This window comes from Leisingera sp. McT4-56 (assembly GCF_020514995.1).
Classification (GTDB): Bacteria; Pseudomonadota; Alphaproteobacteria; order Rhodobacterales; family Rhodobacteraceae; genus Leisingera; species Leisingera aquaemixtae_A.
The window spans coordinates 1-56,694 of the sequence record NZ_JAJALF010000012.1 but is presented as its reverse complement, the minus strand read 5'-3'; the positions used below and the strand labels follow the sequence as shown (position 1 = coordinate 56,694).

Below are 56,694 nucleotides of genomic sequence, written 5' to 3'. Positions count from 1 at the left end.
GGCAGGGGGGAGGGCCCGGCACGGCAGCGCCCGGCGCCTTGCGGCCCGGATCTACGGTGCAAGTCCCGCGCTGCGTCAGCCTGCGGCGCGGAGCGGGGCGGTTCAGTCCTATTTCGCGGCCTTGCGGATCAGCCCGCGCGCCGGGTCGTAGCCCCAGACCGCCAGTCCCAGCCAGACCAGCCCGGACAGCAGCACCCAGGCCAGCGCGGCGGTGTTCAGCTGCTGATAAAGCGCAAAGCGGATCAGCTCGACCGCCTGGCTGAAGGGGTTCACGGCGCAGATATCGCGCAGCAGCGCCGAGCTTTCGGCCATTTTCCACAACGGGTAGAGCGCGGTGGACAGGAAGAACATCGGGAAGATCACGAAATTCATCACCCCGGCGAAATTCTCCAGCTGGCGGATCACCGAGGACAGCGCCAGCCCCAGCGCCCCCAGCATCAGCCCGGCCGGGACAAGGGCGGGCAGCAGCGCGGCATAGCCGCCCCAGCCGAAGCGGATGCCGAAAATCGCCGCCAGCGCCAGGAACACATAGACCTGCAGGATAGAGATCGCGGTGCTGGCGAGCAGGCGGCAGACCAGCAGCCACCAGCGCGGCAGCGGACTGGTCAGCAGCAGCCGCATCGAACCCATTTCCCGGTCATAGACCATCGACAGCGAGCTTTGCATGCCGTTGAAAAGCAGGATCATGCCGCACAGGCCGGGAACGATATAGACTTCGTAGGTGGTGTAGGTGGCGTAGGGCGGGGTGATCGACAGGCCAAGCGCGGCGCGAAAGCCCGCGGCAAAGACCACCAGCCACAGCATCGGCCGCACCAGCGCCGCGACGAAGCGGCCGCGCTGGCCAATGAACCGCAGCGCCTCGCGCTGCGTGATTGCCGCCAGGGCTGCGAGCCAGGCGGTCATGCCGCCTCTCCTGTCAGCCTGAGAAAGTGATCGGCCAGCCCGAGCCCGCCGCGCAGCTGGCGGGCCGTGCCGTCTTGCGCCAGCTTGCCGCGGTGCAAGATCAGCAACTGGTCGGCGTCTTCGACCTCGTCGGTGAGATGGGTGGCCCAGAGCACCGTCAGCCTCTTGCGCCGCGACAAGTCGTGCACATGGGCGGTGATCGTGTGCCGGGTTGCCGCGTCCAGCCCCACTGTCGGCTCGTCCAGCAGCAGCACCTTGGGATGGTGGATCAGGCTGCGGGCAATCTCCAGCCGGCGGCGGTGGCCGCCATTAAGGTCGCGCACCCGCTCACCCAGCCGGCCGGGCATCTCCAGCCGCTCCAGAGCGGCCTCGATCCGGGCCTGCGCCCTGGCGCCGCGCAGACCGTGCAGGGCGGCGAAATAGCTGAGATTGCGCTGCACCGTCAGGTCCAGGTCCAGCGTCGGCTGCTGGAACACCACTCCCATCCGGCGCAGCGCCTTGCGCGGGGCGCGGGCCATGTCGTGGCCGGCGATCTCGATCCTGCCCTGCGGCGCGGTGAACAGCCGGGTGAGCAGCGCAAACAGCGTCGACTTGCCTGCGCCGTTGGGGCCGAGCAGGGCGCAGAAGGTGCCGGGTTCAACCCGGAAGCTGACTCCGTCCAGCGCCTGCCGGGCGCCGTAGGCATAGCTCAGGTTTTCCACCCGCAGCCCGGTCATCGGATGGTGATCTCCAACCGCTGGGTGTCGCCGGTGGAGCCGGGCACCTTGAGGTGGTAATTCCCAGGCTTCAGCGCAATAAACCCGATCTCCATCTCGCCGGCCTCGTCGAACTCGATGCTGTCGAGCCCCAGCGGGCGGATCTCGAGGCCCTCCACTACGATCTCGTCGATCCAGATGGCGCGGAAGAACTCCGCCCCCGTCAGCGCCAGTTCCTGGCTGCCGTCGCCCTGGATCTCGAACTCGTAATAGGTGCCGGAGTTCAGCACCCAGGGTGCATCGGCCAGCGGCATTCCCGCCGACAGGGTGATGGGCGGCAGGTCCTCCTTGTTGGCGGCGGACAGCAGCCCGGCAAGGCCAAAGCCGGCCTTGCCCGGATCATCACCGTCAGCGGCCAGGGCGGCGGCCGGCAGCGCAAGGCACAGCGCCGCGGCGAAAAGGCAGGTTTTCAGCATCGGGGATCCTCCTGTCAGGATGCGCCGCGCCGCCGGGGCGCGGCAGGTCTCAGGGGCGCAGCGCCGCGCCCCAGGGAAAACGGCCGACCTTGATCGACTTCAGCGCCTGGCGCTTGGCGGTGTCGATCACGGTGACATCGCCGGACACGCCGTTGGTAGTGAACAGCAGCGACTTGTCGGGCGAAAACGCCATGTGCCAGACCCGGCGGCCGACCAGGATGTAATCCTCCACCTCGAGCGACTGGGTATTGACCACCGCCACATGGTTGGACGGCCCCAGCGCCACAAAGGCGGTCTGTTCATCATTGGTGAAGGCAAACCCCACCGGCTGCACCCGGTCGGGATGCACGCCCTTGACATCAAAGGTTATTTTGCCGGTCTCGGCCTGAGTGGCGGTGTCGAAGACGGTGATGGTGCCGCCGATCTCGGAGGAGACCCACAGCGCGCTGCCGCCGGCGGTGAATTCAGCGTGACGGGGGCGGGCGTCGACCAGGGTGTTGGCAAACAGCTGTTGCGTCTGCGTGTCGATCCAATGTGCCATGTTGGTGGTCTCGGAGGTGGTGATGGCGATCTGGCCATCGGGCGAGACCGCCATGCCCTCGGGCTCGATCCCGACATTGATCTGAGCAACCACCTTGCGGGTTTCCGTGTCCACCACCGTGGTCACGGCGTCGTCCTCGTTGGCGATGTAGAGATGCCGGTCGTTGGGATGCAGCACGAATTGCTCGGGATCCTCGCCGGAAGGCAGGTCGTGCAGGATCTTGCCGGTGGCGGCATCCAGAACCTGAACCGTGTCACTGTCGGAGGCGCAGACATAGACCCGCGAGAAATCCTTGGAGAAGGTGATGCCGCGCGGCCGCTCCCCCGTTGCGATGGTGCGGACCACCTCAAGCGTGGCGATGTCGATCACGCTGATGGTGTCGTCCTTTTCATTGGTCACCCAGATTTCCGCGGCGCCTAGGGGCGCCGCCGGGGCCAGCAGCGCCGAGAGGGCGAGGGCGGCAAGGGATTTTGCAGCAAATGTCATTGGAAGGCTCCGCAGCGGCTTTCGGGCGCATCAAGGCCCAGAGTGTCGAGTTCGCTGTGCTGGTGCAGGAAGCCGGGCAGGGGCGCCTGCGCCGCCAGCGCGCGGGGAGTGGCAAGCGGGATCGGTTGGCGCAGCTGGCCGTTCCAACTGCGGTAGCTGAGCGGGCGGCCCTTGAAGCCGGCCAGCTCGAATGCGTCCGACAGCAGGTAGCGGCGCAGGACGCCCGCGTCGTCCGAGCCAGTGCGGGTCACCGCCTCGCCGATGCTGCGTACCGCGGCCCAGGCGGCGTAATCCCGCGCCAGCATCTTGCGTCCGGCAAGCTCCTGGAACCGCGACTGCAGCTGCGCGGCGCCCCATTGCTCGACCACCGGCGCCCAGGCGGCGGGGACCAGGCCCTCGGATCCGGCGACCGGCCGCGGCAGCCAGGTGTTGTAGGGCAGGTAGCGGGCGAAATCCTGCAGCTCATCGGCGACCAGCAGCAGATCGTGGCGGCCCAGGCCCTGTGACATGAGCGGCACCTCCTGGGCGGCGTTGCGGCGCATGTCGGCGCCATAGTCCCAGGTCCGTTCGGCGGCGATTTCCAGCCCGAACTTGGCGGCGCTCTGGCGCATGGCACCGGCAAAGGCCTGGTCCTGCGGGTTCTTGCCGGCGATCAGCGCCAGCCCGGTCCAGCGCTTGGACAGCGCAAACTGCATCAGCGCATCGCTGCGCATTAGGTCCGAGGGCAGGGTGTGCAACAGGTTGCGGCGGCAGTCGCCGCTGCGCAGGCTGGTGTCCGGGCTGGCGGTGTTGAACAGCAGCGCCTCCTGCGCCTCCGGCAGGGCGGCGGCGGCCAGCAGCGCCGGTTTGGGCGCATCCAGGATCAGCAGCGCGCTGCGTGCCAGCGCCGCCCGCGCCGCAGCGGCAAAATCGCCGCCAGGCGGCACTGCCACTGTCTCCAGGCTGTAGCTGTGGCCAAGGAAGCTGCCGGTGGTCCGGTTGTCCGCCAGCCCCAGCCGGGCGCCGGTCTCGCCCAGGTCCGCAGGCGGCGGGTCGAGATTGGAGAGGGTGGGGGGCTGCTGCTCCTGCTGTTTCAGGTAGATGACCGGCACCTCGAGCCCGGCGGCCGCGGCAAAGGCGGCGGGGCAGAGGGCCATCAGGAGTGTGATCAGAAAGCGCATCGGGGTACCCGGTTCTGGCTGCATGGGCCGAGCGTACTGCCGCCCGCAGCCCCGCGGCCATTGGACCAAGGTCGTAGGCCGCCGGGGCCGGAGGCCGACTTAAGTCGCGTATCGGGGCAAGGCCTGGGCTGGCTATGGTTGCGGCAAGCTCAAACTTACGGGAGGAACTCATGTTCAAATTGCCTCTTGCGGCCCTCGGGCTCGCGGCTCTTGCCACAACGGCGCAGGCCCACGGAGACGTCGCGCCGCAGCCTGTGAATACCGATGCCCTGCCCGAAGTGGGCGAGGAATGGCTGACCGAAAACCCCTATCGCGGCCAGGAGGCGGAAGTCTGGCAGGCGGCGATCGACATCGGCGGCAGCGGCTACAACCAGAACTGCGCCCGCTGCCACGGGCTCGGCGGCGTCTCCGGCGGGCTGGCCCCCGATCTGCGCTACCTGGAGGCAGAGGAAATGGGCGACGAATGGTTCGTGGAACGGTTCCGCACCGGCTACACCCAGAACGGCATAACCAAGATGCCCGCTTTCGGGGAACTGCTGGGCCAGAAGGCCGCCTGGGCCATCCGCACCTATTTGGAAACCCGGCCCGATGACGGCGCGCTGGACGAGGCCACCGGCCGGCTGCTGGAAATCCGCGATGAGCTGGCCGCCCTGGCCGGCGGCAGCGGCGGAGATGCGGCGGCGCTGCAGGCGGAGCTGTCGCAGATTGCGCAAGCGGTTGAAACCGGGTCCGGCGCGCCGGTAGCCGACAGCGCGGCCTACCGGGCGGCCAGCCTGATCGGCGGCGCGCAGCCGGACTTCGCCGGTGCCGCGGAGGCCCTGACCGTCGGCCTTTCGGCGGCGCACTGACACGGAGGGGCGCGGCATATGAGACAGCAGCTGGCCGGGCTTCTTGCGATTGCCGCGCTGGCCTGCGGCTGGGCGCAGGCGGGGCAGGCCCGCTGTGCGGATCATGTGCCGCAGCCCAAGCCGCAGAACGCCTCGCGCGATATCGTCGGTCAGGATCTTGAGACTATCCTCGAACGCGGTTTCATCACCTTTGCGGCCTATGAGGATTTTCCCCCCTGGTCCTATCAGGAGGCGGGCCGCATCAAAGGCGCCGACATCGACCTGGCCCGGCTGATTGCGGCGGAGCTGGGGGCCGAGGCCCGGTTCACGCTGGTTGCGGCGGGCGAGACGCTGGATGCGGACCTGCGCAACTGGATCTGGAAGGGGCCGGTCGTGGGCGGCAGCGTGGCCAACGTCATGCTGCATGTGCCCTATGACAGCGAATTTGCCTGCCGGGTCGAACAGGTGGTGTTCACCGGCCAGTACCATGTCGAGGAGGTGGCCATCGCCTACCGCCGGGACGCCTATCCCGAAGACCCGCCGGTGCCGGCCTATTTCCGCTTCGACAGCGTCGCGGTGGAGAACGACTCGATTGCCGATTTTTACCTTTCGTCCTTTCCCGGCGGCCAGCTGAGCGCCAATATCCGCCGCTATCCGACAGCGGCAGCGGCCATGGCGGGCCTGGACCGGGCCGAGACCAAGGCGGCGATGGGGCCGCTGGCGCAGCTGGAGGCCGGGCTGACCGCGCAGACAGCCGTCCACACGCCGCCGTTGCCAGGGTTTTCCGCAGGCACCTGGACCGCCGGTGTGGCGGTTCATTTTTCCTATCGACCGCTTGCTTATGCGGTGGAGGACGCCATTGCCGCCGCGCTGCAGGACAGCCGTATTGCCGCCATCTTTGCGGCCCACGGCCTGAGCCACCGGCCGCCGGAGCTGCGCTGATCCTGTCTACCCCAGTGTTTTCACGCTGCCATCCCGCGCCAGCAGCGTGGCACTGGCGCCGCCCGGAAGGCGCGCCAGCGCGGCGGTGATTTCCTCTTCATTCATCAGGCAGAAGGCGGTGGAGGCCGCATCCGCCAGTGCGGCGCTGGCGGCCTCGGTGCTGACGGTGGCCCACTGCGGCCAGCGGTCGAGAGCAGGGTGCAGGATATGCGCCGCGCCGTGCAGCTGAAGGGCGCCGGGGCTGGAGGTGGCGATGGCGCCGCCGGTCAGGCTGCGGGCGGCAAAGACGCCGCGTTCCGGGTCGGCCAGGCCGATACGGAACGGGCCGCCAAGGGCCGCAAACTCCCCGGCATTGACCAGAACCCGCTCCAGCCCCAGGCGGTTAAGTGCTGCGCGGACCATGTCGGTGGCAAAGCCCTGGGCAATGCCATTGAAGGTCAGCGCCTGGCCCGGTGCCAGCCGGATCGCCTGTTCTGTCACGGACAGCTTGTGCCAGCCGGTGAGGCGGGCAGCCCTGCTGATGCCGTCTCCGCGCGCAAGGGCCTGCCACAGCGGCTGCACTGTGGGGTCGAATACGCCTGCCGTTGCAGAGTGCACCTGGGTGCAGAGCCGGGCCAGATACAAAAACGGCGGCGGCGGGTTTTTCAGAACTCCGGTCCGGTTCAGCCGGGACAGGGCAGACGCCGGATCATAAAGGCTGAACAGCTGTTCGGCCTGCCGCAGCTGCGACAGCGCGGCAGCAATTGCCCGGTCTGCCAGGCGCGGCGGCGCGTAGATGGTCAGGCGCGCCTCCGCGCCGAGGGCAAACCCGTACCAGGTAACGGGTGCGGCCCGCGCCGCCGGCGCCGCGGCGCCAAGCGCGGCGGCAGAGATTGCCAGGAACCGGCGGCGGGTCAGTTGTGCGCTCATTCCGCGGCCTCCAGATGCAGTTTCCGGCGCGCCGCCAGGATCAGCGGCACGCAGCGGGCCGGATCGTCGTGGATCGACACGCAGTCGAGGCAGCCGAAGCATTCGTCATACCGGACCGCGCCGGATGGCCCGATCGCGCCATAGGCGCATTTCACCCGGCACAGCTGGCAGGGGCTGCCGCAGGCGGCGCGCCGGGCAATCCAGTTGCGCTGCCGCAGCAGCCCGCCAGCCGCCATGGCCGCGCCCAGCGGGCACAGATAGCGGCAAAAGGGCTTGAACAGCACCAGACCCGCCGCCAGCCAGAAGACCGCATAGGCAGTGAAATACCACTCGCGCAGGAAGTAGGTGGTGATCGCGGTCTTGAAGGGTTCGACCTCGGCCGCGGTGTCCACATGTTCCGGCGCCAGGAAAACCAGCGATACCAGCCCGGCCAGCACCCCGTACTTGAGGTATCTGAGCCGCCCGTCCCAGGCAGGCGGAAGGGCGGTCCGCGGCAGACCCAGCCTGCGGCCAAGATGGTGCGCGAATTCCTGCAGCGCGCCGAACGGGCACAGCCAACCGCAGAACAGGGCCCGCCCCCACAGGAAAAGCCCGAGGATGGCAAAGCCCCAGAGCAGCAGCGAAAACGGGTCATAGGCAAGAAAGGCAAAGCTGCCACCCTCGGCCGCGGCGCGCAAAACGCCCAGCACTGTGACGATGGACAGCTGGCCCTGCCCCCACCAGCCGGCAAACAGGGTGACAGCTGCCAGCACTGCGAGCCGCAGCGGTGTCAGTGTCTTGCGGGCGGCGATCCGGCCTTGGCCCAGCAGCAGCGCGGCGGTCAGCGTGGTCAGCAGCAGCGCCAGCAGGATCAGGTCGGTGCTGCGGCTGCGCAGCGCCTCCAGCCAGGGCGGCACCGGCGCCGGGGCCTCATCACGCAGGAAAAACCGTTCGGGGGTCCGGTGCGTGACAGGAAATTCCACGGTGCCTGTCTCGGGCTGGAACATGCCGTGCGCGCGCACCGCCTGGGCGTGCAGGGTCCACTCCCGCGCCGGGTCAAAGCCGAGGCGGCGGTCGGCCCGCAGGATCATCGCCGTGCCTTCGTGCAAGGGGTTGGGCAGATCCGGCGACAGATCCACCAGCAGGTCGCTGTCCCGCAGCGCCACCGGCAGGCCGTTCTGGGTGGCAAACACCCGGTCCGGCGCGGTGTTGCGGATGAAATCCGGGCTGACCAGCCCGTGGCGGCCGGTCTCGACCAGCAACAGCGGCTCATCATCGGGGGAGATCGACAGGAAATCCTGCAGCTCGTTGTAACCGTCGCGAGAGAGGACCGCCTGCGCAATTGACGGCGGGCCGAGGTCGACAATCCAGAGATCCAGATAGGGCGCCTCAGGGTGCTGCTGCGCCTCCGGATCGTCATCCGCCCACAGGGTGCCGGCAAAGGCCGCATCAACCTCCGCGTTGGAGACGGTGGCGCGGGCGGCCAGTCCCTGATCCGCCAAGGCCGCCCAGTCCAGCGGCTCGCTGTGGTCCGGGTCAGGCCGGGCCGGGGGCGTGGTGATGACGCCGTGCATCTTCTCGCGCGCGACCGCCAGCGCTGCCGCCATCACCGAGTCATGCGCGATCCGTACTGACGCGGTCGCCTTGCTGACCCCGTCGAGATAGACCAGGGATGAGCCGGAACCGGTCTCTCCGTAGGGGGTGCCGACGGTGATCGCCGAAAAGACCGACAGGCCAGGGTACTGCTCGAAGAACCTGTGGAACGGGGCGGGGCCAAGCCCGGAGACAAAAACCGGCTCGTTATGGCTGATCAGCCGGACATCCAGAAATTTGCCGTCCAGATCCATGAGCACCAGCAGGTTGACCGGCGCCCCGGAAAACCCGGGCAGGGGGGCCAGGGGTTCGGTTTCAAAGGCATAGCCTGCCTCCGCGCCGCCGGAGTTCAGCAGCGTGTAGACGCCCTTGCCGTTCACCGGCTCCCCCAGGGAGAACGGCGGCATGATCAGGGCGCTGATCTCCTCACGCGGCAAGGGCGACGCTGACAGCGCGCCAGCCGCGAGCAGCCAGGCCTGAATCAGAAGTATGGATAGGAGCGCGCGCATGTTCGGAAGTTTGCCGGGGGCCGCGCCAGCGTGCCATTGGACCAAAGTCTGAGGCCGCGCAATGACCCTGTCCCTACGACCAAAGGCCAATACCGGGGCCGGGGACGGGGGGCTAGGCTGACGGGATTAGAGCCAGCAAAGGAGGATGAAATGGCCTGGTCTGCCCCGAAACTGAAAGAAATCAACTGCGGCATGGAAATCAACATGTACTCCCCGTCCGAGGACGAGGGCCGCGAATACGAACCCGATCTGTTCTGATCGCGAAACAGGAAAACGGCCATGCGGTTTCTGGTTCTTGGTGCGGCAGCGGGCGGCGGCCTGCCGCAATGGAATTGCGGCTGCCGGAACTGCCGGGACGCGCGTCTCGGCAGGATCGCTTCCGCCACCCAGTCCTCGCTAGCCGTGACACTGGACGGGCAGAACTGGGCGGTTCTGAACACCTCTCCTGACATCCGTGTTCAGCTGCAGAACTGCCCGTCCATGCACCCGCAATCGCTGCGCCACAGCCCACTGCGCGCGGTTCTGCTGACCAATGGCGACATTGACCACATCGCGGGTCTGCTGTCCTTGCGGGAACAGTCGCCCTTCAGCCTGTTCGCCACGGCCGGGCTGCTGGAGTTGCTGGCGGCGAACCCGGTGTTCAACGCGCTTCCGGCGGCTGTCGGCCGCCGTCCGGTGCGGCTGAGTGAGGGTTTCGAGCTGCTTCCGGGGCTGCAGGCAACGGTTTTCCCGGTGCCGGGCAAGGTGCCGCTGTTCATGGAAGACGGGCAGGTGCAGACGGATGTGATGGGGGAACAGACGGTCGGCGTCCGGCTGAGCGACGGTGCGAAAACCGCCTATTACATCCCCGGCTGCTCCGGTGTGTCGGGCGGCCTGCTGGAGATGCTGTCGGATGCCGATCAGATCTTCTTTGACGGAACGCTCTGGCACGACGAGGAGATGATCCAGAGCGGGACGGGCAGCAAGACCGGCCAGCGGATGGGGCATATCTCCATCAGCGGCCCCGAGGGCTCGATCGCCGGTTTGCAGGCCGTGGATGCCGCCAAGACGTTCATTCACATCAACAACACCAACCCCGTCTGGCAGCCCGGCAGCGCCGAGCGCGCGCAGGTGCTGGCCGCCGGGTGGACAATTGCAGAAGATGGAATGGAGATCGCGCTATGAATGCACACACCCGGGACATGTCTGCGAGCGAGCCCCTGGAGGCCCGTCTGCGCGCCATCGGCGCCGCCCGTTACCACGACAAACATCCGTTCCATCACAAGCTGCACGGCGGCGAATGCTCCCCTGACCAGGTCCGCGCCTGGGTAATCAACCGCTGGGCCTACCAGGCGGCGATCCCGATGAAGGATGCGGCCTTTCTGTCCCGTTGCGCCGATCCCGCCATGCGCAGGGCCTGGCGCAGCCGGATCGAGGACCATGACGGCGGCATCAGCGAGGGCGGCGGCATCCGCCGCTGGCTGCGGCTGGCCGAAGCGGTCGGGCTTGACCCGGATTACGTGGCCTCCGGCCGCGGGGTCCTGCCGGCCACCCGGTTCGCTGTCGATGCCTATATCCGCTATGTGCGCGACATGCCGCTGCTGCAAGCGGTGGCCTCGTCGCTGACGGAACTGTTTGCGCCTGCCATCCACGAACAGCGGATCGAAGGCCTGCTGCAGCACTACGACTTTGCCAACACCGCCAGCCTGTCCTATTTCCGCAAACGGCTGACCGAAGCGCCGAAGGATGTGAAATTCGGCCTGGCCTGGGTGCTGGAAAACGCAGACACCCCTGAAAAAGAAGACGCCGCCTGCGCAGCGCTGATCTTCAAGACCGACGTTCTGTGGGCGCAGCTGGATGCGCTTTGGGGCGCCTATGTGGAGCCGGGGCGGATCCCGCCGGGCGCATGGCAGCCGGGGGAGGGATTGGCATGACGCTGGCGCTGGCCCCCTCCGACCGCCCCTTTCTGCCGCGCGGCGTGCGCCTGGCAGCGGACAAGGTGCGGGGCGGCGCGGTGCTGCTGTGCCCGGAAAAGGCCATTGCGCTGGACGCCATAGGCGAGGCGATCCTGTCGCTGGTAGATGGCAGCAGATCGTTCGAGGACATTGTTGCCGGTCTGGCGGCAGCCTACGATGCGCCGGCAGAGCAGATCGCCGGGGATGTGCAGCGCTTTCTGGCTGGCCTGCGGGCGCGGATGTATCTGGCGGTGCGGCCATGACCGTGCCTCCGCCCATCGCGATGCTGGCCGAGCTGACGCACCGCTGCCCGCTGGCCTGCCCCTATTGCTCCAACCCGCAGGACCTGCTGGGCCGCGAGGCGGAGATGGCAACCGGCGAATGGGCGGATACCTTCCGCCAGGCTGCGGAGCTGGGAGTGCTGCAATTGCACCTGTCCGGCGGCGAGCCCGCCGCGCGCCCGGACCTGGCAGAGCTCACCGCGGCAGCGCAGGGCTGCGGCCTGTATACCAATCTGATCACCAGCGGTATCGGCCTGACGCCCAGGCGGCTGGATGCGCTGGAGGCAGCGGGGCTGGACCATATCCAGCTGTCCCTGCAGGGCACCAGCGCGGGGCTTGCCGATTGGATCGGCGGCTACAAGGGCGGGTTTGACCGCAAGATGAAGATCGCGGCGGAGATCAAGGCGCGGGGAATTCCCCTGACGCTGAACGCCGTTATGCACCGGCACAATCTGGACGATCTGGAACGCACCATCGAAATGGCTGTCGAAATGGGCGCCCGGCGGCTCGAAGTGGCCTGCGTGCAGTTCCACGGCTGGGCGTCCCGCAACCGGGCCCAGCTGCTGCCGACGCGCGCGCAGGCAGAGGCCGCTAAACGCATCGTCACAGAGGCAGAGCAGCGGCTGCGCGGTGCGCTGGCCTTCGACTTCGTGCCGCCGGACTATTATGCGGATTATCCCAAGGCCTGCATGGGCGGCTGGGGCACGGCCGGGCTGAACATCGCGCCGGGCGGCACCGTGCTGCCCTGCCACGCGGCCCAGACCATCCCGCACCTGGACTTTGACAACGTCCGCAGCAAACCGCTGGCGGCGATCTGGTACGAGGGCGCGGCATTCAATGCCTATAGGGGCACAGATTGGCTGCCGCAGCCTTGCCGCAGCTGCGACCGCAAGGAAAGTGATTTCGGCGGCTGCCGCTGCCAGGCGCTGGCTCTGGCCGGGGACGCAAGCGCAGCCGACCCCGTGTGCCGCAAGTCGCCCCGGCACCAGGCCGTGCTTGACCTGCTTGAGGCGGGCGGCACCGGCGACGGCGGCGGCTTTGTCTACCGGCGTGCCGTTGGCTGAGGAAACCGGCACCGGCTGCCCGCAAGCGGGAAGCGGCCGACCGGCCGCTGCTGCCGCAAGCTTTTTCGGCTCCCTTTAACCAGTTTATTGCGGCACTGTGGCGGCCGCGCGCAGGATTGGGCATGGACCCGCCCGGTGCGCGCCGGGCTGCGATGTTAACCAGTGAGTCAGGGAGATACACGCGATGGACCGCTATCGTGAGGACCGCGGCAGGGAGAGATTCAGCAGGGAACAGCCGCAGACAGCGCCGCCGCCAAAGCCACCGCGGCAAGGGCCCGCGCAACTACCAGCGCTCCGACGAGCGGGTACAGGAGGACGTCAATGACCGGCTGTCCGACGCTCACTGGCTGGATGCCTCCGACATCGAGGTTTCGGTTGCCGAACGGGAAGTCACCCTCGACGGCTTCGTCGGCTCGCTCGAGGCCAAACGCCGCGCGGAAGATTGCGCAGAAGCGGTTTCTGCGGTCGCGCATGTGCAGAACAATTTGAGAGTGCAACGCCACGGCACACAGGAAGCCGCGGCTGGTTCAGACTGACACTGCGTCTTTGTTCAGCCCCTGTACCCGCCGGTCGCGCACGGCTGCCGGCGGGCTTTTTAGAGGTGTCGCTGACAAGGCACTAGTAATACAGATTATGTTAATAAATCTGGCTAAGCCGGGCTTCAGTCCTGCCAGCTGAGGGCGGCGCAGCCTTTCAAGGCAGCGGCATCATCCAGAATGACGTGCACTGGCGCAGCAATCCGGGCATCCAGCGCAAACGGCTGCTGGAACAGCTCCGCAAACACCTGCCGCGCCGGGGAGGCCAGCAGGCTGCGGGCCACTGCGCCGGCGAAGTACACGCCTCGCGCAGGAAGGAAGGCCAGCACAAGATTGCGTGCCAGAAGCGCCAGCAGTTCCGCGTAAAACGTTTGAAAGGCCCGCGTGCCTGCCGCATCCTCCGTAAACTGCGCCCGCACCGCCGCATGGCCGCGGCCGGAAAACAGATGCTCCACCGTCGGGAATTCTGCCGCGGCATCGCCGGTCCGGCGGCGCAGATGCTCCGCCACGTCCAGCGGCAGGCTGACATGGCCGTATTCCACGTTGAGGCAGTGAATCTGCCCGCCTGCGTGCAGCACAGGCGACAGGTTGAAACCGGTGCCGATGCCCACCACCAGCCGCTGGCCGTGTCCACCCGCACTGTCTGCGGGGGCGATCACCGTATCGAGGCAGTCTGCCCCAAGATGCGGGCAGGCCTGCCCAAGGGCTGCGAGGTCGTTGAGCAGATGCACGCGTGCGCCGCGCAGATGCTGTGACAACTCAGCTGCGTCAAAGTGCCAGTCCCGGTTGGTCAGCCGCGCGGTGCTGCCGGTAACAGGCCCGGCGATGGCAATGGTGACCTCCGCCACGCCGCCAGGGGCGGCGCCCTGCAGATACTGGTCCATAACCTCTGCAAAGCCCCGAAAGGTATCGTTGCGGAAGCTTTGCACCGTGTCCGCCAACAGCACGCCGCCCTGCGCCAGCCCCAGCCGCGTATTGGTGCCGCCAACATCGGCGGCCAGCCGCAACCGGGTCAATTCAGACGCTCGCCGGTTGCGGGCGAGAAATAGGAGACCTTGGACAGGTCAAAGGCCAGGTCCAGCATCTGCCCCGGCTGCGCCCGGGTTTCGGCGTGCAGACGTGCGGTGACCTGCTTGCCGCCAAGGTTGGAGACCACATAGGTATCCGCGCCTGCAGGCTCCACCATGTCGATGAGGCAGGCGGCCTCCTGCACGCCCTCGCCCGCGCGAAAGCCCGCCTCGGCGATGTCTTCTGGGCGCACGCCCAGGATTACGTCCTGCGGCAGGCCGGTGGCGCGGCTATCCTTCAGCACGATCGGGGCGCTGCCGCCGCAGTCCATCTCGATCCTTGTGCCCTCGCCGTTCGGCTGCGCCCGGGCGGGGATCAGGTTCATCGCCGGGCTGCCCATGAAGTCGGCGACAAACAGGTTGGCGGGCTTGTTGTAGATCTCAGCGGGCGTGCCGATCTGCTGCACCACGCCGCCTTTCATCACCACGATCTTGGTTGCGAGCGTCATCGCTTCAATCTGGTCGTGGGTGACATAGACCATGGTGGCGCCGAGGTTGTGGTGCAGTTTCTTGATCTCGGTCCGCATCTCGACCCGTAGCTTGGCATCCAGGTTCGACAGCGGCTCGTCGAACAGGAACAGCTTGGGGTCGCGCACCAGCGCCCGGCCCATTGCCACCCGCTGCCGCTGGCCGCCGGACAGCTGGCCGGGGCGGCGGTCCAGCAGCGCCTCGATCTGCAGCAGCGCCGCGACCTCCTTCAGCTTGCGCTCTTGCGTCGCGGCATCGGCGCCGCGCACCTTCATGCCGAAGGTGATGTTCTTGGCCACCGTCATCGTCGGGTAAAGCGCATAGGACTGGAACACCATGGCGATGTCGCGGTCCTTGGGGCTGACACGGGTCATGTCGCGCCCGCCAATCTCGATCTGCCCGCTGGAGATCGGCTCCAGTCCAGCGATGCAATTGAGCAGCGTGGACTTGCCGCAGCCGGAGGGGCCGACCAGCACCAGGAAGTCGCCTGGCTCGATGCTGACGTTGATGTCCTTCAGGATCTCGGTTGCGCCGTAGTTCTTGCGCAGGTTGGTGATGTCCAGAATAGGTGCCATGGATTTACCCCTTTACGGATCCGGCGGTCAGGCCGCGGATGAAGTATTTGCCGGCAACGGCATAGACCACCAGCGTCGGCAGCGCGGCGATGATCGCGGCGGCCATGTCGACGTTGTATTCCTTCACGCCGGTGGTCGAGTTGACGATATTGTTCAAAGCCACGGTCACCGGCTGGGTGCCCGCCTGGCTGAAGGAGACGCCGAACAGGAAGTCGTTCCAGATCTGGGTGAATTGCCAGATGACGGTGACGACGATGATCGGCAGGCTGAGCGGCAGGAAGATCGACCAGAAGATCCGGAAGAACCCCGCGCCGTCCACCTTGGCCGCCTTCACCAGATCCTGCGGGATGGTGACATAGAAGTTGCGGAAGAACAGCGTGGTGAAGCCGATGCCATAGATCACATGGACAAAGATCAGCCCCGGAATGCTGCCCGCCAGCCCCATCAGTCCCAGCATCCGTGCCATCGGCAGCAGAACCACCTGGAACGGGATGAAGCAGCCGAACAGCATCAGCGAGAAGATCAGGTTGGCGCCGCGGAACCGCCACTGCGCAATCACATAGCCATTGGCCGCGCCCAGCATGGTGGAGATTGCCACCGCCGGCACCGCGATCACCACGGAGTTCCAGAAAAACGGCCGCAGGCCCTCGCATTGGATGCCGGTGCAGGCCTCCGACCAGGCGGTGCGCCAGGCGTCGAATGTCACCTCGCGCGGGAAGGCGATCAGGCTGCCGGTGTGGATTTCCTCCAGGCTTTTCAGCGAGGTGGTGATCATCACGAACAGCGGCATCAGGTAGAACAGGGCAAACAGGCCCAACAGGGTGAACAGCGTCCAGCGCAGGGCAAAGTGGCTCCAGTTGCGGCTGCTGGCTTCGGTGGCGGGGGCAAGCGTCACATCAGTCATGTTTGGCCCTCAGTTCAGAGTAGAGATACGGAACGATGATCGCGAAAACCACGGCCATCATCACCATGGCAGAGCTTGCTGCCTGGCCGATGTCGCCGCGCGAAAACGCCATCGTGTACATGTAGGTGGCGGGCAGATCGGTGGCATAGCCGGGACCGCCGCCGGTCAGTGCAATCACCAGGTCGAAGCTTTTGATCGCCAGATGCGCCAGCACGATGAAGGCAGACAGGAAGATCGGCGCCATCGAGGGGATGATGATCGCGGTATAGATCCGCCACGTCGGGATGCCGTCGACCTGCGCGGCCTTGATGATTTCGCCATCGACCCCGCGCAAGCCCGCAAGAAACAGCGCCATCACAAAGCCGGACGCCTGCCAGACACCGGCAATGACAACTGCATAGATCGCCTTGTCCGGGTTGATCACCCAGTCGAAGGTGAAGCTTTCGAACCCCCAGCCGCGCACCATGGCCTCCAGCCCCAGGCCGGGGTTCATGATCCACTTCCAGGCGGTGCCGGTCACGATCAGCGACAGCGCCATCGGGTAGAGGTAAATGGTGCGCAGGACGCCCTCGGTGCGGATCTTCTGGTCCAGCAGGATTGCCAGCATCAGGCCGAGGAACATCGAAATCAGGATGAACAGGGTGCCGAATACAAACAGGTTCGACATCGCGGTGTCCCAGCGCGGCGCGTTGAACAGGCGTTCGTACTGGATCAGCCCATCGATTTCGTATTTCGGCAGCAGGCGGGAGCGGGTCAGCGATACCCAGGCGGTCCAGGCAATGAAGCCGTAGACAAACACCAGCACCGCGGCGAAGGACGGTGCCAGCACCATCTTCGGAATATGACGTTCAAGCCATTCAGTCATGGTAACGGCCCTTGAATAGGTGGCCCCGCATCCCGGAGGACGCGAGGCCCGGAGGAGGATCAGAGAGAGTTGGCGACAGCGTCGGCCAGCATCTGCACGGCCTCAGCCGAGGACATGTCGGAGTTGAAATGCGCGGTCACCACGTCGGTGATGGCGCCGGCCTGCGCGCCGCGCAGAGCCATGCCATGGGCATAGCTGGGCAGCAGTGAGCCATTGTCCGCGCTGTCGCCCATGTCCTTGGCCGACAGATGCGCGCAGGTGTCAAACGCATCCAGTTTCACGTCCACCCGTGCCGGGATCGAGCCCTTGTTGAGGTTGAACACTTCCTGGAATTTCGGTCCGACGATCAGCTTGGCCAGCAGGTCCTGCCCGGCCTGCTTGTCTTCGCCGTCGACCTCGAACATGGCGAAGCTGTCGACGTTATAAAGGAACCCGTCGCCCGGCACCGAGGCACAGAGAAAATCCTTGCCCGGCTCCTTGCCTGCGGCCAGGAACTCGCCCTTGGCCCAGTCGCCCATGATCTGGAACGCCGCCTCGCCGTTCATCACCATCGAGGTGGCCAGGTTCCAGTCGCGGCCCGGGAAGTTGGCATCCACATAGCCGCGCATCTTGCGCATCTGGTCAAAAACGGCGGCCATCTTGTCCGACTTCAGGGTGTCCATGTCCAGTTCGACAAAAGCCTTGCGGAAGTCTTCCGGCCCAAGGATGCCGAGCGCCACGGCCTCAAACACGGTGGCGTCCTGCCAGGCCTGTCCGCCGTGCGCCAGCGGGGTGATGCCCGCGGCCATCAGCTTGTCGGCGGCGGCGTTGAACTCCTCCCAGGTCTGGGGCATCCCGATGCCGTTGGCCTCCAAGAGCGCGGCATTGGCCCAGATCCAGTCGACCCGGTGCACGTTCACTGGGGCCGCGCACCATTTGCCCTCGCATTTCATATGCTCCGCGATCGAGCCGGGCAGCACGTCCGCCCAGCCCTCTGCCTCCGCGACGGAGGAGATATCGGCCAGCACGCCTTCCTCGTACCATTCCTGGATGGCGGGGCCTTTCAGCTGCACCGCGGTCGGCGCGTTGCCGGAGAGCACCCGGGCGCGCAACGCGGTCATCGCCGCATCGCCGCCGCCGCCGGCCACCGGCATGTCGGTCCAGATGCCGCCGTTGTCGGCAAATTCCTGTTGCAGGACTGCAGCCGACTTGGCCTCGCCGCCGGATGTCCACCAGTGCAGAACTTCGGCCTGCGGTCCGGCCGCTGCCGGTGCCGCACAGGCCAGTGCCACGGCCGATACGGCCGCAAAAGCGGTATATTTCATCGCTCATTCCTCCCTTATGTTCCGGCTGCTCCCCGCAGCCTTCCCCGATCAGCTTGCAAAACCGCGGCACCGCTTTTCAATTGTCCAGCGCCGCCCTGCGCACGCCGGAATGCAGTTTTTCCGCCAAGCTGTTACCTGTTGTTACGCAGCAATTGATTTTGTTGCATGATGTTACAAACAAGCAGCCGGAACAGCCATATCGGCGGTTTCCGGGGAGGAGAGCAACAGATGGCGATTCCGCGGCTTCTGGTGGTGGATGACGATGCCGAGACGCGCATGATGCTGACGCAGTACCTGCGCCAGAACGGCTTTATCGCCCTGCCCTGCGGCAGCGAGGCGGAGATCCGCGACCAGATCGGCGCGGGCCGGATCGACCTGATCCTGCTCGACGTGATGCTGGGCGACGAAAACGGGGTGGAGATCTGCACCCGCCTGCGCGCCGAACAGGATGTGCCGATCATTCTGGTCTCCGCGCTGTCCGCCGACCACCAGCGGATGGCGGGCTATGAATCCGGCGCCGATGACTACATCGCAAAGCCGTTCAACCCCGACCTGTTGCTGGCCCGCGTCCGTGCGGTGCTGCAGCGGGCGCGGCGGTCGTCCTCGCTGATCTACCGGCGCAGCGTTGCCATCTTCCGCTTTGCCGGCTGGACCTATGATGCCAAGCGGGATGAGGTGATTTCACCCGCCGGGGTGCAGGTGGCGCTGTCGCGGCGCGAGACCGGCTTGCTCAAGGTGTTTCTGGCCAACCCGCATATTCCGCTGACGCGCGAGGAGATCGCCGCGGCCCTGGATGTGACAGGCGAGGGCGGCAGCGACGAAGGTTCCGGACGCGCCATTGACGTGCTGGTCGGGCGGCTGCGCTCCAAGATCGAACAAAGCCCCAAGGAGCCGAAGCTGCTGCGCACCGAGCGCGGCACCGGCTATGTCCTGGCGGTGGATGTCGAGACCGGCGGGGACTGAGGCGGGTGGCGCTGCGGCTCAGAACCCGGGGGCTGATCCTGCTGCCGCTGGCCTTTGCCGCCGGGCTGGGCGGCGCTTGGGGCTGGTTCCACTCCACCGCCAGCTGGCAGGCGCATCTGACCCGCGCCGCCATCGCGGGGATCACCCTGGACGGTACACTGCGCCGCGCCGCGCCGCCGCCTGCGGGAGTGTCGGTAACGGCTCTGGGGCCGGATCAGGCCGCGTTTCTGGCGGCAGGCGATTACCTGCGGCTGGAGGGAATCGCCAAACCCGCCTTCTTCACCAATGTCTCGATCCTGGACAGCGGCCCCGATCCCCTGTCGGGGGAGGTTCTGGCGCTGGTCATCGCCTCCCCTGCCCTGCGCTACCCGGTGGCAGAGCTGCCGCCAGCGGGTGCAGCCTCCGCGGCAGAGAAACTGGGGGCTGTCACCCGGCTGCTGGCCACCTATTGCAGCGAGCCGGTGGTATTTGCCCGCGCGGGCTACGGCCCGTGGCAGCGGGTGGACGGCACCGCCGTCTGGGGTTGTTCCGCGGCGCCGCGCGACCTGCGCCTGCCCGCTGTGCTGCTGTCGCTGCTGGCCTTGGCGGTGCTGGCGACACTGGTCATGGACACCTCGGCCCATTTCGACCGTTTCGCCCGGGCCTTGCGCCACCGCCGCCGCCTGGGCGGGCCGGACGCCTATGCAATGCAGGGGCCGGGCGAGCTTCAGGAGATCGTCTCGGCAGTGAACAGCTATCTGGAGACCGAGCGCGAGCAGCTTGCCAGCCGCGCTGCGGTGCTGTCCGGCGTCAGCCACGATCTGGGCACCCCCGCCACCCGGCTGCGGCTGCGGGCAGCGCTGATTCAGGACGCGGAGCTGCGGCAGAAGTTCGAGACCGACCTCGACGCCATGACCGGCATGATCGAAAGCGTGCTGACCTACACCCGCGCCGAGATGAGCGCAGAAACGCCGCGCCGCCTGTCGCTCAGCTCGCTGGTGGAGGCGCTGGCCGCTGATTACCAGGACACCGGAAAGCCGGTGGAACTGCTGCCGCCGGAGCCGCAGGTGGCGGCGGGCGGGCGCTCGGTTTTCACCTCCGCCCCCGGCCGCAGCGCGATGCCCGAGGATCAGCCGATGCTGGTGGTGGCCCGCCCGGTGTCGCTGCAGCGGGCAGTCACCAACCTGATCGACAACGCGCTGAAATACGGCCGCCGCGCTGCCATCACCCTCAGCGCCACCGCCGATCACGCCATCATCACGGTCGAGGACGAAGGCTCCGGCATGACGGCGGCGGAGATCACCGAAGTGATTGCCCCGTTCCGCCGCGGCGACAATACAAAGGCCATCGACGGCTTCGGCCTGGGGCTGACAATTGTCGCCACGGTGGCGGAGCAGCACGGCGGGCGGCTCTACTTCGAGGACGGCCGACGCGGCCTGCGCGCCGTCCTCGAAATTTGCCGTAACTGAACGGGCTGAGGCTCAGCCTAGCAGCGCCTTGACCGCGCGTAGGGTGGCCTCCACCACCTGATCGGCTTCCGCCCGGCTAAGGCAGAAGGGCGGCGCAAAGCCCAGGATATCGCCCTGCGGCATGGCCCGCGCGATCACCTTGTCCTGCTCCAGGAGCTTGGCGGCGATCTGCGGGCCGATTTTCTCCGCGGCATCAAAGAAGGTGCGGCTGTCCTTGTCTTTCACAAATTCGACCGCACAGAGCATCCCCTCGCCGCGCACCTCGCCCACGTTGGAATGGCCCGACAGCGCCTCAGCCATGGTCGCGTTCAGATAGGCACCGGTCTCACCTGCATTGCTGACAAGGTTCAGTTCATCAATCAGCTTGAGGTTCGCCACCCCTGCTGCCGCCCCGATCGGGTGCGCCGAATAGGTCCAGCCGTGGCCGATCGGGCCGTTTTCGTCAGTGCCCTGCTCCAGCACCTTCCAGACCTTCTCCGAGACGATTGACCCGGAAAGCGGCGCATAGGCCGAGGTGAGGCCCTTGGCGATGGTGATGATATCGGCCTCGATCCCGTAGTGATCGGAGCCGAACATGGAGCCGAGCCGCCCGAAGCCGGTGACGACCTCATCCGCGACCAGCAGGATATCGTGTTTCTTCAGCACCGCCTGAATGGCCTGCCAGTAGCCCGCAGGCGGCGGCACGATGCCGCCGGTGCCCAAGACCGGCTCGCCGATGAAGGCGGCGATGGTGTCCGCGCCCTCGCGTTCGATCAGCGCTTCCAGCGCCGCCGCGCAATGGGCGGTAAACTGCTCTTCGGTCTGATCCAGGTCGTCACGGCGGTAGTAATAGGGCGCCTCGGTATGAATGACCTGTTCCACCGGCAGATCGAATTTCTTGTGGAACAGCTCGAGGCCTGTCAGCGAGCCGGTGACGAGGCCCGAGCCGTGATAGCCGCGCCAGCGGGAGATGATCTTCTTCTTTTCGGGCCGCCCCAGAATGTTGTTGTAGTACCAGATCAGCTTGACGTTGGTTTCATTGGCGTCGGAGCCGCCAAGACCGAAATAGACCTTGGACATGTTCGCGGGCGCCCGGTCTAGGATCATTTTCGCTAGCGTGATCGAGGCTTCGGTGCCATGGCCCACGTATGAATGGTAATAGGCCAGCTCCCGCGCCTGATCGGCGATGGCTTCGGCGATTTCCTGGCGGCCATAGCCCGCATTCACGCAGTAAAGCCCGGCAAAGGCATCCAGCAGCCGGTTGCCGTCCCGGTCCTCGATAAACACGCCGGAGGCAGTTTTAATGACTCGGTTGGGGCTTTCACCGCGGGCGTGCTGGGCCAGATGGGTTGAAGGGTGGAAAAAGTTCTCGCGATCCCACTGGTCAAGCTGGTCGTTCTTCAGCATTGGTCATCCTCACAAATAAGGCGGCGCGCCGCCGGTTGAATTTCGGGAGGAGGGTTGCGCGGATCCGGCGCAGGTGTTGCGCGGGATGTGCGGGTATCTCCACCCGACCCACAGCAGCAGCGCGCAATGCCTTTATTGCCAGGGTAAGACAGGCCTATACGGCCTGCCCGGTTATTTCCAGAGTTTGTTTATGCCGCCGAGACCCCAATCACCGCGACGCAGTCGCCGGATTTGATCAGCCCGGGGAAGTGGCGGCTGATCAGCAGCCCATCCCGGCGGGCGCGGTACTCCATTGGCGGTTGCCCGGTGCGGTCCAGCGGCCAGATCCGCGCCAGAAGATCCCCCCTGGCCACCGGCTGTCCCAGGTCAGCCATGATCTCGAACAGCCCGTCGCCCTCGCTGAACAGGTAGCAGTCATCATCCGGCATTGTCAGGCTGACAGTCTCCTCCAGCTGCATCTCGCCCTGCAAAATGCCCGCATGGATCAGCACGTTGCGCAGCCCCTTTTTGGCAATCGCATTGCTGCGCGCGGTGGAGGAGCCGCCGCCGCCCAGCTCGGTGGTGACCAGAACCTTGCCCATCTCCTCGACCGCGGTGTCATACATGCCGGCACTGTCGATCTCCAAGAGCTCCACCGAATACGGCGCGTTGAACGCTTTCATCGCGGCAAAGCAGGCCTCCTGCGTTGCCTTGTCCTCCAGGATATGGGCGGCGGCAAAGGGCACGAAGTCCAGCGTCTTGCCGCCGGAGTGGAAATCCACCGCCAGATCCGCCATCGGCAGCAACGTGCGCTGGAAGTAATCCGCGATCTTCTCGGTCACGGTGCCGTCGGGGCGGCCCGGAAAGGCGCGGTTCATGTTGCCCCTGTCGATGGGCGAGGTGCGGGTGCCTGCGCGGAAGGCCGGGTAGTTGAAGCCCGGCACGATGATCAGCCTGCCCGTGATGTCCTCAGACTTCGTGGTAGCGGCCAGCTCTTGCAGCGCAATCGGACCTTCAAATTCATCGCCGTGGTTGGCCCCTGTCAGAAGCGCCGTCGGCCCCTCTCCGTTCCTGATCACCGTCAGCGGAATCATTACCGAGCCCCAGGCAGAGTCATCCCGGCTGTAGGGCAGTTTCAGGAAGCCGTGATGCACCCCGTCCCGGTTCAGCGGGATGGTGGGAGAGATCGGGTTTTGCTTCATGGCTCAATCCTTCACGAACATCTTGCGCGGCACATCCGAAAGGCAGTCCGGCCCGTCTGCCCCGATGCGGATGCTTTCGGTGATCTCAAAACCCCAATCCTCCATCCACAGGCCGGTCATGAAGTGAAAGGTCATATTTTCCTGCAAGACGGTGGTGTCGCCCGGGCGCAGCGACATGGTGCGCTCGCCCCAGTCCGGCGGGTAGCTGACGCCGATCGGATAGCCGGTGCGGTTGTCCTTCTCGATGCCGTATGTCTTCAGCACCTTGAAAAACGCCTTGGCGATGTCCTCGCAGGTGTTGCCGGCCTTGGCCATTTCGAGGCCCGCCTCCATGCCCTCCAGCACCGCCTTCTCCGCGTCCATGAAGGTCTGCGTCGGCTTGCCCAGGAACACGGTGCGCGACAGCGGGCAGTGGTAGCGGTGGACAACGCCCGCAATCTCGAAGAACGTTCCCTCGCCGGATTTCATCGGCAGGTCGTCCCAGGTCAGATGCGGCGCGGCGGCGTCAGAGCCGGAGGGCAGCAGCGGCACAATCGCCGGGTAATCGCCGCCAAAACCCAGCTCCGCATCATAGCGCAGGCCTGCGTCATAGATGTCCGCCACCAGATCGCACTTGCGTATCCCCGGTTCGATCTTCTCAACAATGCGCCGATGCATCCGTCCGACGATCTGCCCCGCTTGCCGCATATACGCCAGCTCCGCCTCGGACTTTACCGCCCGCTGCCAGTTGACCAGTGCATTGGCATCGGCAAAGCGCGCATTGGGCAGGTGCTTCTGCAAGGAGGCAAAAGCGGCGGCGGTGAGGTAGTAGTTGTCCATCTCGACGCCGATCACGCCGCCGTCCAATCCGCGGTCTTTCAGCTGCGCAGACAGGTAGTCCATCGGATGCCGCTCGGTCGACTGCACGTAGTGGTCCGGGTAGCCGATGATATTCGCGGGATCCATCCAGCAGGTGCGCAGGGCGCCGTTGGCATCCTGGCCGCGGCCGTACCAGACCGGCGCGCCGTCCATGCTGACGATAACGCATTGATGCACGTAGAAGGACCAGCCGTCATAGCCGGTCAGCCAGTTCATGTTTGAGGGGTCTGTGACGATCAGAAGATCGATGCCGCGGCGGGCCATCTCTGCCCGGGTCTTGCCGAGGCGCGCCTGATACTCCGCGCGGGTGAAATACAGCTTGGGGTCTGCCATATGCGTGGGTCCTGATTGATCAGCTGGTAAAGGTGGCGCCTGCCCCCGCCGCATCAGCGCGGGAGCTTGCAAGGGTTGCGATGGCGGTGTCCTGCACGCCGGTGCCGGTGAGGTCGGCAATGATCAGGTCGCTGGCGGACTGGCGGCCTTCGGCCTTGCCAGCAGCAATGTCTCCGAGTTCGGCAAAGCGGCGGTCCCCGGCGATCAGCCCCGCCGCCACGGCGCTGCGCAGCTCGCCCTTGACGGCGCATTGCGCTTGGCTGTCGGGCACATAAAGGTCCGCCTTCGCCAGGCAGGCGGGGTCCAGCTCGCATTTGTGCGCCTGGTCCGATCCCATTGCGATCACCAGCTGCCCCGGCTGCAGCCAGTCGGCCCGGACCACGGGCTCCGCCGCGGGGGTTGTGGTGACGACGATATCCGCCGATGCAACCGCCTGGGCGATATCCGTGCTGGCGGTGACATTCATTCCCAGGTCTTCGCGCAGGCCGGCGGCTGCGGCTTCTGCCTTGGCCGAGTCCCGCGCCCAGATTTCCGCGCTCTTGATGCCGCGCACCAGGGTCATCGCCTTTAGCTGCATCCGCGCCTGCACGCCCGCGCCGATAATGCAGACACGCGCTGCATCCTCCCGCGCCAAATGGCGCGCCGCGACCGCTCCCGCCGCGGCGGTGCGCACATCGGTAAGGTAGCCATTGTCCAGAAGCAGCGCCTCCAGCAGGCCGGTCTTGCTGGAAAACACCACCATCAGTCCGGTGGTGCTGGGCAGGCCGAGCCTGGGGTTGTCGAAGAACCCGGGGCTCATCTTCATGGCAAAGCTTTCGATGCCCGGCACATAGGCGGATTTCACGCAGACCTCGCCGTTATGGTCCGGGACCAGCAGCGTCATGATCGGCGGCATCTCCACCCCGCCCCCGGCGAGCGTGGTGAAGCCCTGTTCGATGCAGTCGACCGCGCCGGTATCAAGCGGCACCAGTGCGCGCAGGTCCGCCTCGGTCAAGATCTTGATATCAGGCATCCGCGCCGCCCCCGCTTTCTGCCGCCATGTCCGCATCCTCGCCATCGATGATGCGCTTGTGCAGGCCCATGCCGATGTTCTGGCCGCTGACCAGCACCGCGCAGCGCCCCGGCTCTTTGATCTTGCCCGCCAGCAGCGCCGCGATGCCGACACTGCCGGAGCCCTCGATGACCTGGCGCTCCTCGAAATAGGCGTGGCGGATGGCGGCGGCGATTTCCGCTTCGGAGACCAGAACCGCATCATCCACCAGCGCCTGCGTCATCTTGAAAGTATAGGCATTGTCGTGCCCGATGCCGCCGCCCAGCGAATCCGCAAGCGTCGGCAGCTCCTCGACCTGCACCGGCCTGCCCGCCTGCAGGCTGGCGTGCATCGCCGCGCCGCGTTCCATGCTAACGCCGATGACGCGGATATCCGGGTTTGCCGCCTTCAGTACCATACCGACGCCTGAAATCAGCCCGCCGCCCGACAGCGGCACCAGCACCGTCTGCAGATCCGGCATCTGCTCCAGGATCTCCAGCGCCACGGTGCCTTGCCCGGCGATGACATCCGGGTGGTCAAACGGCGGCAGCATGGTCATGCCTTCGGCGGCCAGCCGCTCCGCCTCTGCTTGCGCGTCATCCTGGGAGCGGCCAATGATGCGCACCTCGGCGCCGTGGGACCGGATGCCTGCGACCTTGTTCTGCGGCACCAGCTCCGACATGCAGATGACGCAGCGCACGCCGGACTGTGCCGCCGCATAGGCCAGCCCGCGCCCGTGGTTTCCGGTGGAAACGCCCACCACGCCCGCCGCGCGCTGTTCCGGCGTCAGCGACAACACCGCGTTTGCCGCGCCGCGCAGCTTGAAGCTGCCGGTGATCTGGCGGTTCTCCAGCTTCAGCGCCACCTGCCCGCCGCAGAGCCGGCTCAGCGTGGGCGAATCCATCATCGCGGTCTGACGGATGCGCCCCGCAATCCGCGCCCGGGCCCGATAACTGTGCTGAAGCGTGATCGTCTCTGTCATCGGGCTCGTTCTGCAAGGCAGGTGTCAGGAAAGGCCCGCCGCAGCTTGCACCGGAACCCCTGGTTCCGGCCCGGCCGGGCGCCATGATCCAGCCTTGGAAAGACTTGTCCTGCGAGTCAATTTTTTTATTGTCGCGTGACAATCAGAAAGCCAGTGCCGCCGCCGCCTCCGGCGGCTGGCGCAGCATTCCCGCCAGCAGCTCCAGCCCCTGCCGGAACCGGACCGGATCCTGCACGCTGCCCAGCGAGATCCGCACCGCGTTCTGCGGCAGCACCCGCGGCGCCAGGAACGGGGTATCCGGCGCCACCGCGACATTCAGTTGCCGCGCGTAGGCCGCGAAGCCCTCGCTGGTCCAGCCGCCCGGCAGTGCAAGCCACAAGTGCAGCGCCGCCGGGTGGCCCTGCCAGTTCCAGCCCTGCAGCACCTCCGCGGCGATGGCGTGGCGCTCCGCCAGCACGCGGCGCTGCCAGCGGGCCAGCTCCAGCGCGGTGCCGTCCCGCACCCAGCGGCTGGCCAGCTCGCACATCAGCGGCGTAGCCATCCAGCTGAACACCACGATCCGCCCGGTGAGCGCCGGCAGCAGATGCTCCGGTGCTGCCAGATAGCCCGCCCGCAGCCCCGGCAAGGTGCATTTGGTGAAGGTGGTCAGATACACAGTACGCTCCGGCGCCAGCGCTGCAACCGGCACCGGGCGGTCCTCTGCCACCGGGCCGAAGGCGTCGTTTTCGATGATCAGAAGATCATGGCGGCGGGCAACTTCCACCAGCGCCCGGCGCCGCGCCTCAGGCATCATCCCGGCAGTGGCATTGGCCAGGGAAGGAAGCAAAAACAACGCTTTGGGATTGTTGTCGCGGCAAAATTCCTGCAGCGCGTCCGGCAGCATCCCATCGCCATCCATTTCCAGCCCGGCCAGGGTCAGCCCCAGGCTGGCGCAGGCCGAGACCAGCAGGTGATGGGTGATCTTGTCCGCCACCACGGTGTCGCCGGGCCGGGCCAGCGCCGTCAGTGCCGCCGACAGCCCGTGGCTGACCCCGTTGGTCATCAGGATCCGCCCGGCCGGCACCTCCAGCCCGCAGATCCTCAGCCACTCCGCCCCGGCCTGCCGGTGCGCCTCATGGCCCGCGTTGGGCCGGGTGGACAGATAGCAGGAAGGATCCAGCCCTTCCGGCAGCTGCTGCAGCGCCTGCTGGAACCGATCCGCGTGCAGCTGCGCGAACAGCGGCCGCGAGATTGACAGGTCAAAGCCGCCGCCGGTCTCTGATTGCAGCCGGTAGGGCAGGCTGCCGGCCGCCTCCGGCCCGGTCACAAAGCTGCCGCGCCCGACCTGGCCGTCGATCAGCCGCTGCCGCCTCAGGCTGTCATAGGCCTTGCTGACGGTATGCACGCTCAAGCCCAGCTGCTCGGCCATCCGGCGGTGGGTCGGCAGCTGCGCCCCCTTGGCCCAGCGGCCGTCGGAAATCGCCTTGGCAAGCGCCTGCGCCAGGCTGGCATGCAGCGGAGAGGTGAGGGATTCGGGATCGGGATACCACATTGTCATGCGACAATCATAACGGCAGCGGGGGGAGTTTCCCACCCCCTTGCGCCGCCCCTGCTACTGCAGGCCCGGCCGTCTCGCACCCGGCGCACGCCGGATGGCCGCCGCCTGGTCCGGCCAGATAGACGCGCAGTTTAACTAACTTCAAAGCAACTAGCCGGCCGCGCGTTAACCCAATGTTTGCTGCCCTTTCGGGACAATTGCGGCGGAAATCGGGCGGATCTGCCCCAATTGCCCGAATGGGGCCGTGAACATTCCCCATTCCGCCGGCAGCGTTAAGGTCCAGCCGCCCTGTTCCGGCTGCGTCCCTGCTGCCACGAGGAAATGCCAACGTGCCTCACGACACACCATCTGCCGATCCGGCACCGGTCTGCGAACTGCCCTGCGGCGTCAAGCTGCTCCAGGGCCAGTACCAGATCGAGCGGCCGTTGATCAGCGGCGGCTTCGGCATCACCTACCTGGCCCGAGACAGCCTGGAACGGCGGGTGGTGATCAAGGAATGTTTTCCTGCCGGTCTTTGCCGCCGCGATGGCCACGAGGTGGCGCCGGCCGCGCCGGAGCACGCCAAATCCTGCCGCAACGTGCTGCGTGCCTTCCTGCGCGAGGCGCATCTGCTGGCCCGCGCCGAACATCCCGGCATCGTCGGTGTGCATCAGGTCTTCAAGGAAAACCAGACCGCCTATATCGCGATGGAATTCATCGACGGGCTGGACCTGCTGACGATCCGCGAGGAGCAGCCGGAGCGGCTGACCGCGCCGCTGCTGCGTCAGATCCTCGACCAGGCGCTGGAGGCGCTCGGCTGCCTGCATGGGCTGGGCATCCTGCACCGCGACATCTCGCCCGACAACCTGCTCCTGGGCAAGGACGGCACCCTGACCCTGATCGATTTCGGCGCCGCGGCCGGCAGCACCCCGCGGGATGACACCGCGCTCCCGGTGCTGCTCGCGGTCAAAGACGGCTATTCCGCGCATGAGCTGTACAAGCCCGACCTGCCGCAGCGCCCGGCCTGCGATATCTACGCGCTTGGCGCCACCTTCTATTACCTGATCACCGGCGAGGTTCCGCCCGGCAGCCAACAGCGGCTGACCGCGGTGACGGCCGGCAACCCGGACCCCTGCCCGCCACTTCTGGGCGGCCCCTGGGCGGCGGATCCGGCGCTGCTGGCGACCGTAGACCAGGCCATGTCGGTGCTGCCGGCCGAGCGTTTCCAGTCCGCCTGCGCCTGGGCCGGGATGCTGGCGGAATGCGATGCCGCGGACCCGGCGCCCGCCGACGCGGACCAGCCGCAGGCGGCCGCCGCGCTAGCGGACAGCGGCGCGCTGGACCTGGCCATCGCCGATCTGGTCGCCGCCACCAACTCGAGCCTCACCCCCGGCCAGCCGCGCGCCGCCCGCCCGGACCCAGCGCCGGAACCCGCTGCGGACAGGCCCTGCCAGATGGTCAATCTGTTCGGCGAGCCGGTCAGCGATCTGGAGGCTTGGCTGGCAGAGGAGGACGCCCTGGCGCGGCGCAGCAAGAACGCCCCTGCCGCCGGGCAGCCGCCCGCGGCCGCCGCCCCGGGGGAGGCGCCGCCCAAACCCACATTGGCAGGCCGCCTGCGCAGGATTTTCGGGTTCCAGAACGGCAGCCCGGCAACGGTTAAGAACTGAAGGAAACGGTTATGAAGTTCATCAAGGATATCATCGGCGAAAAGCGGGAACGGGTCCGGATGGACACGCCTGCCGCGGAACCGGTGCAGCCGCCGCAGGACCCCTTTGCCTCGCTCACCGGCGGGGCCGAGGCAGCGGCAGGCAGCAGCGGCGCGCCGCTCAGCCTGGACCGCGGCTTCCTGCTGGACCCGGAGCCGGAAGAGGGCACCGCGGAGGAGTTTTTCCTGCCGGAGGATTTCCTGGAGGACAGCCCCGCGGACTCGGACGAAGAGGGCACCGAGGCCGCTGCCGATCTGCAGGACATGGCAGAGGACATCACCGACAGCCTGGACACCGGAGCACCCGAGGAGGACGCTATCGCCGCCTTCTTTGCCCGCGAGCAGGCACAGGCCCCGGCGCCCGCCGCGGCCCCGCAGGCCGCCGCTGCGCCCGGGCAGGAACCGGCGCAGCCCGACACATTGGACGGCTTCGGCGCAGCCGCCGAGGAGCCGGAGCAGGAGGCCTATGCGCCGGAGGACGCTTACGCGGCTGACGAAGACGAGAATGGCGGTTATCTGCCTGAGGATGAAGAAGATTTCCAGGACACCTTCGAAGCGGAGGCCGATTTCGGCCGCCTGCAGCAGCCGGAGGTGGCGGCAGAGCGCCCGGGGAACTACCGGATTTTCCGCCGCAATGCCGTCCGCGGCGCCGGCGAGCCCGAAACCGCTCCCGATGGACCTGCCGAAGCTCCGGAGGCGGCCGCCCCGCAGCCGGACTCGCAGTCTGAACCCCAGCCTGAATACCAGGCGCAGCAGGAATGGCATCCTCAGCCGGACCCGCAGCCGCAGCCGGAAGCCGTGTCCGCGGCGGAGGACGGCCTGAGCGGGTCCACCCGGCCCGCGGCGCAGCCCGCTCCGCAAACGGCCTGGCAACCGGACCCGCAGGCTGCTGCTGAGGCCCCCCAGCCCGCTGCCCCGCAGGCACCGCCCGCCGCGGCTGCGCCGATCGACGTGCCCGCGCCCTCGATGGGCCGCGGCGCCAGCCGCGCAGGCCGCGTCAAGACCCGCCTGCTGGGCTTCAGCCCGGCGCAGGCGCCCGGCAGCGACCCGTTCTCGCGCAGTGCCGAGGGTGCCGCGCCCGGCTACACTCAGTTCCCGGTCGGCTGGCTGGCAGTGGTGCAGGGCCCGGGCCGCGGTGCCGCCTTCACCCTGTTCAGCGGCGTTTCCGTGATCGGCCGCGGCGAAGACCAGACCGTGCGGCTGGACTTCGGGGACAACAGCATCTCGCGCGACAATCACGCCGCCATCGCCTATGACCCGGAGCAGAAGTCCTTTTACATCGGCCACGGCGGCAAGGCGAACCTGGTACGCCGCAACGGCCGCCCGGTGCTCAGCACCGAGGAGCTGGCGGCGGGCGACGTGATCCGCATCGGCGAAACCACACTGCGCTTCGTGCCGCTTTGCGGCGCTGATTTCGGCTGGGACCAGCCGCAGCAACGCGATGGCTCCCATGCTGCATTCAGCTGAGCTCGAATACGACGCCGCGACGGCCATCAGCCAGGGCCGCCGCGACCGTCAGGAGGATGCCGTGGCGGCCGATTTCCTGGCCGGCGCCGGCACCGGCTTTGCGGTGCTGGCCGACGGCATGGGCGGCCATGCGGCGGGCGATGTCGCCGCCAAGATCGTGGTCACCGAGGTGTTCAGCGAGCTGAAGCTGCGCGCGGGCGAGCCGGAGCAACTGGAGCCCGCCATCGGCGAGGTGCTGCATAGCGCCGCCGACGGCGCCAACGCCTGTCTCGGCGAATACGCCAGCCACCAGCCACAGCTGCGGGCCCAGGGCATGGGCGCCACCCTTCTGGCGCCGGTGCTGTTCCGCGACCGGCTCTACTGGATCTCGGTGGGGGACTCGCCGCTCTACCTGTTCCGCGACGGCGCGCTGATCCGTCTCAACGCCGACCACTCGATGGCAGCGGAGCTGGAGAAGCTTGTGGCGCGCGGCCGCATGGACCCGGCCGAGGCCGCCGCCCATCCGGACCGCCACTGCGTGACCTCGGTGCTGACCGGCGCCGACATCCCGCACATTGACTGCCGCAGCGCCCCGGTGCGGCTGCAGCACGGCGATATCGTGCTGGCCGCCAGCGACGGGCTGCTGTTTCTGGCAGAAGAGGAGATTGCCGAAGTGCTGGCCGCCGAATGCTGCAGCCCCAGCGCCCGCATCGGCGCCGCGCTGATGCAGCGGCTGGAAGCGCTGGACGCGCCGGAGCAGGACAACGCCGCCTTCTGCGTGATCAAGCCTTTCGACCCGCAGGCAGCCCCCAATCTGCCCGCCCCGCCGCTCTCCGCCGAGGCCCCGGCGGCCGGGCCGCTGCCGGCGGAAGCGGAACCGCTGCCGGGCAGCCAGCCCGCCGCTCCGGCCCGCCCGCGCACCGGCCGCCGGGTGATCACCTTCCTGGCCACCGCAACCTGGCGCGATACGCCTGGCGGCAGCCGCAGCAAGACGGATGCATCCGCGTGAGCCTTCCCCAGAGAGACATAAGCCCGCTGGCAGGCCAGCTGGAGCGGACCCTCAGCACCGGCCTGCTGCCCTCTGAGGTCAGCGGCTGGGGCAGCCAGCTGCTGCAGCGCCTGCGCCAGCCGGTGCAGGTGGCGGTCGCTGGCGCCCCCGGCGCCGGCAAATCCGCCCTCATCGACATGCTACTGGGCCGGGTGGTCATCGGCCGCAACGGCAGCGGCCTGCTCGTCGACATCTGCCACGGCCCGCAGGAGGCCGTGGTGTTCGAAACCGCTGCCGGCGAGCGCCTGCAGCAGCCGGGCGTGCTCGCCCGCCTGGAGGTGCCGGAAGGCACCCGCCGCGCGCGCCAGATCCTGCCCGACCCGCAGCTGTGCTGGCATAGCTACCGCGAACTGCCGCTGGCCGGGCCGCAGGAGCGCCGCCACGACCTGCTGCAGCAGGCGGCGGCTTCGGCTGACATCATCCTGTGGTGCAGCCAGGACTTCCCTGCTGCCGAGCAGGCGCTCTGGGCGGCGGTGCCCGACAGCACCAAGGACCACAGCTTTCTGGTGCTCACCATGGCCGACCGCCAGGTGATGCGCGGCACCCTGCCCGGCTTGATCGAAACGCTGGAGCCGATCGCCGCGGAGGAGTTCCTGGGCGTCTACCCGGTGGCCGCGATCCAGGGGCTGACCGCCCGCTCCGCAGAGGCGCCGCAGGACGGGCTCTGGCGCTCCAGCGGCGGCAAACAGCTGAGCGGCGACATGCTGCGGCAGGTGGAGCTGGGCCGCGCCTCGGATGTGGATCAGGCGGAGCTGCTGATCCGGCAGTTCGGAGGCTCGCTTCCGGCCGAAGCCGCGCCGCCGGTACCCGCTGCCGCATCCGCATTCGCGCAGCCCGCCAGCCTGGCGGCCGCGCTTGACCAGCTGCAGCAGGGCGCCGAGCAGATGCTGGCGGAAGCCGAGGCCGCCGGCGGCCCCCAGGCCGGCCCGGTGCTGGCCCAGTGCATGGAGCTGATCCGCGGCCTGTCGCAGTCGCTTGGCGCCCTGCCCCCCGGCGCCGCGGCGGATGCCGCCCGCGAGGCGGTGCAGGACGGCGAGGAGATGCTGATGCTGTGCCAGCTGGAGCAGGACGAGGACGCAGCCATCGATGCGGTGACGCTGCTCATACAATTGAAGAAGGAGCTGTCCGGGGATCCGCCCGGATAAGACCCGCCGCCCCCTGCCCGCCTGCGCTGCCCTCCGGTGCCGGCGCGCAGGGCAACAGAAGAAACGCCAAAGCAGGACACAGCAGGTTCCGCCATGAACATGGAAAACCAGATCGAGAGTGCCACCGACATCCGCGCCTCCGCGCGGCCCACCAACCTGAGCGCCGGGCTGGAGCCGCTGGCGGCCTATGCCCGCAAGGCGCGGCGGCTGGACGGCGCGCTCACCGCCCTGCAGGAGGTTGCAGGCGAGCGGGTCCAGCGCAGCCTCGCCCGTCTGCAGGAGGAACTGGCCGCCTTCGAGCCCAGCGTTACCCTGCTGGGGCAGGTCAAATCCGGCAAGACCTCGCTGGTCAACGCGATGGCGGGCTGGGCCGATCTCTTACCGTCCGACGTGAATCCCTGGACCTCGGTTGTCACCTCTCTGCATCTGGAGCCGGGTGACAGCCGCATCGAAAACAAGGCCAGCTTTCAGTTCATGACCGAGGAGGAATGGGACCGGCTGACCACCAAGGGCGGCCGCATAGGCGAAATGGCGGGCCGCGCCGGCGCGGGCAGCGAGCTGCAGAAGATCCGTGCCCAGATCGAGGAGATGCGCGACCGCTCCCGCCAGCGGCTTGGCCGCAAGTTCGAGCTTCTGATGGGCCAGAAGCACGACTACGGCTACTTCGACAAGAACCTGATCGAACGCTACATCTGCCTCGGTGACGACTTCGACGACGAGGATCTGGGCGAGGTCGACGAACAGGGCCGCTTTGCCGACATCACCCGCGCCGCCGATTTGTACCTGAACTGCCACAGTGTACCGCACCGTCTCTGCCTGCGCGACACGCCGGGCGTCAACGACACCTTTATGATGCGCGAGCAGATCACCATCCAGGCGATCCGCGACAGCCGCATCTGCGTGGTGGTGCTGTCGGCGGGCCAGGCGCTGACCTCGGTCGACATGGGGCTGATCCGGATGATCTCCAACCTTAAGTCGCGCGAGGTGGTGATTTTCGTCAACCGCATCGACGAACTGGCCGACCCGGCAAACCAAATCGCGGAGATCGAGGCCAGCATCCGCCAGACCCTGGAGACCCACCATGGGCCGCAGGAGGCCACCATCCTGTTCGGCAGCGCCTACTGGGCCAACAAGGTGCTGACTGGCGGGCTGGAGGATATGGACCCGGCCAGCTCCGCCGCGCTGATCAACTGGGCTGAGGCGTCGGTCAATGCCTCCCACGCCAAGGCCACCGCCCAGAACATGGTGTGGGAGCTGTCGGGGATCCCGGCCCTCAACCGCGCCGTTTCCGAACGCATTGCCGCCGACCTCGGCGCGCCGCTGCTGGAGCGCATCGCTGCCTCCGCCACCACCGCCGCCACCGGCCAGCAGGCCGCCAATGCGGTGCTGGTGCAGGGCGAGGGCAGCGGCGGCGGCGCTAACATGCACGACGTCCGCACCGCCTTCGAGGGGATTTGCCAGACCCATATGGAGGCGCTGGAAGCGGAGCTGAGGCTTGTGCTCGACACCTTCCGCGACCGCGCCGACCGGGCCCATGCCACCTTTACCGACCGGGCCACCCATTCGCTGATCGACCATCTGGAGAAATGGGGCGAGGACTGCCATTGGGAATATGACCCGGCCGGGCTGCGGATGCTCCTGCGCTCTGCCTACTCGGTGATGACCAGCCGCCTGCAGTCCGCCTCCCTGGCCCGCTACGAGGCTGCAGTGCAGGATGTGGCAGAGCTGCTCTATGACGGTTTCGGCCAGGCGGTCGAGGGCATCCAGCTGGCGGTGCCGGAAGTGCCCCAGCCCGCCTCACCGGTGGCCCTGGCGCAGTCCATCGCGCTTGATTTCAACGACAGCTGGTGGGCCTCCTGGTGGCGCCGCACCCGCGGCTACAAGGCCTTTGCCAAACAGTTTCGCAAGCTGATCGCAGGCGAGACAGAGGATTTCATGACCCAGCTCAAGACCGTGCAGACGGCGGACGCACGCGCCGCCATCCTCGCCCGGCTTCAGACCTTTTTCGACGATCAGCGCGACATCCTGCTGGAGATCGCCGACTGCTCCCGCGGCGGCGGCGACATGCAGGCGCTGTTTGCCGGCGATGAGGCCGGCCGCCGCCAGTCACAGACCGCTACTGCCATGGAAACACTCAGGAGTTTCACCGCATGACGTATCAGACTGCCTCGCAGGCCACCGCTCCTGCTGCCGCCCCCTTCGCCCCTGAAGCCGCCCTGCCGCGCAAACCCCGGCTGGCGCTGATGGGCGAATTCAGCGCCGGCAAGAGCACTCTCACCAACCTGCTGGTCGGCCGCCAGCCGCTGCCGACCCGGGTTACCGCCACCCGCCTGCCGCCGGTGTGGATCTCGCACGGGGCGGAGGGCGCCCGCCTTGTCGGCACCGACGGCAGCGAGGCGCCGGTGCCGCTGGAGGATCTGGCCAGCGTGCCGCTGGAAACCACCGCGCTGATCCGCCTGAGCCTGCCCGCCGAGGCGCTGGAGCTGTGCGACCTGATCGACATGCCCGGGATCTCCGATCCCAACATGCCCGCCAGCGTCTGGCAGAACCTGCTGCCGGAGGTCGACAGTGTGATCTGGTGCACCCATGCCACCCAGGCCTGGCGCCAGTCCGAGGCCGCCGCCTGGGAGGAGATCGCGGCCCGCCTCGATGCCCCCAGCACCCTGCTGATCACCCATTTTGACAAGCTCAAGACCCCGCGTGACCGCGACCGGGTGCTGCGCCGGGTGCAGAAGGAAACCGGCGATGCCTTCAACGCCATCTTTCCGCTGTCGCTCAGCCAGGCGCTCTCCGCCGGCGAGGACATGGAGGCCTGGAAGACCAGCGGCGCCGACGGGTTCATCGAATACCTGGTCGACCTGCTGCTGAACTGGTCGCAGCCGGGGCGCGGTAGCACGGCGGCCCGGGACCGGGCTGCGGCGCAGCCGCTGCAGCCCGATCAGGCGCTGCGGGCAGAAGTGCTGGACATCGCTGCCCCCCGCGGCAGCAGCGCCCAGCCGCCGGTGCCCGCCGAGGCCGAAAGCGGCCCGCGGGTGACGCCGCGGCGGGTGTCAGCGGCCTCGCGGCGCAGCCCGCGGCCGGACCGCCTGCCTCCCGAAGCACCGTTTGACAGCGAGTAAGGACGCCATGCCGCCACGACCCGTGCCACAGCCCGTGCAGGCCCGCAGCGGAGGGAGCCGATGACTCTGGCCCGCCAGCTCGACGATCTGCGCCGCCAGGAGCCCGGCTGCCGCCTGGCTGCCTTCGGCGATCTCGGCGCCACTATTGTCCTGCGCAGCAGCAGCGCGTCCGGCCACCCGCAGGAATATCTTGACGATCTCTGTCAGCAGGCCCGGCGCGGGTTCCTGGCGCTGGATGCCGCCGCCCGGGCGGCGGGCACCGCAGCGGCGGCCCCGGCGGACGACGTGCTGGTGCTGGCCCCGGGCGAGGCACGGCTGTTCCTGCGCGCCGCGGGCGGGACCGGCGATGCGGTGCTCTGCGTTTGCGCCGATGCCGATGCCGCCACCCGGCTGGCCTTCCCGGCGCGCCAGCTGCTGGCAGCCCTGGTCGGGGGGGTGTGATGGCGGATCCGGCACATCAGGCCCCGAAGCAGCAGACCGCCGCGGCGAAGCTGCGTCAGGCGCTGGCCCGGCTGACGGAACCGGCAGACGCCGGACCGGCGGCCGGGCAGGAAAGCCTCAGTGCCGCCGTGCTGCGGGAAATCAGCGAAACCGTGCTGCCGCGCCAGCTTACCCTGGTGATCGGGCAGCAGCCTGCCGCAAGCCTCACCCTTGCGCAGCGCAGGCTGGCAGGCCTCAGCCTTGCCGCCGCCGCAGACTCCTCCCCCGCCGCCGAGGATCCGACCGCAGCGGCGCAGCTGTTTGCCGCCCGCCTGCGCCGCCTGGAGGCGGCGGCTGAGGCGCAGGGCCGGGGCTTCTGCTTCCGCCGCCGCCCCTGTGCTGCACCGCAGGGGGCCGGCAGCTGTTCGGCGCGGATGCTGGAGGCCGCACTCTCTGGCGCCGGCCACGGGCCGCTGGACCGCTTCCGTGCCCAGGCCGCCGACCAGGCCGCCGCCTGGCTTTACTGCCCCCGCGGCAGCGGCTCCGCCGAAACCGCCGGTCCTGCGCCGCTGTTGGCCCAGCTGGAGGCGGTGCGCAGCGCGCTCACCGCCCGCGCCGCCCGCCCCGCCTCTGCCCGGGTGCCGGTGCCGAAACCCGACTGCCTGCTGCTGCCGGTCTCGCCGCAGCAGCATATCCTGGCGGCCTCGGACGGCGGCGCGTTGCTGCTTCTGGCGCTGCCGCCCGCCGCGGCCCGGGCCCAGGCCGCCGCCTGGAGCGGCCTCTACGGCTGAGCCCGGGGCGCGCTGCACAAAAAGGAGGCACACGCCCCTGCAGCAGGCGTTTGTACTCGTTTCCGGGTTTGCCAGCCGCAATTTGGCCGCTACAACCCGGGGACAGGCGGCTGCGGCAGCGCAGCCCGCACACAGCCCAATGGACCCCGACGATGACCGCCACAGCTTCCGCCGCGTTCGACATCACCGCCGCCCGCCCCTCGGACCCGGAGGCCACCGCGCTGATCCGCCGCCATCTGGCGCAGATGGCGGCGCAATCGCCCGAGGAAAGCTGCCACGCCATGGACATCAGCGGGCTGGAGGGGCCGGAGGTGAAATTCTTCCTGCTGCGCCGGTCCGGCCGGGCACTGGCCATGGGCGCGCTCAAGGACCTCGGCGACGGCGCCCGCGAGCTGAAGTCGATGCACACCTTGGTCGAGGCCCGCGGCAGCGGCGCCGGCCGCGCCATGCTGGAGTTCCTGCTTGACCTTGCCCGCAGCGAACAGGCCGCCGCGGTCTGCCTGGAAACCGGCTCCACCGATGACTTCTTGCCCTCGCGAAGGCTGTATGAGTCCTTCGGCTTTGCGCCCTGCCCGCCGTTTGCGGATTACGCCGAAGACCCCTGGTCCGTGTTTATGCGCCTGGATCTGCGCGCCGCGGCTTGACCCCCGGCCGGAGCCTGTCATAACTGGCGCCAAGCGGTCCCTTAGCTCAACTGGATAGAGCAGCTGACTTCTAATCAGCAGGTTGAGGGTTCGAGTCCTTCAGGGATCGCCATAGTTTAATTTTACTGCATGAAATCAATAACTTAGACTGTTTTTTGCGCTGTATAATCGGTTTGTATACCTTTCGCACTAGTTGCCGCAGATGCAGGCCGCGCAATGACAGTTCATTGATCGGACTCAGTACAAACTCAAATTGCATCCTCCTAGCCTTCGTAAGAGCAAAGTTTTCCCGACATGTCGCTGCCTAGAGACTGCGGAGCTTAAAGGAGCATCGCTGAGCACCCGCCAATGGTTGCCAGCAGGGACAACCTGCGGACGAAGCGGCCCTTCGCCGCAACCTCAATTTGGAAGGTTGTGAATGTCAGCTTAGCGCCGAGGGTTTGAAACCGCCCGTCTGTTTGTTTTCTGGTGTTCGGTAGGCACGCTCCTAGCAGCGGCCAAGAGCTTACACCTTCCGCTGTTACGCAGCATCGGCACTGAAGATGGTAGTCATTGTTACCCCTCGACGTAACCTTTCGACTTAAGTGCTGCTTCTGTATTCATGCTTCAGCAATAGGCAAGGAGACCGCCCCCAAAAGGATCGTCATTACTTTGCTAGCGACCAGATCTCATCCGCGCACTGATCCATCTTCTCAATAATGTTTGCCATACGCTTAGTATGCCTGCGTTGAGGAACATACAGCTTTCCATGCCGCCCTCTGGCTTCAATTATTATCCCTTCTGCCAGTGCATATCGTAGGAATGCTTCGGCGGAATCTTTGTCCCAATATTCTTCAAGCCCTCTAAGTAGTGCTTCCTCTTTACGACCTCGTCCCTTTTGGAAGAACAGCTTCTTGATGACAGATATAATCGTCTTTTGACCCTTGGTGAGTGGTAACTCACTTATGCGGGCAACGTTCTCAAGATTGTCAACGTGATCAACGGAACATTCAATAAACGCTTCGGGAAGGCGCTCGATGGAACCAATTCCAGAAACCCTCTCAGCAAGTATTCTTTCAAACCTACACTTTTCAAACTCCGCACCCTCCAGAGAAATGTCACCAACGGTGGTTTCCGAAATAAATAAATTCGAAATTGCCTTTTGGGAGAAGTTGAGGGAATCAAAGCTTGCCGAAGTTACATTGAGTGAATTGAAGTCAATGTGATCTTCATCGCTCTCCAACTGGGCGGCCACAACGTCAGCTGCTACTTGAAAATTACCATGATTTTGGCAGAATTTGGCAAATTTATGAGCATCACCCCAATTTGTGACATTCTGCGACAGGAGCCGAGATCCAAAATCACCCACACCCTTCAGCCATTTCTTGTGAGATATCTCCTTGTTTGTGTAGTATATGTGATCTCTTAGGGCCAATCCCTTAAGTCCACTTTTCGCGTATTCGTCCACAAAGACACGATTTGAGTTTCCTGCATCAGTGCGACCAAGATAAGGCAATCGCTGCAACATTATCGAAGACTCGTCTAGCGGGGTAAGTCCGGAGACTTGGAAGAAAGAGTCATTTATTTCGTCTGGGGAGACTTCCTCAGAGCTGTATGGTTTTTCTCTTGTTCTTTCCGCCAGGGACAAAAGGACTTTCTTCAAAACTTCATCATCGATGGAAGGGTGAATTTTGCGCTCCCTTGCGCAAATGGCCTCCAGAAATCTCTCAAAAAAGTCTGCCTCATCATTCGCATTATCAGTGATCGCTGAAATCTCATCGGCTTCGAGCTTCGCAAACAGTTGGCAGATTAATGGTTTGCGCGGCATCCAGTTCGGCAAGGAAACAAGCTTTGTATTCGACTTAAGGTACTCCTCGAGTTCGCTCTCAGAAAACTCTTGCGGGCACGTCAAAAAATCTGCGCTGTCGGAAACTCCAATGCACTTCCGAAGTTCACCATCATCCGAAAAGTAATGTTCTCGTCCTGTTATTAACACTCCGCCACGGGAGCATTTTGATACCAAGTCATAAACACCGACCAAGCTTCGACGCCTCAGCTCCTTCAGACGCTGAACTTCACCGGTCCATGACTGGGATCCTATCTCGTCAAAACCGTCGAGCAAGAATTTCACTTTTCCTGCGGCGGCCAGTTTCACGAGGTTGTCTGCGTATTTACTTAGACCAAGAGACTCCAAGTGAGATCTGATAATTAGATCAAAACTATTCAACCCCCAGCATTCCCGCAAGTTAATTGCCAAAACGGGAAAAAGGTTTCCATTGCAGGTCAGCAGTGAAAAAACCTCTTGCACGCACCTAGACTTTCCAGATCCAAATTCACCTAGGAGAACTAACGTTTCACCTGCCGCCACTCGTTCAGCAATTTCCTCTAACGAGAATTTTTTATTCCCCTCTTCTGAAAAGTATGTTACTTCAGAGAAGAAGGCGTCGTCTTTCTCTCCTGTGTCGGGGTCAACGGCACTGCCAAAATTACTTTGAGAGCGCACATAGTTGTAAGCGCTTCTCCCTACAAATTTCTCAGAGAAATCTGTTACTGACATCACTTCAACTTTGTTTGCTCTCCCGGTATCTTTTAGAGATGTTGTGTCGCCAAGAGTAATGAAATAACACTCGACATACACTCCTGCTGCCATCTGCGCCGGTCGAATGCTGCCGAATTTCGCCAAATCTGTTCGAAGTTTGTGCAGGCTGTTTTCTCGAGATACCTCAATAGCGACCCAATAGTCATCGCGCAATTCAATAATTCCATCGCATTTTACGCCAGCAACATACCGTGGTTCACATTTTCCATCCCAATGGGTTTCCGCAATTTCTCGAACCTGCAATTCAAGATCTGCCCAATCCACGCCCATATCCACCTCAATGATTTTTTTGTTGAATCGATTCTCAGCGCAAGCAACCGCAGCTCGTAGCTATAACTCACCATTTCAATGTTTGATAGAGTGTGCGCAAGGGGCTGCAACTCAAATGTGACTTTGAGTCGCTCATACCCCAGTTGATTGGTGCGATAGCTCCCTCGCCTGGTTGGTTCAGGCTCAACGACAGCGAGAGACTGGCTTGTGTCTGAAATCCTACTGTGGAATGCAACTCTGCCTACACCCGCCTATGTGGTATCGCCTTCAGCCCGAGGACGGCATAGGGGGGGGGGCAAGCTGGCGACTGCGGTCGCGGCATCTCAGCTTAGTACTAAGGGCGGCTATGGGCTCTTAACGGCCAATCCAACAATCTCTAGTGCAGTACTGAAAGGGGGAGAACAGTACAGCATGAGTTGGCAAGGCTTTCCCCAACTGAGGGATGTCAGCCAAGTACTGGGCAGAGATTTCTTAAGCGATACCAGTTATACAGGCCTGTCTGTAACCTATTGAAAGATATAGCACCACTTTCAGGAATTATACAGCATAAGCCTTTGATTTTGCTTGAACTATGGTGTCCTTCAGGGATCGCCATTTTCTCCTTTTGTTGCTGCCAATTAGGCATAACCTTGCACACTTTGGGGGTTTTTGATGCACACCCTGTGTCAAGTGGAAAGTGCCAAGTGAAGTTGAGAGTAGTAAAGGCTCAGATAGAAAACGCTTTCGCTCCTCGACCGGCCCCAGGGGACCAGCAGGCAAATGTCAGCTCATGAGCGTGTTCAGGACGGGTGCAACCTCCTTTAGGAGGTAGATAGGTCCGATAGCCACACCATTCAGCCGGAAAGCTTCAATCCCGTGAGCTGCAAAAGCCGCCAGAATCGTGTTCCGGTGCAGCCCGGTCTCCTTCACTATCACCGTCGGCGGGGTGAACTTGTCATGGAAAGCAGCGATGTCCGCACCGGACATCCGCCACTGGGAGCGCTTTGTCACCGGGTGCAGAACCTCCATCGCAGGCGTATGGCCACCTTCGATCAACGCTTGGAACGCCCCCTTCTCCCGCACTCCGATTGAGCGGGCAAAGGCAGTTGCGTTCACCTCCCCTTCCATGGCCGCCATTTTCTGCTCGCGGGGGCGAAGTAACTCCGACTGATCAACTTCGGCAACGTTGACGACGAGTCCGTGATACCCAAACGCCTCAGCGCGCTTGCCGACCCTCAATCTGCCGTCCCTGATCGCAGCGATAACCTGGCCGACAGAAAGACCCACTCGCTTGTGAACATGCTGGATCGTTTCCCATCCTGGCGTACCAGCTTCTAGCATAATAGCTTTTCGCTCCAGCTCCTTGAGCAGGAACAGCCCATCAGACACCCGCCAGGGAGACTTGATCGTTGCAACTTTCGTCCTGGGCGCCAGAACGCCGTCAGCTTCTAGAGATTTGAGTTCGACTAGCGTCGCGCCCATTGCTTTGCGCATCGCAATCGGCCCGACCAAAGTCGGGATCTCCTCCAGAAGGGGTTTGTATTTCTTTGCGTCGAAGGTCTTGCGAGCATCAGCGCGCGTGTCATCAGGAGGGAACGCTCCAGCCTCAGTCAGGAAACCGTTGAGGACCGACTTGCCGACCCCGGTTTCCCTGCTTGCCGAGGCAAGCGAATGGAAGCGTCGTTCAGGCACGGTTTGACCGAGAACCTCATCTCCCGCCTCGACCGGCCAGATCCTCAACAAATGCCGACGTACAATATCGCGAAACCCATCAAAGTTATCATCGCTGCGATAGAGGCGACCAAGTGCCTCGAGCAGCATCGGCAATGCCTGTTTTGACCCAAAGTACCCCCCATCCCCCGCCTGCAAAATGCGATCGAGCGCACACGTGATTGCCTCAGGCCCTCTCGATGCGGCATCAAAGCCTTTGGCCTTCGCAGCAGGGTCGTCAGCTTCAAGTTCCTGAGCACGGAGGAGTTCCTTGCCAAGCAACGCACAGAAGGTCATGGCGGCAAACAAAGGCTGAGTTGCCAGCCATGTTTTGTCCTCACCTTGCGACAGGCGCCGATCAAGCCAGACGTCATAGGCGGACGGCTCAATCAGATCGCAGTCAAATTTGCCCGCCAGAAGGTCTGGCAGGATTTCAGCCAATCTGGCACCAGCATCATCACGATTTACAGGCCGCGAGCTTTCCCAAAGTGGCATCAGAGGATGGCGGTGCCGCAAGCACACATCAACACGACGGCACAGCCAGTCTCCCGCCATGGCCATGTGCCTCAGCGGAGAGGCTTGTTTTTCTGCCGCCTCGCGCAGGCAATGAGGGCAGCCGCGGATGACGGGGTTGCGTACGGCGCGGGCGACAAAAACTTCCCCGCGAAATTTCATGCGTACACCCCCGATACGCTCACCTGTCCATGACAGCATGGTTGACAGCTGATCGGGCGCCAAACCGGATCAGGTGGCAAGAATGTCAATTGCTTCCTGCTCCTGGTTCAGGATTCGCTTTAAGCTAACGCCAAGATCAAGGGCAAATCCGGTGGCGCCGGTACCATTGATCGCGGCCATGCGCGAAAAGAAGGAGGGAAGTGTCTCACGCTCCGAAGGTTCGACCGCCAGGGGCAACGTTTCTATCAACGGGGTACTCCGTTTCATTCTTGCATAACTTTAGGGCAAGATCGCTTATGCAAGCGCGAGTGTCCAACCCGTGAGGCCCCAGGATAGATTCAGGATGGTATCTACCCCACCGTTGGTTGCGAGTGTGCTTCAAGGTAAGTTCGAGACCATTGGCCCGGCTGTGTGAAAATTTTGAGAAGTTTGTAACCCCAGGATTGGGAACAGACATTCATATCTGCTCCTTCACAGTAGACAGGACAATATCTGTCTTGCCTCAGGTAGGGCCAAGGTCAGGAATGCGCAGGAAGCGCCCATTGCAAACTTGGCCGTTTGACGCAAAAAGCTGAGGTTTTGTGCTGCGGCGCAGCCCGCCGTTTCTGCCGTTCGCTGCGACTGCGAGGTTCTGGAGCCGGTGAACTCACACAGTCGGGACAATTCTGCCGTTCACTGAATGTCGGCCAATGGCGGTTACAGCCGCCATTCCCATGGTGTCCGATGGCGCTGCAGGAAACCGGCCACCGTCTTGAAACCCGTCTCAAATCAGCTTGGTCTCGACTGCTTTTGGGTCAAAACATCACGTTAAGCATAACTATTGAAACGGCCAGAAAAAGGACCGTCATAATACCTCCGCTCTTCAAAAAATCTGTAACCTTGTAGCCGGCCGGCCCCATTATCAGCGCATTGACCTGATGCGTTGGGATGATGAACGAATTCGATGTCGATATAGCTACCGTCAGCGCAAAGAGCGCCGGGCTTGCCCCAGCGGCCACGGCGATCGAGACTGCCAATGGGACGAGGAGCACCGTTGCGCCGACATTTGACATCACCAAGGAGAATACCGTCGAAAGAATGGCCACGCCCACTTGCAGCGACCAGACTGGCCATCCGTCAAGAAGGACAAGAATATGCTGAGCAATCCACTCGGCAGTGCCGGTGTTCTGAACGGCTTGCCCGAGCGGGATGAGGCTGGCCAGCAGAAACACTGTATTCCACCCAACCGCGCGGTAGGCTTCGTCGATGCTCAAAACCCGGCTCAGCAGCATCCCGACCGCGCCGGTCAGGAGACAAAGGGACAGGCGCACATCCGTGAACAGGATGAGTGACAGCGAAATTGCAAAAAACAGCAGCGCCCAACCGACTTTGTGCGGCCTCAGCTCCTCTTGCGGAAAATCGGTGGTCACCACGATGAAGTCCCGGTCGGCCTTGATGCGCATCAGATTGTCCCAGCGGGTATGCGTGACCAGCATGTCGCCGGCCCTGAAAGGCACCAGCCCGATCTGGGTCGGTTCATGTTCTTCCGTTTTTACGTGGCTCAAGGTTTCCTCGCCCCGGTGGATCGCCATGAGGCTCAGGCCATATGTCTTGCGCAGCAGCAGCTGGCGCGGGCTTTTGCCGATCAGCTTGGAATCCGGCGGGATGACCAGCTCGGCGACACCGGCGTTCGTGGCGGCAAATTCCTCGACGAAGACATCCAGTTCAGGGCGGACCGTCAGCCCGTAGCGGTCCGCGAAATCCCGCACCACCTGCCGGTTGCCAATGATGGCCAGCCTGCACGGCGCTGCAATCTCGGCGGTCAAAATCTGAATCATCGACACTTTGCCATGGTAGAAGGTCGAGATGATGTAGAGATTGTTGTCGTTGTTGATGTCGGCCAGAACCTGCCCCACAAGCGCGCTGTCTGCAGGCACATCCACTTCAAAAACATCGGCGTGCAGGCCGTAGACACGCTCAAGGTATTCGGAGGTGCCGCCGCCGGAAACCAATTCGGCCGGTTCCGGCGATCCAGGCAGTACCCAGCGGCCAAGAAGCAAGAAATACAGAATGCCCGTGGCCACCAGCGCAACGCCGATGGGGGTGACAGAGAACAGCCCGAAGGTTTCGATTTTGGCCCCTTCCGGCAGCCCCCGGTTCGCAGTCAGGACCAGATCGTTCAGCAGGATCAGCGGGGAGGATCCGACCATCGTCATTGTGCCGCCTAGGATCGCGCAAAACCCCATTGGCATCAGCAGGCGGTTGGACGCAATGCCCGAGCGCACAGATATCCGGTTGACGACCGGCAGGAACAGCGCCGCCGCGCCAACGTTCTGCAGAAAGCTGGAAATAAAGCCGACCGTTCCCGACACGATCGGAAGCACCCGCGCCTCGGTCGCTCCGCCGTGTTTCAGGATGGCCGCTGCAACCTTGTTCATGATCCCGGTCCGGTCCAGCCCGGCGCCGACAATCATCACGGCAATGATCGATATGACAGCGTTGGAGGCGAAGCCATCGAACAGATGGGTTGCATCCGCCAGATTTTCGAGCCCTGGGAGGTAGCTCAGGATACCAACCAGCACGAGAACAAGCAGTGCCGCCAAGTCAATTCGAATGACTTCAGAGACAAATAGGAAAACCGTAAATCCGAGAAGCCCAAGAACAACTGCCATTTCATCTGTGAATTGTAGAGTTTCCATGTCACGCTCCGCAGCCCTCTATCCCCAAAACAACGCCGGATCGTGCGAGGAGAACTCGCACGGGCTCTCTAAGTGCTAACATATTTTTTTCATTTGTCTGATTTATGCGTAGCTTCTGATGTACGAGGTTGAGTAAACTTCAGACCATGCGTCGCGATGGCCGGAACCAAAAGTTTCTACAAGCAAACATGCCGCGGACGCGAATGACACGGGTTCAATTGAAGTAACTGGTGCAATCGCAAAATCTACGAGCTCTGTTTTCAATACTTCACTTCAAGTTGCGTGTACTGCGGCAATCGGAAGGCCGGGCTCTAGGCCGTCTTCACAAGTCCCAGGTCCGCCAAACGCTTGAACAGCGACTGCAGCGGCCTTATCCGGACCTCTGCTATTTTTAGAATACTGCACTGCGGCTTGTCGTAGGAGACAATTGCCAGTGCTCCCTTCACCGCAGTTTGGGTCTCCCAAACGGACATTGCTGCCGCTCGCTGAGTGTCTCAGGCAAGTGTCCAAACCAACAGTTCCACGTAAGGCAGAAAGCAGTTCAAGTTGGTCCTTGACGAGGCCAACTCTTACTAAGCATACCCGTCAACACCTTATGGAGCAGCCAGAGTTCCGGCGGGCTGCTGTTGCGTGATGCAGCCGATACCCCCGCCATCGAGCGCGATAAAAGTGCTGTCCACGCCCACGATTCTGCGGCCGGGGAACAGCTCTTCCAATTCGGCGCACGCCTGTTCGTCATCTGCTCCTCCAATCATCGGGGTGATCAGCGCATTATTGACGGCGTAGGCATTCACATAGGGCACCGGCATGGGCTCCCCATGGGCAGGATCGGTGTAGGGCAAGCGCGGCATCTCGATCACTTCGAGCTTGCGCCCCTTTGCGTCCGTTGCGTCTTTGAGGCGGCGCAGGTTTTCCTGGCTCAACTCATAGTTCGGGTTCAACGGATCGGTCACTGTCTGGGCCAGCACAACACCGGGGGCGAGGTACTCCACCACGTTGTCTGCATGGCCGTCGGTGCCGGCGTCCTCGACCAGCCCCAGCTCCAACCAGATCACCTTTTCTATGCCGAGATAGTCCCGCAGCAATCCTTCGAGATCGCCCTGCGACACGCCGTTGTACCGATTTGCGTTGCGCATCACTTGCTCGGTGGTGATCAAGGTGCCTTCGCCGTCGACAGTGATGCCGCCGCCTTCGCAAATGAAAGGCGCATGATAGAGCCTGATGCCGAGATGGTCGGCAAGATGTTCAGCAACGCGCATGTCTTTGTCGCAGGCGTATTTTCCGCCCCAGCCGTTAAACTGGAACTGAACCAGTGCGACTTCGCCCTCATCGTTCTTGACGAAGATCCAGCCGCTGTCGCGCAGCCAAGCGTCGTTGATCGGGATTTCCAGGATCTTGGCATTGCCGCAGCCGGCAAGCGCGGCCCGCGCACCGGCCGCGTCGCCGGGGTCGGCGATCACGGTCACCGGCTCAAATTCCGCCACCGCACGGACAACACCGGCATATTCCGCCCGGGACCGCGCCAGGTCACTTCGGTAGTTCAGCTCGGTCGGCCAGCCGATGTAGGTACGGGCGTGGGGTGCAAACCGGGCAGGCATACGGAAACCGTCAGCGTAGGGTGTTTTTACCATGGATCTCTCCTGTGGCGGCGGGGTTGCGGCGGCGCTGGCGCCGCCATTGGGTGATCTGCGGCCGGATCAGAAGCCGGCTTTGATCCGCTCGAATTCCTTCAGCATTTTCGCAGCCATCTCGTTGGGCACGCGGAAACCGAACAGGCTTTCAGCCATGAAGCTTTCGGGATCGGAATAGCCGTAAGCTCTGACAGCCTCCTGATCGGCGATCCCATAGGAACCAGCGTTGGCGTGTGCATAGCCCCAAGCCTCGATCAGGTATTTGCCGCTCTCGGCATCCGACAGCGCGTTCAGGAAGTCATACACGTCCTCATCGCTGCCTTCGCCGTCCTTGAGATGCACATAGCCGCAAGCCCAGCTGGCAACGCCCACCTCAGGGTCACGCACCAGTTTCACCGGAACATTATCGAAGATCAGCGACAGTTCGGTCGCATTCCAGGCCCAGGCGGCGTGGATCTCTCCTGACTTGATGGCCGCATCCAACTGCCCTTGGTCGCTCCAGTAGAAACGCACGTTTTTATGAACAGCCCGCAGGAAGTCCGACGCCTCCTGGAATTTCTCATCCGTCATTTCGCTCCAGTCGTTGACGCCAACAGCCAGCGCCGCAAAGCCGTAGGCATCTTCGACCACGTCCGGCAGTGAAACCTTGCCTGCCAGCGCCGGGTCCGCCAGCATCTTCAGGTCGATATCGCCTTCGACGAGATCTGTCCGGTAGACGAGACCGGTATTTCCCCAATCAAAAGGCACCATCCAGATTTGGCCGTCAGACGACACTTCCGGCAGTTGAGCCAATGTGGGAAGCAGTTCGCCCCAGGCATCCAAGCGCGCGGTGTCAATCGGCTTGATCAGGTCGGCAGCGCGCATCTTGCCGATCAGCCCACTGCAGGGATGGGCCAGATCGGCCTTGAAACCGGAACGCAGCTTGTTGAAGCCCTCGTGGTCATCCGCGAAAAACGAGAAATCGGGGGCGCCTCCATGTTTTTCGACATAGGCGTTAAAGAAGCCTGGATCGTCGTAGCCTGACCAGTCAAACACGGTGATCTGGCCCGCACTGGCGCCAAAGGCGGCCAGCGCTCCCAGGGCCAGCCCGGCCGAAAGGGATTTGATCTTCATGGGTATTCCTCCTCTCAGGACATTCGGTTCATTTCTTGGGAAGGGCGACGGCCGCACCGCCGCGAAAGCCTGACCACACGGCATCACCGATCTCAAAATGGTCGGCCCGTTCGAAATTTGTCACCGAGGCGATCAGCGGATCAGTCCGGCCCTCAAGCTCCAGGTAGTAGTGGATTGTTTCGCCATAGAAGGCCCGGTCGATCACGCGCGCCGGAACGGCCACATCGGCCCCTTCAGGGCGGTCGCTGCCGATATGAACGCGCTCGGGCCGCAGGCCGATCGTGACTGCGGCTCCAATGCCATCCGAAACGCCATGCGCATCGACCGAAAGCTGCCCGAACCGAGGCAATTCCACTTCAAGCTGAGTGCCGCCATTGGCCTTGATGCTGCCATCAAAGAAGTTCATCCCGCCGATGAAATCCGCGACCTGTTTGGTGTTGGGCTTCTGATAGAGCTCGTGCGGTGTGGCCACCTGTGCGAGCTTGCCCTCGAACATCACACCGCAGCGGTCCGAGATCGTCATCGCCTCATGCTGGTCATGGGTTACCATCAGGAAGGTGATCCCAACCGAGCGCTGTAATGCCCGCAGTTCCATCTGCATCTGTTCGCGCAGCTTCTTGTCGAGCGCCGACATCGGCTCGTCCAGCAGCAGGACCTTAGGTTCCAGTACCAGAGCCCGGGCCAGGGCCACCCGCTGGCGCTGGCCGCCGGACAGCTCATGCGCGCCGCGCCGGCCCAGCCCCACCAGGCCGACCTTGGCCAGCATGCCTTCCGCTCTGGCCCGCTTTTCTGACCGGCTCAGACCGGAGCGCGCCAGGCCGAAGATGATGTTCTCCTCGACGTTCAAATGCGGAAAGATGGCGTAGCTCTGAAACACCATATTCGTTGGCCGGTGGTTGGCATCAATCCCGGCCATTGGCAGGCCGCCGATGGAGATGGTGCCTTCCGACGGTTCCTCGAAGCCTGCGATCATTCTGAGCAGCGTGGACTTGCCGCAGCCCGAGGGGCCGAGCAGAGAGAAGAACTCCCCCTCCTTCAGCTGCAGGTTCACGTTCCTGACAGCCCGGAAGCTTCCGAAGGACTTGCTGACATTGGCGATATTGACGGCGATCTTATGGTCCATGCCGGTAGGTCCTACTCGGGTTGCTGTGTGAAACGTTCGCTGCGGCGGCGGAAGCGTTCGGCCACCAGCAGGAACAGAATGGAAATAAGGATAAGGAGCGAGCCGAGCGCGATCACGTTCGGCAGCTTCGCCGGAAAGCGCACCTGACTCCAGATATAGACCGGCAGCGTCGGGCTGTTGCCGGACAGGAAGAAGGCCAGGATGAACTCATCGAAGGAGACCGTAAAGCTGATCAGCAGGCTGGAAATGATCCCCGGCGAGACAACCGGCAGCGTCACCCGCCGCAGTGCGCCCCAGGAAGTTTCGCCGAGGTCAACGGCGGCCTCTTCCAGCGCATCATCGAACTGACCGAAGGCTGATGTCATGATCGACACGCAGAACGGAATGGTCAGCAGCGAATGGGCCAGGATCACGGTGAAAAGCGTGGTGCCGATCCCGATGCCGAGGAACACGATCAGCAGCGAAATGGCGATGATGATTTCGGGCATCACCAGCGGTGCCATGACGATGGTCTGGCTGGTCCGGCGCAGCGGGAAGCGGTGCTTGGTGATCGCGCGTGAGATCAGCGTGCCCAGGCTGGTGGCCACCACCGCCGAAACAACGGCCACGATCAGACTGTTTTTCAAAGCGTCAAACAGGGCCGTCTGTTCAGCCAGGCTCGCGTACCATTTTGTCGTGAAGCCTGTCAGCGGGAAACCGAGTACCTTGGAGTCATTGAAGGAAAACAGCGGCAGCAGCAGGATCGGCAGGTAAAGGAACCCGATATAGAGCACCGCATAGGCGGGCAGCAGCCTGCCAATCCGCGACAGAACGGCAACAACGCGGTTCATTTCAGGCTCCTTTCAATCAGTTTCAGGCCAAGCACCAGCAAGCAGGCGGCACCCGTCACGCAGACCACGGCCGACAGCGCCAGCGCCGCCCCCAGCGGCCAGTTGTTGGCCTTGCCGAACTGGACCTGGATCATGTTGGCGACCATTGCGCCGTCCGACCCGCCAACCAGCGCCGGGGTGACGTAATCGCCAACGGTGGGAATGAAGATGATCATGCTGGCACCGATGATGCCGGGGATCGACAGCGGCAGGGTCACCCGCAGGAAGCTGCGCACCGGCCCCTCCCCCAGATCCTTTGCCGCCTCCAAATAGCTGCGGTCGATCTTTTCCAGTGACACAAAGATCGGCAGGATCGCAAAGGGAGCCCAGGCGTGTGCCAGAGTCACCACCACGGCTTCGGAGTTGTAAAGCAGAGTGTCGATGGGGGTGTCGATGACACCGAGCCACAGCAGCGCGGAATTGACCACCCCGTTCTGTGCAAGAATGAGCTTCCAAGAGAACACCCGCAGCAGGTAGCTTGTCCAGAAGGGGATGGTCACCAGGAACAGCCACATCGCCTTGTTTTTCTTGACATTGAACGCGATGTGGTAGGCCACAGGGAAAGCCAGCAGAACGGTCAGCAGCGTCACCATGGCGGCGATCCGTACCGAGCGGAAGATCAGCGTGCGGTACAATGGGTCTGCAAAGACTTCCCGGTAGTTGGCCCAGGTGAAGTCGCGCGTCACATCCACAAACTCCTGGGTCCAGAAGGAGTAAGCAATCGTCATCCCCACAGGCGCTGCAATCAGCAACAGAACATAGAGCGTCGTCGGCGTGGCCAGCAGCAGACCCAGTCTGGCATTCTTGTCCAAAGTCACCTTGCTTCTCCCTCCGGCCGTCAGCCCGTGCGTCCATCAAAGGTGCTGATCGCGCCATAGAGGTCCGGCCGGCGGTCCCGGAAGACCCCCCAGTAGCGGCGCGTTTCGGCCACCGCATCCAGGTCGAACTCCGCGGTCAGAACCACACCGTCCTCGCGCTCGGCCTCGGCTATTTTCTGGCCAAATTGGTCGGCGATGAAGGAGCCGCCGAAGAAGGCCATGCGCAGTTTATCGTCCTCCGTGGCGACTTCCTCGCCCACCCGGTTGCTGGCAACGACCGGCACCAGGTTGGCACCGGCGTGGCCGCGCATCACGGTCTGCCAATGGGGAATGCAATCGGCATCCGGGCGGGTCGGTTCGGAGCCGATGGCGGTGGGGTAAAGCAGCATTTCCGCACCCTGCAACACCATGCAGCGGGCGGCTTCAGGGAACCACTGGTCCCAGCAGATCGCCGCGCCCACGCGCCCGAAGGCTGTGTCCCAGACCTTGAAGCCGGTATCGCCGGGGCTGAAGAACTGTTTCTCCTGGTAAGCGACGTCATTGGGGATATGCGACTTTCGGTAAATCCCCATGACCGTTCCGTCGGCGTCAATCATTGCCAGCGAATTGAAGTAGCTCTGCCCGGCACGTTCAAAGAAGGATACCGGCAGGACCACCCCCAGCTCCCTGGCTACGGAGGAAAAATGCCGGATTGCCGTGTTTTCCTCCACAGTGCTGGCCAGCGCGAAATGTTTGTGCGCCTGTTCGATGCAGAAATAGGGCGTCTCAAACAGCTCCTGGATCAGGATCACATTGGCACCGCGGCCGGCTGCGTCGCGCACCAGCTCCTCAGCCTTGGCAATATTGTTTTCCTTGTCCCAGGAACAGCTCATCTGGGTGGCAGCGAGGGTTACATTACGCATGGACGGGGGCTCCGGCTTTGGGTTGCTGCTGGGTGATGCAATGGATGTTGCCGCCGCCATCGGCGATCGCGTTGGTCAGAACGCCGACGACAATGCGGTCCGGGAACAGGCTGGACAGGACGTCCAGCGCCTCCTGGTCGTGCTCGGGGAAACCGTATTGCGGGACGATCACGCCGCCGTTCACCAGATAGAAGTTGATGTACGACAGGAAGCGGCGGCTGCCGTCCGGTTTGCGGTCTACAGGCGGCGAGGTCACCTGGAAAATCGTGAGCGGCTGGCCTGCCGCATCAGTCTCCGCTTCCAGAATGGCGCGGTTGTCTAGCAGGTTCTGATAGTCGGAATCCTCCGGATCGGCGCTGACCTGGCATAGGACACCGCCGGGCACAAAAGCCGCAACGACATCGACGTGGCCATTGGTCGAGTCATTCTCCAGCGTGCGGTTCAGCCAAATGACCTTGGACAGGCCCAGTTGCCTGCTCAGCTCTGCTTCGAATTCTTCCGGGGTTGGCCCGCCATTGCGGGTGCGGTGTTCATAGCATTGCCGCGTGACAACGCAGGTGCCTTTGCCATCAATATTGAGCGCACCTCCCTCGTAGACCATGGCGGACGGGTTCCGCTTTGCGCCCGCCAGCTCAATAATACGGGCTGCAACATTGGCATCTTTCTTGTGAGGCCACTCGCCGCCCCAACCATCAAAGGTCCAGTCCACACCAGCAAGCGAGCCATCGTCTCCCAGCACGAAGGTCGGCCCGTTGTCGCGCAGCCAACTGTCATCCAGCGGGCAAGCGACCAGCTCAATATTGGCTTCGTCTTCGAGCTCTCCGAGCCCATCGCAGTTCTCCGGGTCATAGAGCATGGTCAGAGGTTCGAACTGTGCGATGGCCTTGGCGACATCAGCATATTCGCGCCGCACTTGCGGCAGGTTATCGCCAAAGGTGCCTTCAGCGCAGGGCCAGGCCATCCAGGTCCGCTCGTGTGGGACCCATTCGGGCGGCATGCGGTATTGAGTCATGCGAGGTTCACCCCCTGCTTGATGAGATCGTCAGTTGTCTTGCGGATACCGGATTCAAGGATGTCGAACATTTGGTCGATTTGACCGTCCGTGATCACCAACGGCGGCGAGAACACGCACATGTTGATAATCGGGCGCAGGATGAGGCCGTTTTCCTGGCAATGGGCGTCGATCATCGCACCCACGGTCTTGTCGAGTGCGAGTAGATCGTCAGCTGACGCATCTGCTACGCACTCGACACAGCCGAGCAGCCCCTTGCCGCGCGCATCTCCGACAAGCGGGAGGTCAGCGAGAGCTCCGAGCCGTGCTTCGAAATGGGGAGTGACATTTCGCACATGCTCAAGGATGCCCTCGCGTTCGATGATCTCGATGTTCTTGAGCGCAGCGGCTGCGCTGACCGGATGGCCCGAGTAGGTGAAGCCGTTCGAAAAGGTCGCGTCCCGGGACTTGTCACCGGAAACGTCGGCAATCAGCCGGTCCGAGATGATGCAGGCCCCCATCGGCACATAGCCTGAGGTCATGCCCTTGGCGCAGGTGATGATGTCAGGAACGATGTCGAACACCGCTTCCGAGGCGAACCAATGGCCCATTCGGCCGAAACCGGTGACCACTTCGTCGGAGATGTAAAGCACGTCATGCCGGCGGCACACCTCGAGGCAGCGTTTGTGGTAGCCCGCCGGCGGGACAATCACACCGCCGGAACACAGGATCGGCTCAGCAATGAATGCCGCCACCTTATGAGCGCCGATCTGCAGAATGGCGTTCTCCAGATCCGCTACCTTTTCATCCAGAAAGGCCTCGATGCTCTGGCCTTCCGCGCGGACATAAGGGTTCACATTGGGCAGGAAGTGGGTCAGATGCGTTGCCTGGTCCAACCAGCCCTTGTCACGCTCCTTGCCGCTCATCGAAGCCGCCAGATAGGTCGAGCCGTGATAGGCCTTCTGACGCGAGATGACGATTTTCTTTTCCGGCCGTCCCAGAATGTTGTTACGGAACTGAATGAAACGCAGCGCACTGTCCACGGCGGTCGAGCCGCCGGTGGTGAAGAACACGTGGTTCAGATCCCCCGGCGTACGTTTGGCTATTTCATGGGCTAGGCGCGCGGACGTGGAGTTCGCATTGCTGAACGGTGAGAAATAAGCCAGCTCGCGCGCCTGTTCCGCCATCGCCTCGACGATCTCGGTGTTTCCGTAACCGATCTGCACGCACCACATGCCTGCCGGCCCGTCGATAAGGCGCTCGCCCGTTTCCGTTGTGACATAGATGCCTTCACCGCCTTCGGTGAAGGTCCTGTCGTTCTGGCCGATATAGGCCATTCCCTCCCACGGATGAACGAAATGCCCGTTGTCCCAATCGCGGACGGTGTCGAAGTCGGTGTTCAGCAGCGTCATGATCTCACCTGCGTTGTAACATTTATCACAAACTGAACATACATACATTCAAAGTCAAGAAAAGCTTTTGCCTTTGAGCCTTGGCTGTGTGAAGTCATTGGAAACTCAAGGTCATTCACTCAATGCAGAGAGGTTCAAAGGAGACGTGAGCGATACCAGCCAGCATGAGGAAGGGCTGAATGCCAGGGAATTCAGCAAGTCAAAGAATCGGCGCCACCTGCTGGATTCCGCCGCGGAAGCCATCTTCAAACACGGTTTCCGGGGCGCGACCATTGCTGCAATCCAGGAGATTTCAGGCCTGTCGCGGGGCATGATCAACCTGCACTTCAAGACCAAGGAAAACCTTCTGCTGGCGGTCGCCGAAGACTTGTCGAACAGTTACTCCGAACGCTGGAACAAGGTGGCCCTGGACCCGGACTTGCCCGCTGCAGAAAAGTTGAGGAGGATCATCCAGCTGGATCTTTCCCCGGACTTTCTGAACCGGCGTGACGTCGCTGTTTGGTTCGCCTTCCGCTCCGAGGTTTACTCGAACCCGGAATACCGCAAGTCTATCGATTCCAGGGATGCGAGCCTGCGGGATGTAATGATTGAGCTCTGCCAAACGCTTATTGACGAGGGGAATTACCCTGACGCCGACGCAGAACTCGCAACGGACGGTCTGATAGCGCTCCTTGAGGGAACGTGGACTGACTTCCACCTGCATGCAGAAGAATTCGATCGCAGCAAGGCAGAGCGTACCTGTCTGTACATTGCAAAGAGTCTATTCCCAGATCATTTTTGATCTCTTTCAGGTATGATTGCTACGACCGGTTTCCGGTTGCCGAAGTACTGGGTGCTTCTACCACTGCACAAGACGTTGACGGGAATCTGCGTGCTTTGAGCTTCAAGGAAACCCGCCGTCTAAGCGAGAGCGGAAGAGTGAACGTCCGCTGACGGCGGATTACTCAGCTCGTTCGGCAGGCGCAACGAAAGTCGGCTAACCGCCGTCACTTCGGGACGGCTCTAGTGCTGCGTCTGCACAAGTCATGTCCGCTTGGGGCTGAAACCGTCGACTGCGCTTGCGGCACCCCATGGACGCAGCAACGTCAGCTGTAAGCTCGAATGCCAACTTCTCCTGGGCATTGAAGAGCGGTTCAGACCCACCACTGGTCGATGGCTGCGATCTCTTCGTCAGTCCATCCGAAATGATGGGCGAACTCGTGAATAACAACATGCGCGATCAACTGGTTCAGCTCGACATCACCGCGGTCGCGCCATTCCGCCAGGATCGGCTGGCGGAAGAGCCAGACAACATCTGGAGGTGTCGCCATGTCGAGAACCGATTTCTCGGTCATAGGTATTCCCTCGTAGAGCCCCGTCAGTTCATATGGATCTGCAAAACCAAGTTCGTCCAGCATGGCGGGCGCAGGCCATTCGGCAATGCGCAGAATGACGTTATCTGCAGATGGTCTGAAGGCCCTCGGCAGGGAAGCTATAGTGGCGCGAGCGATCTTCTCGAAATGGTCAAGGTCGTGGTGCATGCGTTGTATATGGTTTCTCGGAGCGGTGTAGTGAACCGCCAGGCCGGAGGGAGGCAGTTTATGCGCCTGATGCGATCAGCAGCCTACCGCCAACTACTTGCCTCAGAAGAAAATATCTGCTTTGACCGAGAAACACTGAAAGCACAGGTGAAATATGGCAATAGACCTAGGGTCAGGACCCATTGATTTCAGGCTTTCAGCATGATTCACAGGCCGAAAACCGAGCGGTGACATGTCTAATCTCTTCTGGCCGACCGACGCGCAGATGGCCCGTTTGAAACCCTTTTTCCCGTAATCCCACGGCAAGCCGCGCGTTGATGGCCGGCGCGTCCTGAGTGGAATTATCTTTATCAACCGCAACGGCTTGCGGTGGCGGGATGCGCCCAAAGAGT

The 56,694-nt window shown here is 64.0% G+C and carries 51 protein-coding genes, 1 tRNA gene and 1 pseudogene; 22 read left to right on the top strand and 31 right to left on the bottom strand.

Features of this window, described 5'->3' with window-relative positions; all coding sequences use genetic code 11:
• Positions 1 to 108: 108 nt before the first annotated feature.
• From LHL23_RS14260 to LHL23_RS14240, 5 genes are read right to left on the bottom strand one after another with little or no spacing between them, the layout of a single operon-like run.
• Positions 109 to 903: an ABC transporter permease gene (locus LHL23_RS14260; protein ID WP_226430360.1), complete on the bottom strand. Its 795-nt coding sequence runs from the start codon at positions 901 to 903 to the stop codon at positions 109 to 111.
• Positions 900 to 1,619 (bottom strand): ABC transporter ATP-binding protein, encoded by a 720-nt coding sequence (locus LHL23_RS14255; protein WP_226430359.1) that lies wholly within the window; start codon positions 1,617 to 1,619, stop codon positions 900 to 902. Before LHL23_RS14255 ends, LHL23_RS14260 begins: the two co-directional genes overlap by 4 nt.
• Complete coding sequence (locus tag LHL23_RS14250) at positions 1,616 to 2,074, bottom strand: hypothetical protein (protein WP_222481944.1); 459 nt, start codon at positions 2,072 to 2,074, stop codon at positions 1,616 to 1,618. The genes LHL23_RS14255 and LHL23_RS14250 overlap by 4 nt, the downstream gene beginning before the upstream one ends.
• A gap of 49 nt (positions 2,075 to 2,123) precedes the next feature.
• The gene (locus tag LHL23_RS14245) at positions 2,124 to 3,101 is read right to left on the bottom strand and encodes a YVTN family beta-propeller repeat protein (RefSeq protein ID WP_226430358.1); all 978 of its coding nucleotides are present in this window, start codon (positions 3,099 to 3,101) and stop codon (positions 2,124 to 2,126) included.
• A complete protein-coding gene (locus tag LHL23_RS14240; RefSeq protein ID WP_226430418.1) occupies positions 3,098 to 4,261 on the bottom strand; it encodes an ABC transporter substrate-binding protein in 1,164 nt (387 codons plus the stop codon). Before LHL23_RS14240 ends, LHL23_RS14245 begins: the two co-directional genes overlap by 4 nt.
• Before the next feature lie 170 nt (positions 4,262 to 4,431).
• On the opposite strand from LHL23_RS14240, the gene pedF reads away from it, so the two are divergent.
• Both pedF and LHL23_RS14230 read left to right on the top strand, forming a co-directional pair.
• Positions 4,432 to 5,109: a cytochrome c-550 PedF gene (gene pedF / locus LHL23_RS14235; protein WP_174148719.1), complete on the top strand. Its 678-nt coding sequence runs from the start codon at positions 4,432 to 4,434 to the stop codon at positions 5,107 to 5,109.
• Positions 5,110 to 5,127: 18 nt separating this feature from the next.
• A complete protein-coding gene (locus LHL23_RS14230; RefSeq protein WP_226430357.1) occupies positions 5,128 to 6,030 on the top strand; it encodes a substrate-binding periplasmic protein in 903 nt (300 codons plus the stop codon).
• A 6-nt stretch (positions 6,031 to 6,036) separates the two neighbouring features.
• On the opposite strand, the gene LHL23_RS14225 is transcribed toward LHL23_RS14230, so the two are convergent.
• Together LHL23_RS14225 and LHL23_RS14220 are read right to left on the bottom strand one after the other, a co-directional pair.
• Positions 6,037 to 6,939: an FAD:protein FMN transferase gene (locus LHL23_RS14225; protein ID WP_226430356.1), complete on the bottom strand. Its 903-nt coding sequence runs from the start codon at positions 6,937 to 6,939 to the stop codon at positions 6,037 to 6,039.
• A complete protein-coding gene (locus tag LHL23_RS14220; protein WP_226430355.1) occupies positions 6,936 to 9,020 on the bottom strand; it encodes a 4Fe-4S binding protein in 2,085 nt (694 codons plus the stop codon). Before LHL23_RS14220 ends, LHL23_RS14225 begins: the two co-directional genes overlap by 4 nt.
• Positions 9,021 to 9,170: 150 nt before the next feature.
• Between LHL23_RS14220 and pqqA the strand changes: the two genes are divergently transcribed.
• The 6 genes from pqqA to LHL23_RS14190 all read left to right on the top strand — a co-directional run bounded on the left by pqqA (position 9,171) and on the right by LHL23_RS14190 (position 12,835).
• Positions 9,171 to 9,278 carry a pyrroloquinoline quinone precursor peptide PqqA gene (gene pqqA / locus LHL23_RS14215; protein ID WP_027236494.1) on the top strand — a complete coding sequence of 36 codons (108 nt, stop codon included), beginning with the start codon at positions 9,171 to 9,173 and terminating at the stop codon, positions 9,276 to 9,278.
• A gap of 21 nt (positions 9,279 to 9,299) precedes the next feature.
• Positions 9,300 to 10,184: a pyrroloquinoline quinone biosynthesis protein PqqB gene (gene pqqB, locus LHL23_RS14210; RefSeq protein WP_226430354.1), complete on the top strand. Its 885-nt coding sequence runs from the start codon at positions 9,300 to 9,302 to the stop codon at positions 10,182 to 10,184.
• Complete coding sequence (gene pqqC, locus LHL23_RS14205; RefSeq protein ID WP_413229477.1) at positions 10,181 to 10,933, top strand: pyrroloquinoline-quinone synthase PqqC; 753 nt, start codon at positions 10,181 to 10,183, stop codon at positions 10,931 to 10,933. Before pqqB ends, pqqC begins: the two co-directional genes overlap by 4 nt.
• Positions 10,930 to 11,217 carry a pyrroloquinoline quinone biosynthesis peptide chaperone PqqD gene (gene pqqD, locus LHL23_RS14200; RefSeq protein WP_226430353.1) on the top strand — a complete coding sequence of 96 codons (288 nt, stop codon included), beginning with the start codon at positions 10,930 to 10,932 and terminating at the stop codon, positions 11,215 to 11,217. Before pqqC ends, pqqD begins: the two co-directional genes overlap by 4 nt.
• Positions 11,214 to 12,299 carry a pyrroloquinoline quinone biosynthesis protein PqqE gene (pqqE, locus tag LHL23_RS14195; RefSeq protein WP_226430352.1) on the top strand — a complete coding sequence of 362 codons (1,086 nt, stop codon included), beginning with the start codon at positions 11,214 to 11,216 and terminating at the stop codon, positions 12,297 to 12,299. The genes pqqD and pqqE overlap by 4 nt, the downstream gene beginning before the upstream one ends.
• A gap of 197 nt (positions 12,300 to 12,496) precedes the next feature.
• Positions 12,497 to 12,835, top strand: a complete 339-nt coding sequence (locus LHL23_RS14190; RefSeq protein ID WP_226430351.1) for a BON domain-containing protein — start codon at positions 12,497 to 12,499, stop codon at positions 12,833 to 12,835.
• A gap of 125 nt (positions 12,836 to 12,960) precedes the next feature.
• On the opposite strand, the gene LHL23_RS14185 is transcribed toward LHL23_RS14190, so the two are convergent.
• Genes LHL23_RS14185 through LHL23_RS14165 form a run of 5 tightly spaced genes read right to left on the bottom strand, consistent with a single transcriptional unit; the run spans position 12,961 to position 18,018 of the window.
• Positions 12,961 to 13,851: a glucokinase gene (locus LHL23_RS14185; protein WP_226430350.1), complete on the bottom strand. Its 891-nt coding sequence runs from the start codon at positions 13,849 to 13,851 to the stop codon at positions 12,961 to 12,963.
• Positions 13,848 to 14,945: an ABC transporter ATP-binding protein gene (locus tag LHL23_RS14180; RefSeq protein WP_226430349.1), complete on the bottom strand. Its 1,098-nt coding sequence runs from the start codon at positions 14,943 to 14,945 to the stop codon at positions 13,848 to 13,850. Before LHL23_RS14180 ends, LHL23_RS14185 begins: the two co-directional genes overlap by 4 nt.
• 4 nt (positions 14,946 to 14,949) lie before the next feature.
• Entirely contained in the window at positions 14,950 to 15,849 is a 900-nt protein-coding gene (locus LHL23_RS14175; protein WP_226430348.1) for a carbohydrate ABC transporter permease, read from the bottom strand.
• On the bottom strand, positions 15,842 to 16,714 hold the full coding sequence (locus tag LHL23_RS14170) for a carbohydrate ABC transporter permease (RefSeq protein ID WP_226430347.1): 873 nt from the start codon (positions 16,712 to 16,714) through the stop codon (positions 15,842 to 15,844). Before LHL23_RS14170 ends, LHL23_RS14175 begins: the two co-directional genes overlap by 8 nt.
• A 59-nt stretch (positions 16,715 to 16,773) precedes the next feature.
• Positions 16,774 to 18,018, bottom strand: a complete 1,245-nt coding sequence (locus LHL23_RS14165) for an ABC transporter substrate-binding protein (protein ID WP_226430346.1) — start codon at positions 18,016 to 18,018, stop codon at positions 16,774 to 16,776.
• A 228-nt stretch (positions 18,019 to 18,246) separates the two neighbouring features.
• On the opposite strand from LHL23_RS14165, the gene LHL23_RS14160 reads away from it, so the two are divergent.
• The gene (locus LHL23_RS14160) at positions 18,247 to 18,981 is read left to right on the top strand and encodes a response regulator transcription factor (RefSeq protein ID WP_222481958.1); all 735 of its coding nucleotides are present in this window, start codon (positions 18,247 to 18,249) and stop codon (positions 18,979 to 18,981) included.
• Between the two features lie 5 nt (positions 18,982 to 18,986).
• The gene (locus LHL23_RS14155; protein ID WP_226430345.1) at positions 18,987 to 20,429 is read left to right on the top strand and encodes a sensor histidine kinase; all 1,443 of its coding nucleotides are present in this window, start codon (positions 18,987 to 18,989) and stop codon (positions 20,427 to 20,429) included.
• Between the two features lie 12 nt (positions 20,430 to 20,441).
• Here LHL23_RS14155 and LHL23_RS14150 read toward each other — a convergent pair whose 3' ends face one another.
• The 6 genes from LHL23_RS14150 to ehuR form a co-directional block, all read right to left on the bottom strand.
• Complete coding sequence (locus LHL23_RS14150) at positions 20,442 to 21,815, bottom strand: aspartate aminotransferase family protein (protein WP_226430344.1); 1,374 nt, start codon at positions 21,813 to 21,815, stop codon at positions 20,442 to 20,444.
• Positions 21,816 to 22,003: 188 nt separating this feature from the next.
• Entirely contained in the window at positions 22,004 to 22,996 is a 993-nt protein-coding gene (gene doeB, locus LHL23_RS14145) for a N(2)-acetyl-L-2,4-diaminobutanoate deacetylase DoeB (RefSeq protein WP_226430343.1), read from the bottom strand.
• A 3-nt stretch (positions 22,997 to 22,999) separates the two neighbouring features.
• Complete coding sequence (doeA, locus tag LHL23_RS14140) at positions 23,000 to 24,187, bottom strand: ectoine hydrolase DoeA (protein WP_226430342.1); 1,188 nt, start codon at positions 24,185 to 24,187, stop codon at positions 23,000 to 23,002.
• Between the two features lie 19 nt (positions 24,188 to 24,206).
• Positions 24,207 to 25,199: an ectoine utilization protein EutC gene (gene eutC / locus LHL23_RS14135; protein ID WP_226430341.1), complete on the bottom strand. Its 993-nt coding sequence runs from the start codon at positions 25,197 to 25,199 to the stop codon at positions 24,207 to 24,209.
• Complete coding sequence (gene eutB / locus LHL23_RS14130) at positions 25,192 to 26,199, bottom strand: hydroxyectoine utilization dehydratase EutB (RefSeq protein ID WP_226430340.1); 1,008 nt, start codon at positions 26,197 to 26,199, stop codon at positions 25,192 to 25,194. The genes eutC and eutB overlap by 8 nt, the downstream gene beginning before the upstream one ends.
• A gap of 142 nt (positions 26,200 to 26,341) precedes the next feature.
• Positions 26,342 to 27,736 (bottom strand): MocR-like ectoine utilization transcription factor EhuR, encoded by a 1,395-nt coding sequence (ehuR, locus tag LHL23_RS14125; protein ID WP_226430339.1) that lies wholly within the window; start codon positions 27,734 to 27,736, stop codon positions 26,342 to 26,344.
• A 329-nt stretch (positions 27,737 to 28,065) separates the two neighbouring features.
• Between ehuR and LHL23_RS14120 the strand changes: the two genes are divergently transcribed.
• From LHL23_RS14120 to LHL23_RS14075, 10 genes are all read left to right on the top strand, one after another.
• A complete protein-coding gene (locus LHL23_RS14120; protein ID WP_226430338.1) occupies positions 28,066 to 29,382 on the top strand; it encodes a serine/threonine protein kinase in 1,317 nt (438 codons plus the stop codon).
• Between the two features lie 11 nt (positions 29,383 to 29,393).
• A complete protein-coding gene (locus tag LHL23_RS14115) occupies positions 29,394 to 30,887 on the top strand; it encodes an FHA domain-containing protein (protein ID WP_226430337.1) in 1,494 nt (497 codons plus the stop codon).
• Positions 30,871 to 31,875, top strand: coding sequence for a PP2C family protein-serine/threonine phosphatase (locus tag LHL23_RS14110; protein WP_226430336.1), 1,005 nt, complete (start codon positions 30,871 to 30,873; stop codon positions 31,873 to 31,875). Before LHL23_RS14115 ends, LHL23_RS14110 begins: the two co-directional genes overlap by 17 nt.
• Positions 31,872 to 33,059: a zeta toxin family protein gene (locus tag LHL23_RS14105; RefSeq protein ID WP_226430335.1), complete on the top strand. Its 1,188-nt coding sequence runs from the start codon at positions 31,872 to 31,874 to the stop codon at positions 33,057 to 33,059. Before LHL23_RS14110 ends, LHL23_RS14105 begins: the two co-directional genes overlap by 4 nt.
• A 93-nt stretch (positions 33,060 to 33,152) precedes the next feature.
• Positions 33,153 to 35,213, top strand: coding sequence for a dynamin family protein (locus LHL23_RS14100; RefSeq protein WP_226430334.1), 2,061 nt, complete (start codon positions 33,153 to 33,155; stop codon positions 35,211 to 35,213).
• Positions 35,210 to 36,178, top strand: a complete 969-nt coding sequence (locus LHL23_RS14095) for a dynamin family protein (RefSeq protein WP_226430333.1) — start codon at positions 35,210 to 35,212, stop codon at positions 36,176 to 36,178. Before LHL23_RS14100 ends, LHL23_RS14095 begins: the two co-directional genes overlap by 4 nt.
• Before the next feature lie 60 nt (positions 36,179 to 36,238).
• The gene (locus LHL23_RS14090) at positions 36,239 to 36,619 is read left to right on the top strand and encodes a hypothetical protein (RefSeq protein WP_226430332.1); all 381 of its coding nucleotides are present in this window, start codon (positions 36,239 to 36,241) and stop codon (positions 36,617 to 36,619) included.
• Positions 36,619 to 37,389, top strand: coding sequence for a hypothetical protein (locus tag LHL23_RS14085; protein WP_226430331.1), 771 nt, complete (start codon positions 36,619 to 36,621; stop codon positions 37,387 to 37,389). The genes LHL23_RS14090 and LHL23_RS14085 overlap by 1 nt, the downstream gene beginning before the upstream one ends.
• Before the next feature lie 152 nt (positions 37,390 to 37,541).
• Positions 37,542 to 38,033 carry a GNAT family N-acetyltransferase gene (locus LHL23_RS14080; RefSeq protein ID WP_226430330.1) on the top strand — a complete coding sequence of 164 codons (492 nt, stop codon included), beginning with the start codon at positions 37,542 to 37,544 and terminating at the stop codon, positions 38,031 to 38,033.
• A gap of 35 nt (positions 38,034 to 38,068) precedes the next feature.
• Positions 38,069 to 38,145 (top strand) — tRNA-Arg (locus tag LHL23_RS14075).
• Positions 38,146 to 38,679: 534 nt separating this feature from the next.
• Here LHL23_RS14075 and LHL23_RS14070 read toward each other — a convergent pair.
• From LHL23_RS14070 to LHL23_RS14015, 12 genes are all read right to left on the bottom strand, one after another.
• A complete protein-coding gene (locus LHL23_RS14070) occupies positions 38,680 to 40,887 on the bottom strand; it encodes an NACHT domain-containing protein (protein WP_226430329.1) in 2,208 nt (735 codons plus the stop codon).
• A gap of 756 nt (positions 40,888 to 41,643) precedes the next feature.
• The gene (locus LHL23_RS14065) at positions 41,644 to 43,308 is read right to left on the bottom strand and encodes a TniQ family protein (protein ID WP_226430328.1); all 1,665 of its coding nucleotides are present in this window, start codon (positions 43,306 to 43,308) and stop codon (positions 41,644 to 41,646) included.
• A 6-nt stretch (positions 43,309 to 43,314) separates the two neighbouring features.
• Entirely contained in the window at positions 43,315 to 43,512 is a 198-nt protein-coding gene (locus tag LHL23_RS14060; protein WP_226430327.1) for a TniQ family protein, read from the bottom strand.
• A gap of 527 nt (positions 43,513 to 44,039) precedes the next feature.
• The gene (locus tag LHL23_RS14055) at positions 44,040 to 45,923 is read right to left on the bottom strand and encodes an SLC13 family permease (RefSeq protein ID WP_226430326.1); all 1,884 of its coding nucleotides are present in this window, start codon (positions 45,921 to 45,923) and stop codon (positions 44,040 to 44,042) included.
• A 593-nt stretch (positions 45,924 to 46,516) separates the two neighbouring features.
• Entirely contained in the window at positions 46,517 to 47,554 is a 1,038-nt protein-coding gene (locus tag LHL23_RS14050; protein WP_226430325.1) for an agmatine deiminase family protein, read from the bottom strand.
• Between the two features lie 66 nt (positions 47,555 to 47,620).
• Complete coding sequence (locus tag LHL23_RS14045; protein ID WP_226430324.1) at positions 47,621 to 48,667, bottom strand: extracellular solute-binding protein; 1,047 nt, start codon at positions 48,665 to 48,667, stop codon at positions 47,621 to 47,623.
• A gap of 28 nt (positions 48,668 to 48,695) precedes the next feature.
• Complete coding sequence (locus LHL23_RS14040) at positions 48,696 to 49,790, bottom strand: ABC transporter ATP-binding protein (protein WP_226430323.1); 1,095 nt, start codon at positions 49,788 to 49,790, stop codon at positions 48,696 to 48,698.
• A gap of 11 nt (positions 49,791 to 49,801) precedes the next feature.
• A complete protein-coding gene (locus LHL23_RS14035) occupies positions 49,802 to 50,620 on the bottom strand; it encodes an ABC transporter permease (protein ID WP_226430322.1) in 819 nt (272 codons plus the stop codon).
• Positions 50,617 to 51,471, bottom strand: a complete 855-nt coding sequence (locus LHL23_RS14030) for an ABC transporter permease (RefSeq protein ID WP_226430416.1) — start codon at positions 51,469 to 51,471, stop codon at positions 50,617 to 50,619. Before LHL23_RS14030 ends, LHL23_RS14035 begins: the two co-directional genes overlap by 4 nt.
• Positions 51,472 to 51,497: 26 nt before the next feature.
• Positions 51,498 to 52,379 (bottom strand): N-carbamoylputrescine amidase, encoded by an 882-nt coding sequence (gene aguB / locus LHL23_RS14025; RefSeq protein ID WP_226430321.1) that lies wholly within the window; start codon positions 52,377 to 52,379, stop codon positions 51,498 to 51,500.
• Complete coding sequence (locus LHL23_RS14020) at positions 52,372 to 53,391, bottom strand: agmatine deiminase family protein (RefSeq protein WP_226430320.1); 1,020 nt, start codon at positions 53,389 to 53,391, stop codon at positions 52,372 to 52,374. The genes aguB and LHL23_RS14020 overlap by 8 nt, the downstream gene beginning before the upstream one ends.
• Entirely contained in the window at positions 53,388 to 54,782 is a 1,395-nt protein-coding gene (locus LHL23_RS14015) for an aminotransferase (protein WP_226430415.1), read from the bottom strand. Before LHL23_RS14015 ends, LHL23_RS14020 begins: the two co-directional genes overlap by 4 nt.
• Positions 54,783 to 54,927: 145 nt before the next feature.
• Here LHL23_RS14015 and LHL23_RS14010 point away from each other — a divergent pair, with 145 nt between their 5' ends.
• Positions 54,928 to 55,563 (top strand): TetR/AcrR family transcriptional regulator, encoded by a 636-nt coding sequence (locus LHL23_RS14010; protein WP_226430319.1) that lies wholly within the window; start codon positions 54,928 to 54,930, stop codon positions 55,561 to 55,563.
• Positions 55,564 to 55,915: 352 nt separating this feature from the next.
• Here LHL23_RS14010 and LHL23_RS14005 read toward each other — a convergent pair whose 3' ends face one another.
• Complete coding sequence (locus LHL23_RS14005; protein WP_222481985.1) at positions 55,916 to 56,302, bottom strand: metallopeptidase family protein; 387 nt, start codon at positions 56,300 to 56,302, stop codon at positions 55,916 to 55,918.
• A gap of 232 nt (positions 56,303 to 56,534) precedes the next feature.
• Between LHL23_RS14005 and LHL23_RS14000 the strand changes: the two are divergent.
• Positions 56,535 to 56,694 (top strand): annotated as a pseudogene (locus LHL23_RS14000) (transposase); the annotation flags it as partial.

Bases quoted from the DNA above. Each gene is read 5' to 3' on its own strand.
- LHL23_RS14085 (WP_226430331.1), top strand. From the start codon at position 36,619: ATGGCGGATCCGGCACATCAGGCCCCGAAGCAGCAGACCGCCGCGGCG.
- LHL23_RS14100 (WP_226430334.1), top strand. From the start codon at position 33,153: ATGAACATGGAAAACCAGATCGAGAGTGCCACCGACATCCGCGCCTCC.
- LHL23_RS14240 (WP_226430418.1), bottom strand. From the start codon at position 4,261: ATGCGCTTTCTGATCACACTCCTGATGGCCCTCTGCCCCGCCGCCTTT.
- LHL23_RS14090 (WP_226430332.1), top strand. From the start codon at position 36,239: ATGACTCTGGCCCGCCAGCTCGACGATCTGCGCCGCCAGGAGCCCGGC.
- pqqD (WP_226430353.1), top strand. From the start codon at position 10,930: ATGACGCTGGCGCTGGCCCCCTCCGACCGCCCCTTTCTGCCGCGCGGC.
- LHL23_RS14040 (WP_226430323.1), bottom strand. From the start codon at position 49,790: ATGGACCATAAGATCGCCGTCAATATCGCCAATGTCAGCAAGTCCTTC.
- doeA (WP_226430342.1), bottom strand. From the start codon at position 24,187: ATGGCAGACCCCAAGCTGTATTTCACCCGCGCGGAGTATCAGGCGCGC.
- LHL23_RS14165 (WP_226430346.1), bottom strand. From the start codon at position 18,018: ATGAAATATACCGCTTTTGCGGCCGTATCGGCCGTGGCACTGGCCTGT.
- pedF (WP_174148719.1), top strand. From the start codon at position 4,432: ATGTTCAAATTGCCTCTTGCGGCCCTCGGGCTCGCGGCTCTTGCCACA.
- LHL23_RS14005 (WP_222481985.1), bottom strand. From the start codon at position 56,302: ATGCACCACGACCTTGACCATTTCGAGAAGATCGCTCGCGCCACTATA.
- LHL23_RS14245 (WP_226430358.1), bottom strand. From the start codon at position 3,101: ATGACATTTGCTGCAAAATCCCTTGCCGCCCTCGCCCTCTCGGCGCTG.
- LHL23_RS14250 (WP_222481944.1), bottom strand. From the start codon at position 2,074: ATGCTGAAAACCTGCCTTTTCGCCGCGGCGCTGTGCCTTGCGCTGCCG.
- LHL23_RS14220 (WP_226430355.1), bottom strand. From the start codon at position 9,020: ATGCGCGCGCTCCTATCCATACTTCTGATTCAGGCCTGGCTGCTCGCG.
- LHL23_RS14225 (WP_226430356.1), bottom strand. From the start codon at position 6,939: ATGAGCGCACAACTGACCCGCCGCCGGTTCCTGGCAATCTCTGCCGCC.
- pqqA (WP_027236494.1), top strand. From the start codon at position 9,171: ATGGCCTGGTCTGCCCCGAAACTGAAAGAAATCAACTGCGGCATGGAA.
- LHL23_RS14060 (WP_226430327.1), bottom strand. From the start codon at position 43,512: ATGAAACGGAGTACCCCGTTGATAGAAACGTTGCCCCTGGCGGTCGAA.
- pqqB (WP_226430354.1), top strand. From the start codon at position 9,300: ATGCGGTTTCTGGTTCTTGGTGCGGCAGCGGGCGGCGGCCTGCCGCAA.
- LHL23_RS14170 (WP_226430347.1), bottom strand. From the start codon at position 16,714: ATGACTGAATGGCTTGAACGTCATATTCCGAAGATGGTGCTGGCACCG.
- doeB (WP_226430343.1), bottom strand. From the start codon at position 22,996: ATGAAGCAAAACCCGATCTCTCCCACCATCCCGCTGAACCGGGACGGG.
- LHL23_RS14020 (WP_226430320.1), bottom strand. From the start codon at position 53,391: ATGACTCAATACCGCATGCCGCCCGAATGGGTCCCACACGAGCGGACC.
- ehuR (WP_226430339.1), bottom strand. From the start codon at position 27,736: ATGACAATGTGGTATCCCGATCCCGAATCCCTCACCTCTCCGCTGCAT.
- LHL23_RS14015 (WP_226430415.1), bottom strand. From the start codon at position 54,782: ATGACGCTGCTGAACACCGACTTCGACACCGTCCGCGATTGGGACAAC.
- LHL23_RS14175 (WP_226430348.1), bottom strand. From the start codon at position 15,849: ATGACTGATGTGACGCTTGCCCCCGCCACCGAAGCCAGCAGCCGCAAC.
- LHL23_RS14080 (WP_226430330.1), top strand. From the start codon at position 37,542: ATGACCGCCACAGCTTCCGCCGCGTTCGACATCACCGCCGCCCGCCCC.
- pqqE (WP_226430352.1), top strand. From the start codon at position 11,214: ATGACCGTGCCTCCGCCCATCGCGATGCTGGCCGAGCTGACGCACCGC.
- LHL23_RS14230 (WP_226430357.1), top strand. From the start codon at position 5,128: ATGAGACAGCAGCTGGCCGGGCTTCTTGCGATTGCCGCGCTGGCCTGC.
- LHL23_RS14035 (WP_226430322.1), bottom strand. From the start codon at position 50,620: ATGAACCGCGTTGTTGCCGTTCTGTCGCGGATTGGCAGGCTGCTGCCC.
- aguB (WP_226430321.1), bottom strand. From the start codon at position 52,379: ATGCGTAATGTAACCCTCGCTGCCACCCAGATGAGCTGTTCCTGGGAC.
- LHL23_RS14150 (WP_226430344.1), bottom strand. From the start codon at position 21,815: ATGCTGAAGAACGACCAGCTTGACCAGTGGGATCGCGAGAACTTTTTC.
- eutB (WP_226430340.1), bottom strand. From the start codon at position 26,199: ATGACAGAGACGATCACGCTTCAGCACAGTTATCGGGCCCGGGCGCGG.
- pqqC (WP_413229477.1), top strand. From the start codon at position 10,181: ATGAATGCACACACCCGGGACATGTCTGCGAGCGAGCCCCTGGAGGCC.
- eutC (WP_226430341.1), bottom strand. From the start codon at position 25,199: ATGCCTGATATCAAGATCTTGACCGAGGCGGACCTGCGCGCACTGGTG.
- LHL23_RS14160 (WP_222481958.1), top strand. From the start codon at position 18,247: ATGGCGATTCCGCGGCTTCTGGTGGTGGATGACGATGCCGAGACGCGC.
- LHL23_RS14115 (WP_226430337.1), top strand. From the start codon at position 29,394: ATGAAGTTCATCAAGGATATCATCGGCGAAAAGCGGGAACGGGTCCGG.
- LHL23_RS14180 (WP_226430349.1), bottom strand. From the start codon at position 14,945: ATGGCACCTATTCTGGACATCACCAACCTGCGCAAGAACTACGGCGCA.
- LHL23_RS14110 (WP_226430336.1), top strand. From the start codon at position 30,871: ATGCTGCATTCAGCTGAGCTCGAATACGACGCCGCGACGGCCATCAGC.
- LHL23_RS14045 (WP_226430324.1), bottom strand. From the start codon at position 48,667: ATGAAGATCAAATCCCTTTCGGCCGGGCTGGCCCTGGGAGCGCTGGCC.
- LHL23_RS14255 (WP_226430359.1), bottom strand. From the start codon at position 1,619: ATGACCGGGCTGCGGGTGGAAAACCTGAGCTATGCCTACGGCGCCCGG.
- LHL23_RS14050 (WP_226430325.1), bottom strand. From the start codon at position 47,554: ATGGTAAAAACACCCTACGCTGACGGTTTCCGTATGCCTGCCCGGTTT.
- LHL23_RS14095 (WP_226430333.1), top strand. From the start codon at position 35,210: ATGACGTATCAGACTGCCTCGCAGGCCACCGCTCCTGCTGCCGCCCCC.
- LHL23_RS14260 (WP_226430360.1), bottom strand. From the start codon at position 903: ATGACCGCCTGGCTCGCAGCCCTGGCGGCAATCACGCAGCGCGAGGCG.
- LHL23_RS14055 (WP_226430326.1), bottom strand. From the start codon at position 45,923: ATGGAAACTCTACAATTCACAGATGAAATGGCAGTTGTTCTTGGGCTT.